51 protein-coding genes (2 of these 51 cut by a window edge) are annotated in these 56,530 nt (G+C 66.2%); 21 read left to right on the top strand and 30 right to left on the bottom strand.

The window, feature by feature from the left end; all coding sequences use genetic code 11:
• Window positions 1-313: the start of an aminoglycoside phosphotransferase family protein gene (locus CEY08_RS05090; protein WP_042796454.1), read on the bottom strand. Its footprint begins 728 nt before the window's first position; 313 of the gene's 1,041 nt are visible here — the first part of the coding sequence; the start codon lies at window positions 311-313; the stop codon falls past the left edge of the window.
• A 169-nt stretch (window positions 314-482) separates the two neighbouring features.
• Here CEY08_RS05090 and CEY08_RS05085 point away from each other — a divergent pair, with 169 nt between their 5' ends.
• The 3 genes from CEY08_RS05085 to rsmA are packed head-to-tail and all read left to right on the top strand — an operon-like array spanning window position 483 to window position 5,236.
• Window positions 483-2,843: an LPS-assembly protein LptD gene (locus CEY08_RS05085; RefSeq protein ID WP_063642359.1), complete on the top strand. Its 2,361-nt coding sequence runs from the start codon at window positions 483-485 to the stop codon at window positions 2,841-2,843.
• Window positions 2,840-4,426 (top strand): peptidylprolyl isomerase, encoded by a 1,587-nt coding sequence (locus CEY08_RS05080; RefSeq protein WP_076816230.1) that lies wholly within the window; start codon window positions 2,840-2,842, stop codon window positions 4,424-4,426. The genes CEY08_RS05085 and CEY08_RS05080 overlap by 4 nt, the downstream gene beginning before the upstream one ends.
• Window positions 4,427-4,444: 18 nt before the next feature.
• Window positions 4,445-5,236 (top strand): 16S rRNA (adenine(1518)-N(6)/adenine(1519)-N(6))-dimethyltransferase RsmA, encoded by a 792-nt coding sequence (gene rsmA, locus CEY08_RS05075; protein ID WP_042796457.1) that lies wholly within the window; start codon window positions 4,445-4,447, stop codon window positions 5,234-5,236.
• A gap of 89 nt (window positions 5,237-5,325) precedes the next feature.
• Here rsmA and CEY08_RS05070 read toward each other — a convergent pair whose 3' ends face one another.
• Window positions 5,326-6,468, bottom strand: coding sequence for a glycerate kinase (locus CEY08_RS05070; RefSeq protein WP_063642358.1), 1,143 nt, complete (start codon window positions 6,466-6,468; stop codon window positions 5,326-5,328).
• A gap of 108 nt (window positions 6,469-6,576) precedes the next feature.
• Here CEY08_RS05070 and pyk point away from each other — a divergent pair, with 108 nt between their 5' ends.
• The gene (gene pyk / locus CEY08_RS05065; protein WP_042796458.1) at window positions 6,577-8,019 is read left to right on the top strand and encodes a pyruvate kinase; all 1,443 of its coding nucleotides are present in this window, start codon (window positions 6,577-6,579) and stop codon (window positions 8,017-8,019) included.
• Window positions 8,020-8,074: 55 nt separating this feature from the next.
• Here pyk and CEY08_RS05060 read toward each other — a convergent pair whose 3' ends face one another.
• Complete coding sequence (locus tag CEY08_RS05060) at window positions 8,075-9,304, bottom strand: nucleoside recognition domain-containing protein (protein ID WP_063960636.1); 1,230 nt, start codon at window positions 9,302-9,304, stop codon at window positions 8,075-8,077.
• Window positions 9,305-9,457: 153 nt separating this feature from the next.
• Here CEY08_RS05060 and CEY08_RS05055 point away from each other — a divergent pair, with 153 nt between their 5' ends.
• Window positions 9,458-11,713, top strand: coding sequence for an acyl-CoA dehydrogenase (locus tag CEY08_RS05055; protein WP_076816228.1), 2,256 nt, complete (start codon window positions 9,458-9,460; stop codon window positions 11,711-11,713).
• Between the two features lie 36 nt (window positions 11,714-11,749).
• On the opposite strand, the gene def is transcribed toward CEY08_RS05055, so the two are convergent.
• The 8 genes from def to glyQ are packed head-to-tail and all read right to left on the bottom strand — an operon-like array spanning window position 11,750 to window position 19,237.
• On the bottom strand, window positions 11,750-12,283 hold the full coding sequence (gene def / locus CEY08_RS05050) for a peptide deformylase (protein WP_042796460.1): 534 nt from the start codon (window positions 12,281-12,283) through the stop codon (window positions 11,750-11,752).
• Window positions 12,284-12,331: 48 nt separating this feature from the next.
• Complete coding sequence (gloA, locus tag CEY08_RS05045) at window positions 12,332-12,727, bottom strand: lactoylglutathione lyase (RefSeq protein ID WP_042796461.1); 396 nt, start codon at window positions 12,725-12,727, stop codon at window positions 12,332-12,334.
• A gap of 11 nt (window positions 12,728-12,738) precedes the next feature.
• On the bottom strand, window positions 12,739-13,881 hold the full coding sequence (locus CEY08_RS05040) for a 2-aminoethylphosphonate--pyruvate transaminase (RefSeq protein ID WP_076816226.1): 1,143 nt from the start codon (window positions 13,879-13,881) through the stop codon (window positions 12,739-12,741).
• 27 nt (window positions 13,882-13,908) lie between these two features.
• Window positions 13,909-14,931: a M48 family metallopeptidase gene (locus tag CEY08_RS05035; protein ID WP_167380349.1), complete on the bottom strand. Its 1,023-nt coding sequence runs from the start codon at window positions 14,929-14,931 to the stop codon at window positions 13,909-13,911.
• The gene (locus tag CEY08_RS05030) at window positions 14,918-15,646 is read right to left on the bottom strand and encodes a lysophospholipid acyltransferase family protein (RefSeq protein ID WP_042796463.1); all 729 of its coding nucleotides are present in this window, start codon (window positions 15,644-15,646) and stop codon (window positions 14,918-14,920) included. The genes CEY08_RS05035 and CEY08_RS05030 overlap by 14 nt, the downstream gene beginning before the upstream one ends.
• Window positions 15,647-15,650: 4 nt before the next feature.
• Window positions 15,651-16,190 (bottom strand): D-glycero-beta-D-manno-heptose 1,7-bisphosphate 7-phosphatase, encoded by a 540-nt coding sequence (gene gmhB, locus CEY08_RS05025; RefSeq protein WP_076816223.1) that lies wholly within the window; start codon window positions 16,188-16,190, stop codon window positions 15,651-15,653.
• Window positions 16,187-18,325 (bottom strand): glycine--tRNA ligase subunit beta, encoded by a 2,139-nt coding sequence (gene glyS / locus CEY08_RS05020; protein WP_076816220.1) that lies wholly within the window; start codon window positions 18,323-18,325, stop codon window positions 16,187-16,189. Before glyS ends, gmhB begins: the two co-directional genes overlap by 4 nt.
• On the bottom strand, window positions 18,326-19,237 hold the full coding sequence (gene glyQ / locus CEY08_RS05015) for a glycine--tRNA ligase subunit alpha (protein ID WP_042796466.1): 912 nt from the start codon (window positions 19,235-19,237) through the stop codon (window positions 18,326-18,328).
• 280 nt (window positions 19,238-19,517) lie between these two features.
• Here glyQ and CEY08_RS05010 point away from each other — a divergent pair, with 280 nt between their 5' ends.
• Together CEY08_RS05010 and CEY08_RS05005 are read left to right on the top strand one after the other, a co-directional pair.
• Entirely contained in the window at window positions 19,518-20,285 is a 768-nt protein-coding gene (locus tag CEY08_RS05010; RefSeq protein WP_042796467.1) for a crotonase/enoyl-CoA hydratase family protein, read from the top strand.
• A 78-nt stretch (window positions 20,286-20,363) separates the two neighbouring features.
• The gene (locus tag CEY08_RS05005) at window positions 20,364-21,887 is read left to right on the top strand and encodes a fumarate hydratase (RefSeq protein WP_042796468.1); all 1,524 of its coding nucleotides are present in this window, start codon (window positions 20,364-20,366) and stop codon (window positions 21,885-21,887) included.
• Between the two features lie 149 nt (window positions 21,888-22,036).
• Here the strand turns inward: CEY08_RS05005 and CEY08_RS05000 are convergent, their stop codons facing one another.
• The 3 genes from CEY08_RS05000 to CEY08_RS04990 are packed head-to-tail and all read right to left on the bottom strand — an operon-like array spanning window position 22,037 to window position 25,054.
• A complete protein-coding gene (locus CEY08_RS05000; protein WP_076816218.1) occupies window positions 22,037-23,272 on the bottom strand; it encodes a CaiB/BaiF CoA transferase family protein in 1,236 nt (411 codons plus the stop codon).
• Entirely contained in the window at window positions 23,269-24,129 is an 861-nt protein-coding gene (locus tag CEY08_RS04995) for a MaoC/PaaZ C-terminal domain-containing protein (protein ID WP_063960615.1), read from the bottom strand. The genes CEY08_RS05000 and CEY08_RS04995 overlap by 4 nt, the downstream gene beginning before the upstream one ends.
• Before the next feature lie 10 nt (window positions 24,130-24,139).
• Entirely contained in the window at window positions 24,140-25,054 is a 915-nt protein-coding gene (locus tag CEY08_RS04990; RefSeq protein ID WP_063642256.1) for an SDR family NAD(P)-dependent oxidoreductase, read from the bottom strand.
• A 151-nt stretch (window positions 25,055-25,205) separates the two neighbouring features.
• Here CEY08_RS04990 and CEY08_RS04985 point away from each other — a divergent pair, with 151 nt between their 5' ends.
• Together CEY08_RS04985 and CEY08_RS04980 are read left to right on the top strand one after the other, a co-directional pair.
• Window positions 25,206-26,105 carry a LysR family transcriptional regulator gene (locus CEY08_RS04985; RefSeq protein WP_076816216.1) on the top strand — a complete coding sequence of 300 codons (900 nt, stop codon included), beginning with the start codon at window positions 25,206-25,208 and terminating at the stop codon, window positions 26,103-26,105.
• 129 nt (window positions 26,106-26,234) lie between these two features.
• Entirely contained in the window at window positions 26,235-27,230 is a 996-nt protein-coding gene (locus tag CEY08_RS04980; protein WP_076816213.1) for a Bug family tripartite tricarboxylate transporter substrate binding protein, read from the top strand.
• A 35-nt stretch (window positions 27,231-27,265) separates the two neighbouring features.
• Here CEY08_RS04980 and CEY08_RS04975 read toward each other — a convergent pair whose 3' ends face one another.
• The 5 genes from CEY08_RS04975 to CEY08_RS04955 form a co-directional block, all read right to left on the bottom strand.
• Window positions 27,266-28,228, bottom strand: a complete 963-nt coding sequence (locus tag CEY08_RS04975; RefSeq protein WP_076816211.1) for an NAD(P)H-dependent flavin oxidoreductase — start codon at window positions 28,226-28,228, stop codon at window positions 27,266-27,268.
• Between the two features lie 19 nt (window positions 28,229-28,247).
• Window positions 28,248-29,222: a Bug family tripartite tricarboxylate transporter substrate binding protein gene (locus tag CEY08_RS04970; protein ID WP_076816208.1), complete on the bottom strand. Its 975-nt coding sequence runs from the start codon at window positions 29,220-29,222 to the stop codon at window positions 28,248-28,250.
• Window positions 29,223-29,296: 74 nt separating this feature from the next.
• A complete protein-coding gene (locus CEY08_RS04965; RefSeq protein ID WP_076816206.1) occupies window positions 29,297-30,817 on the bottom strand; it encodes a class I adenylate-forming enzyme family protein in 1,521 nt (506 codons plus the stop codon).
• A 17-nt stretch (window positions 30,818-30,834) separates the two neighbouring features.
• Window positions 30,835-32,007, bottom strand: a complete 1,173-nt coding sequence (locus tag CEY08_RS04960) for a thiolase (protein ID WP_076816204.1) — start codon at window positions 32,005-32,007, stop codon at window positions 30,835-30,837.
• Complete coding sequence (locus CEY08_RS04955) at window positions 32,004-32,408, bottom strand: Zn-ribbon domain-containing OB-fold protein (protein ID WP_042797559.1); 405 nt, start codon at window positions 32,406-32,408, stop codon at window positions 32,004-32,006. Before CEY08_RS04955 ends, CEY08_RS04960 begins: the two co-directional genes overlap by 4 nt.
• Window positions 32,409-32,605: 197 nt before the next feature.
• On the opposite strand from CEY08_RS04955, the gene CEY08_RS04950 reads away from it, so the two are divergent.
• Genes CEY08_RS04950 through paaG form a run of 3 tightly spaced genes read left to right on the top strand, consistent with a single transcriptional unit; the run spans window position 32,606 to window position 35,767 of the window.
• Window positions 32,606-33,796, top strand: a complete 1,191-nt coding sequence (locus CEY08_RS04950; RefSeq protein WP_076816202.1) for an acyl-CoA dehydrogenase family protein — start codon at window positions 32,606-32,608, stop codon at window positions 33,794-33,796.
• A 37-nt stretch (window positions 33,797-33,833) separates the two neighbouring features.
• On the top strand, window positions 33,834-34,946 hold the full coding sequence (locus tag CEY08_RS04945; protein ID WP_076816200.1) for an acyl-CoA dehydrogenase family protein: 1,113 nt from the start codon (window positions 33,834-33,836) through the stop codon (window positions 34,944-34,946).
• A complete protein-coding gene (paaG, locus tag CEY08_RS04940; protein ID WP_076816198.1) occupies window positions 34,943-35,767 on the top strand; it encodes a 2-(1,2-epoxy-1,2-dihydrophenyl)acetyl-CoA isomerase PaaG in 825 nt (274 codons plus the stop codon). The genes CEY08_RS04945 and paaG overlap by 4 nt, the downstream gene beginning before the upstream one ends.
• 23 nt (window positions 35,768-35,790) lie before the next feature.
• Here the strand turns inward: paaG and CEY08_RS04935 are convergent, their stop codons facing one another.
• Window positions 35,791-36,684 (bottom strand): LysR family transcriptional regulator, encoded by an 894-nt coding sequence (locus CEY08_RS04935; RefSeq protein WP_063960609.1) that lies wholly within the window; start codon window positions 36,682-36,684, stop codon window positions 35,791-35,793.
• Window positions 36,685-36,836: 152 nt separating this feature from the next.
• Between CEY08_RS04935 and CEY08_RS04930 the strand changes: the two genes are divergently transcribed.
• From CEY08_RS04930 to CEY08_RS04915, 4 genes are read left to right on the top strand one after another with little or no spacing between them, the layout of a single operon-like run.
• Complete coding sequence (locus tag CEY08_RS04930) at window positions 36,837-37,667, top strand: HTD2 family dehydratase (RefSeq protein WP_063642252.1); 831 nt, start codon at window positions 36,837-36,839, stop codon at window positions 37,665-37,667.
• Entirely contained in the window at window positions 37,664-38,857 is a 1,194-nt protein-coding gene (locus CEY08_RS04925) for a CaiB/BaiF CoA transferase family protein (protein ID WP_042796476.1), read from the top strand. The genes CEY08_RS04930 and CEY08_RS04925 overlap by 4 nt, the downstream gene beginning before the upstream one ends.
• Complete coding sequence (locus CEY08_RS04920) at window positions 38,854-39,687, top strand: HpcH/HpaI aldolase/citrate lyase family protein (RefSeq protein WP_076816196.1); 834 nt, start codon at window positions 38,854-38,856, stop codon at window positions 39,685-39,687. Before CEY08_RS04925 ends, CEY08_RS04920 begins: the two co-directional genes overlap by 4 nt.
• Before the next feature lie 51 nt (window positions 39,688-39,738).
• A complete protein-coding gene (locus tag CEY08_RS04915) occupies window positions 39,739-40,635 on the top strand; it encodes a sugar kinase (protein ID WP_076816194.1) in 897 nt (298 codons plus the stop codon).
• 9 nt (window positions 40,636-40,644) lie between these two features.
• Here the strand turns inward: CEY08_RS04915 and CEY08_RS04910 are convergent, their stop codons facing one another.
• From CEY08_RS04910 to hda, 4 genes are read right to left on the bottom strand one after another with little or no spacing between them, the layout of a single operon-like run.
• Window positions 40,645-41,136: a 2-amino-4-hydroxy-6-hydroxymethyldihydropteridine diphosphokinase gene (locus CEY08_RS04910; protein ID WP_076816192.1), complete on the bottom strand. Its 492-nt coding sequence runs from the start codon at window positions 41,134-41,136 to the stop codon at window positions 40,645-40,647.
• Window positions 41,137-41,138: 2 nt separating this feature from the next.
• Window positions 41,139-42,500 (bottom strand): polynucleotide adenylyltransferase PcnB, encoded by a 1,362-nt coding sequence (pcnB, locus tag CEY08_RS04905; protein WP_042796479.1) that lies wholly within the window; start codon window positions 42,498-42,500, stop codon window positions 41,139-41,141.
• Window positions 42,501-43,199 carry an HAD family hydrolase gene (locus CEY08_RS04900; RefSeq protein ID WP_063642249.1) on the bottom strand — a complete coding sequence of 233 codons (699 nt, stop codon included), beginning with the start codon at window positions 43,197-43,199 and terminating at the stop codon, window positions 42,501-42,503.
• Window positions 43,196-43,897 carry a DnaA regulatory inactivator Hda gene (gene hda / locus CEY08_RS04895; protein ID WP_042796481.1) on the bottom strand — a complete coding sequence of 234 codons (702 nt, stop codon included), beginning with the start codon at window positions 43,895-43,897 and terminating at the stop codon, window positions 43,196-43,198. Before hda ends, CEY08_RS04900 begins: the two co-directional genes overlap by 4 nt.
• A 412-nt stretch (window positions 43,898-44,309) precedes the next feature.
• Between hda and purM the strand changes: the two genes are divergently transcribed.
• Complete coding sequence (purM, locus tag CEY08_RS04890) at window positions 44,310-45,359, top strand: phosphoribosylformylglycinamidine cyclo-ligase (protein WP_042796482.1); 1,050 nt, start codon at window positions 44,310-44,312, stop codon at window positions 45,357-45,359.
• Window positions 45,360-45,459: 100 nt separating this feature from the next.
• Here purM and miaA read toward each other — a convergent pair whose 3' ends face one another.
• Window positions 45,460-46,428, bottom strand: coding sequence for a tRNA (adenosine(37)-N6)-dimethylallyltransferase MiaA (gene miaA / locus CEY08_RS04885; RefSeq protein ID WP_076816190.1), 969 nt, complete (start codon window positions 46,426-46,428; stop codon window positions 45,460-45,462).
• 2 nt (window positions 46,429-46,430) lie between these two features.
• A complete protein-coding gene (gene mutL, locus CEY08_RS04880) occupies window positions 46,431-48,389 on the bottom strand; it encodes a DNA mismatch repair endonuclease MutL (RefSeq protein WP_042796484.1) in 1,959 nt (652 codons plus the stop codon).
• Window positions 48,390-48,491: 102 nt separating this feature from the next.
• On the opposite strand from mutL, the gene CEY08_RS04875 reads away from it, so the two are divergent.
• The gene (locus CEY08_RS04875) at window positions 48,492-49,130 is read left to right on the top strand and encodes a VTT domain-containing protein (RefSeq protein ID WP_082884712.1); all 639 of its coding nucleotides are present in this window, start codon (window positions 48,492-48,494) and stop codon (window positions 49,128-49,130) included.
• 103 nt (window positions 49,131-49,233) lie between these two features.
• On the opposite strand, the gene CEY08_RS04870 is transcribed toward CEY08_RS04875, so the two are convergent.
• The gene (locus CEY08_RS04870) at window positions 49,234-50,622 is read right to left on the bottom strand and encodes an N-acetylmuramoyl-L-alanine amidase (RefSeq protein WP_063642247.1); all 1,389 of its coding nucleotides are present in this window, start codon (window positions 50,620-50,622) and stop codon (window positions 49,234-49,236) included.
• Window positions 50,550-51,089: a tRNA (adenosine(37)-N6)-threonylcarbamoyltransferase complex ATPase subunit type 1 TsaE gene (gene tsaE, locus CEY08_RS04865; RefSeq protein WP_088607592.1), complete on the bottom strand. Its 540-nt coding sequence runs from the start codon at window positions 51,087-51,089 to the stop codon at window positions 50,550-50,552. The genes CEY08_RS04870 and tsaE overlap by 73 nt, the downstream gene beginning before the upstream one ends.
• Window positions 51,090-51,252: 163 nt before the next feature.
• Here tsaE and fumC point away from each other — a divergent pair, with 163 nt between their 5' ends.
• Window positions 51,253-52,650 (top strand): class II fumarate hydratase, encoded by a 1,398-nt coding sequence (fumC, locus tag CEY08_RS04860; protein ID WP_042796486.1) that lies wholly within the window; start codon window positions 51,253-51,255, stop codon window positions 52,648-52,650.
• 64 nt (window positions 52,651-52,714) lie between these two features.
• On the opposite strand, the gene CEY08_RS04855 is transcribed toward fumC, so the two are convergent.
• Window positions 52,715-53,611: an AEC family transporter gene (locus CEY08_RS04855; protein ID WP_042796487.1), complete on the bottom strand. Its 897-nt coding sequence runs from the start codon at window positions 53,609-53,611 to the stop codon at window positions 52,715-52,717.
• A 238-nt stretch (window positions 53,612-53,849) separates the two neighbouring features.
• Between CEY08_RS04855 and CEY08_RS04850 the strand changes: the two genes are divergently transcribed.
• Window positions 53,850-54,842, top strand: coding sequence for a tripartite tricarboxylate transporter substrate binding protein BugE (locus CEY08_RS04850; RefSeq protein ID WP_042796488.1), 993 nt, complete (start codon window positions 53,850-53,852; stop codon window positions 54,840-54,842).
• 87 nt (window positions 54,843-54,929) lie between these two features.
• On the opposite strand, the gene CEY08_RS04845 is transcribed toward CEY08_RS04850, so the two are convergent.
• The gene (locus tag CEY08_RS04845; RefSeq protein ID WP_076816187.1) at window positions 54,930-55,835 is read right to left on the bottom strand and encodes a LysR family transcriptional regulator; all 906 of its coding nucleotides are present in this window, start codon (window positions 55,833-55,835) and stop codon (window positions 54,930-54,932) included.
• Window positions 55,836-55,993: 158 nt separating this feature from the next.
• Between CEY08_RS04845 and ggt the strand changes: the two genes are divergently transcribed.
• Window positions 55,994-56,530 carry the beginning of a gamma-glutamyltransferase gene (gene ggt / locus CEY08_RS04840; RefSeq protein ID WP_076816185.1) on the top strand. Its footprint extends 1,221 nt past the window's final position, so 537 of the gene's 1,758 nt are visible here — the first part of the coding sequence; its start codon is at window positions 55,994-55,996; its stop codon lies beyond the right edge, outside the window.

Genomic DNA, 56,530 nt, shown 5'->3' with positions numbered 1-56,530 from the left:
AATAGGTCTGCTCACCCAGGTCGGAGAGCAGCAGCAGGCCCTGGTCCAGATCTTGTTCCAGCACCGCGGGCACGTTCAGGCCTACGTCCGCCAGCAAGCGGTCCACGTGGAGGAAGGGGCGGCAATCCTCGTGCGCGGGCGGCGCGTCCATGACTATCAGAGTGCGGTCGCCGGCATCCAGTCTGAAGTAGCGGCGAAAGCTGGCGTCGGCGGATGCCGGGCGCAGCGTGTCGACGGCGAGATTCAGGGCGGCGGGCAGGTTGCCCAGCCAGGCGCGGATCTGCTCCAGGCGGGGGTCGTGATCGTTTTTCAAGGAAGATCCGTGTCAGAAAGGCAATGTTGCTGAGATTCGTGTCCCGAGCACATAAGTCTGGGCCTATGGCGCGGCTTCTCTATAATACCGGCTCGTTTCCGTTAGCATTGGCCCTTCGTGGGTGCCGGTGTCGCGTTCCCACCATCGTCAAAAAGGGCTGTTTTCACTCGTGCGCAAGGTTCGATGGTTGATCCTCTCTGCTGTCAGTGTTGCCGCCGGAGCCGTCCAGGCTCAAGGTAGCCCGGGCAGTGCTCCCGCCGCGTCGTCGACCTCGGCGACCCCCGTGTTGCGCACCTCGCCGGGCCTGCGGATCCACCGCCTGCCGGACGACAGCATCCCCGCTTTCATGGAAGCGGACACCATCGATGGGGATCCGGATTCCGACCTGACCCTGACCGGCAACGCCCAGGTGCGCCGCATCGATAGCGTCATCAAGGGCGACCGCATCAACTACCGCAAGGACACGGGCGAAGTCGACGTCCAGGGCAGCGCGCGCATGATGCGCGACGGCACCCTGGTGATCGGACCGAACGCCACGTTCAACGTGGACAAGTCCTCGGGCCAGATCGAAAAGCCCAATTTCTGGATGGGCGCCAACGGCGGTTTTGCCGTCGCCGAGCACGCGGACATCTTCAGCCGGTCGCAGATGCGGCTGCAAACGGTGACATATAGCGGTTGCGCTTGCGAAACGCCGTCCTGGTACATCAAGGCCAAGACCGTCGACATCGACTTCGACGAGAACGAAGGCGTGGCGCGCAGCGGCGTGCTGTACTTCAAGGACGTGCCCATCCTGGCATCGCCTTACATGACTTTCCCGGTTAAGCGGGAGCGCAAGTCGGGCTTCCTGATGCCCACTTACGGCACGACCAGCCAGGGCGGGTTCGACTTTTCGATTCCGTACTACCTGAACCTGGCGCCCAACTACGACATGACGGTGCAGCCGCGCTACTTCTCCAAGCGCGGCCTCCAATTGGGCGGCGAGTTCCGCTACCTGGGCAATGGCTATAGCGGCATCCTGGATGGCACCTACCTGCCCAACGACAAGCTGACCGACAGCGACCGTTGGATGTACTGGTGGCGCCACCAGCAGCTTCTGCCTTATGGGTTCTATGCGGACTGGGATGTCGCGAAGGTCTCGGACGACAACTATTTCCGCGATATTTCCCAGTTGGGTCTGAACCAGGCTTCCACCACGTATCTGCCGCAACGCGCGCGGGTGGGCTGGGCGTCGGCGTCCGGATACTGGAGCGGTTACGCGCAGGTCTACAAGTACCAGACGCTGCAGGATCCCGACGCTCCGCTGGCGCCTCCTTACGACAAGGAGCCTGAACTCTATTTCCGCGGGGCGCGCTATGACTGGGGCGGTTTCGATGTGGACTGGACGTCCACCGCCGTCCGTTTCCGCCGCTCGCTGTTCGAAGGCCAACGCCTGGGACCCGATGGCAACCGTTTCCAGACCTATCCCACGGTTTCCTATCCCATCGTCAAGCCGGGCTGGTTCATCGTCCCCAAGGCCGGCGTCAATTACACCCAGTACGACACCGACTGGTACAACCTGAACCCGGACATGCCGCGTTCGCAGTCTCGCACGGTGCCGATCCTGTCCTTGGATTCCGGCCTGGTTTTCGAGCGCGACACCACCTTGTTCGGCAAGGCGTCCACGCAGACCCTGGAACCTCGCCTGTACTACCTGTATGTGCCGTACCGCGACCAGTCCAAGCTGCCCGTCTTTGACACCTCCCTGGCGGACTTCAGCTTTTCGCAGGCGTTCGAAGAGAACATCTACACGGGCGGCTGGGACCGTATCGCTAACGCCAACCAGCTGACTGCCGCCTTGACGACGCGCTGGCTGGATGCCAACACCGGTTTCGAGCGCATGTCGCTCGGGGTCGCGCAGCGCCTGTACTTTGCCGATCAGAAGGTCACGCTGCCTGGCGAGACGCCGCGCGAGAACGTGCGCTCCGACTTCCTGCTGGGCGCCAGCGCCGCCCTGACCGATACGCTCAGCACCGATATCGCCGCGCAATACAATCCCTACGACAGCAACTGGTCGCGCGGATTGATCAGCGCGCGCTGGTCGCCGCAACGTTTGACGACGGTGGCGGTGTCCTACCGGTACCAGCGCGATCCCCAACCTGGCGTCCAGTATCAGGCGCAGGGGCAGAACCAGGTGAGCCTGGCGATGCAATGGCCGTTCTCCAAGCGCTGGTATGGCGTGGGCCGGGTGGACTATTCGCTGCGTAGCGGTCCGTCCAGCACGGTGGCCGGCACGACCGATTCGCCCCGGGTTACCCAGGCCATCGCCGGCCTGGAGTACAAGGGAGATTGCTGCTGGGTGGGCCGCGTGGTCTACCAGCGGTACGCGGTGTCCGCCACCGACGCCAACTCGGCACTGTTCTTCCAGCTTGAGCTGACCGGCCTTGGTTCCCTGGGAACCGATCCGATGAACCTGCTGAACAGAAGTATCCCCGGCTACTCGCGCATTACGCCGCCAGTGCCCACCGGGACCACATTTGAAAGGTATGAATGATGCGTAGGTTGCACTCTTTGCGCCGCCTCTCCGGCAATGCGCTGCTGCTGGCCGTATGCGCCGGCTTGCCCGTCGCCCATGCGGCCGAACAGGGCGGCAAGGCCGCGAACAGTGGCGCCAAGGCGAGTTCCGCCGCGCAGAAGAACTCTGCGCCGGCGCCGAAGGGCGAGCAATTCGTCGACGGTATTGCCGCGGTCGTGGACAAGGACGTGATTACGCTGCGCGAACTGCGCGACGCGTCGCTGCGTATTTCGGGCGAGCTCAAGACCCGCGGCATCCAGGTGCCCGACGACCAGACCCTGCAGCACCAGGTGTTGCAACGCCTGATCATGGAGCGCGTGCAGCGTCACGAAGCCGATCGCTTGGGCATCCGCGTCGACGACGCGCAAATTGACCAGGCCATCCAGACCATCGCCGCCCGCAACAAGATATCCGTGGCCCAATTGCGCCAGGAAATCGAAAAATCCGGCACGAACTGGGATAGCTACCGCAAGTCGCTGCGCGACGAGATCCGCACGGATCGCTTGCGCCAGCGCGCAGTGGATTCCACTATCGTCATTTCGGATGCCGAAGTCGATGCCTTCCTGAAAGACCAGCGCCGCAACCCGGCGTTCGGCGCCGCGCCGCAAGCGGCTCCGCAACCGCAAGCCCAGCCGCAGCCCGAACCCCAGCAGGCTGCCGCGCCGTCCGGCCCGATGCTGTACGCCCTGGCCCAGATCCTGGTGCGCGTGCCCGAGGGCTCGTCGCCCGATCAACTGGCGGTGCTGCGCAAGAAGGCTGAAGGCCTGCTGGCGCAGGCCAAGCGCGGCGAGGACTTCGCCAGCCTGGCTGCCGCAGCGTCGGACGGCCCCGAAGCCCTGCAGGGCGGGGTCATGGGCGTGCGTCCGTTGGACGGCTGGCCCGACCTGTTCGTACAGGCCATCGGCAATTTGCAGAAGGGACAGGTCAGCGGCCTGATCCAGAGCGGCAATGGCTTCCACATCATCAAGGTGATGGACCGCGGCACCGCCCAACCGGCGCCTGCCCGCACGGCTCGCGCCCCGGCGCCGGCCCAGGCGCCGCAGCCTGCCGCCGCGCCGGCGCAAGCGCCTGCGCACCAAGGTCCGGTGGAAGTGATGCAGACGCGCGCCCGCCACATCCTCATCAAGACCTCTACCGTCATGAGCGACGAAATGGCGCGTCAGCGCCTGGAGCAGGTGCGTCAGCGTCTGGTGAGCGGCGGAGCCAAGTTCGAGGACATGGCGCGCCAGTATTCGCAGGACGCCACCGCTCCGCAGGGCGGCGAATTGGGTTGGTTGAACCCGGGCGAAACCGTGCCGCCGTTCGAGGCCGCCATGAACGCCCTGAAGCCGGGCGAAATCAGCCAGCCGGTGCAGTCGCCTTTCGGTTGGCACCTGATCGAGGTTGAAGAACGCCGCCAGCACGACGCCACCGACGACATGGCTCGCATGAAGGCCCGCCAGATCCTGTTCGAGCGCCGCGCCCAGCCCGCTTTCGAGGATTGGCTCGAGCAGTTGCGCGCCCAGGCGTACATCGACAATCGCCTGGAAAAGCAGCAGAAGATCCAGCAGAACAACCGCTAAACGCATTACAGGCTTTACATGTCCCAACACCAGGCGCGCAAGCGTTTTGGCCAGAACTTCCTGACCGACGAAAGCGTCGTCGAGTCTATCGTCCGGGCGGTTTCGCCCGCCCGTGACGATGCCGTGGTCGAGATCGGCCCGGGCTTGTCCGCGCTTACCCGGCCGTTGCTGGAACGCCTGGATCATCTCACGGCGGTCGAAATCGACCGCGACCTGGCGGCGCGCCTGCGCAAGCAGTTCGACGCCAGCCGCCTCACCGTGGTCGAGGCGGATGCGTTGACGGTGGATTTTTCCCAGTTCGGCAGCGCGCTGCGCGTGGTGGGCAACCTGCCTTACAACATCTCCAGCCCGCTGCTGTTTCATCTGATGACCTGGGCCGATAACGTCCGCGACCAGCATTTCATGCTGCAGCGTGAAGTGATCGACCGCATGGTTGCGCAACCGGGTTCCGGCGACTTCAGCCGCCTGTCGGTGATGCTGCAATCGCGCTATCGCATGCACAAGCTGTTCGACGTGCCCCCGGAAGCTTTCGATCCGCCGCCCAAGGTGGTCTCGGCCATCGTGCGCATGGTCCCCCTGCCTGGGGATCGGCTGCGTCCGGTCAGTGATCGTGCCTTCGAGACTGTGGTGGCGCGCGCGTTTTCACAGCGCCGCAAGATGTTGCGCCGGGTGCTGGCTGACTGGGCCGCGCACGTGCCCTGGGAAGCGCTGGATATCGCGCCCACGGCGCGCGCCGAGGATATCTCGGTGGACCGGTATATCCGCTTGTCGGATGCGCTGGTAGCGGCTGGCGTGTTGCAGGGCGAATGAACTTGCCCCTTTGGATCGCGCCCCGATCGCCAAAATGAAAGCCCGCGGATGCGGGCTTTTTCAATTGGCAGCCAGGTTCAAATCGGCATCTACAGCATGCGCTTTTGAGCGGCCATCCAGAGCTGCATGATGTCGCGGGCGCGGTCAGCCAGCAATTTCTCGGCGTCGGTAAGCGCTTGCTGCAAGGTGATCGGGCCGGGCGCCAGGCTGAAGGCGGCGCTGATGCCGCAGGCGTGCAACGCTTCGTAGCCCGGGCCTAGCGACCCCGCCAGCGCCACCACGGGTACGCCCGCGCGTTGCGCGATCTTCGCTACTCCGGCCGGTGTTTTGCCACGCAGCGTCTGTGCGTCCATGCGGCCTTCACCGGTGAACACCAGGGTCGCGCCTTCGACCGCCTGGGCCAGACCGCCCAGTTCCGCCACGATCTCCACGCCGGGACGGAAACTGGCGTTCAGGAAGGCCTTGGCCGCGAATCCCAGGCCGCCCGCAGCCCCCGCACCGGGTTCATTGCGATGGTCAGCCCCCAGGTGCTTCGCGCACACGTCGGCGAAATTTGCCAGCATCTGGTCCAGGGCAGACACCTGCTCGGGCGTCGCCCCTTTTTGCGGACCGAACACGTGCGAAGCGCCTTGCGGCCCGCATAAGGGGTTGTCCACGTCCGAGGCGATGTCGATGCGGATTCCGGCCAGGCGCGGATCCAGGCCTTGAGTATCGATGCTGGCCAGCTTGCCCAGCGCGCCGCCGCCAGGCGGCAGGCTGCGGCCGTCGGCATCCAGCAGCCGCACGCCCAGGGCCGTCAGCATGCCGGCGCCCGCATCATTGGTGGCCGATCCACCCAGGCCCAGGATGATGCGCTTGGCGCCCGCGTTCAAGGCGGCCAGCATCAGTTCGCCCACGCCGTGGCTGCTGGCCCGCATTGGATCGCGCTTGGATGGCGCGATGAGTTCGAGGCCAGCTGCCGCCGCCATTTCAATGACCGCCGTGCCGTCTTCCAACAAGCCCCATACGGCGTCGACCTTATAGCCTAGCGCGTCGTTCACCGTCAGCAACTGTTCCTTGCCGCCGGTTGCGGCGAGCACGGCTTCCACCGTGCCTTCACCGCCATCGGCCATCGGAATGCACACCGTATGGGCGCCAGGGAAGGCGGCCGTCACGCCGCGTGCAATGGCTGCCGCCGCATCGGGCGCGGAAACGCTTTCTTTGAACGAATCAGGGGCGATGACGATTTTCACGGGTTTCGGTCGAGGTAGGTTTTGCGGTTGAGATGATGTCCATGATACCTGCGCGCGCGCGGCCGGCGTACCATAGCGTTTTTGTTGTTTTAGCGAGAGTGGATCGTCATGCCCGTATTGCGCCGCACCAAAATTGTCGCCACCCTGGGACCCTCGACTTCGACGCCTGAACGCATTGAAGCGCTGATCCGCGCGGGCCTGGACGTGGCCCGCCTGAACTTCTCGCATGGCAGCGCGGACGACCACCGCGAACGCGCCCGCATGGTGCGCGAGATCGCCGCCAAGCAAGGGCGCTTCGTCGCCATCATGGGCGACCTGCAAGGGCCCAAAATCCGCATCGCGCGCTTCACGGACAAGCTGGTCCAGTTGCAGGTCGGACAGCCGTTCACGCTGTCGCGCGTCCATCCCAAGGAGGCCGGCACGGCCAGCATCGTCGGCATCGACTATCCCGAACTGGTGCAGGACTGCCGCGTCGGCGACGAGCTGCTGCTGGATGACGGCCGCGTGGTGCTGGTGGTGGATAGCGTCGAGGGCGACGAGGTCCACACCACCGTGACCGTGGGCGGCCCGCTGTCGAACAACAAGGGCATCAATCGCCGTGGCGGCGGCCTGTCCGCGCCCAGCCTTACCGACAAGGACCGCGTCGACATCAAGCTCGCCGCCGAAATGGAACTGGACTATGTGGCGGTGTCCTTCCCGCGCTACGGCAGCGACATCGACGAGGCGCGCACGCTGCTGGCAGCCGCCGGCAGCCAGGCCTGGATCATTGCCAAGATCGAACGCGCCGAAGCCGTGGCCGACGACGAGGCGCTGGACTCGCTGATCCGCGCGAGCGACGGCGTCATGGTGGCGCGCGGCGATCTGGGCGTGGAAGTGGGTGACGCCGAGCTGGTAGGCATTCAGAAGCGCATCATTCAGCATGCCCGCACCCTGAACAAGGTCGTCATCACCGCCACGCAGATGATGGAGTCGATGATCTCCAGTCCCATGCCCACGCGCGCCGAAGTCTCCGACGTGGCGAACGCCGTGCTGGACTATACCGACGCCGTCATGCTGTCGGCGGAGAGCGCCTCGGGCCAGTATCCCGTGGAAACCGTGCAGGCCATGGCCCGCGTTTGCTTGGGCGCGGAAAAGCACCCCACGTCGACCAAGTCTCATCACCGCCTGGGCGAGACCTTCACGCGTTGCGACGAGACCATCGCGCTGGCGGCGATGTACGCAGCGAATCACTTTCCTGGCGTCAAGGCCATCATTTCGCTGACCGAAAGCGGCCACACTCCGCTGATCATGTCGCGTATCCGCTCGGGCGTGCCGATCTATTGCTACAGCCCGCATAGCATCACGCAGAACCGCGTGGCCATGTTCCGCGGGGTGTACACCATTCCGTTCGCGCCGTCGGACTACGAGCCCGCCGACCTGAGCAACGCGGCCATCGACGAACTGCGCAAACGCAACCTGGTGCAGACCGGCGACTGGGTGATCCTGACCAAGGGCGACTTTTACCGCGACAGCGGCGGCACCAACGGCATGAAGATCCTGCTGGTGGATTGACCCGCGGAGGGCGAGGGCGCCGCAGGCCGGCCGCCCTCGTCAGGCACGGAACGGTTCAGCCGAAGAACCAGTAGCACACGCCGATGGCCGCCAGCACGCCGGCCAGGTCGGCGACCAGGGCGCAGCCCACCGCGTGGCGGGCGCGCAGGATGCCCACGGATCCGAAGTACACCGCCAGCACGTAGAAGGTGGTCTCGGTGCTGCCTTGCACCACCGCGGCCAGCAGCGCGGGAAAACTATCGACGCCGAAATGCGTCATGGTCTCCAGCATCATGGCGCGCGCCGCGCTGCCCGAGAAAGGCTTGACCAGCGCCGTGGGCAGCGCGTCCACGAAACGCGTATCCCAGCCGGCCTGCACCGCAAGCCACCGGATGCCGTCCAGCAGGAAGTCCAGTGCGCCCGAGGCGCGCAGCACGCCCACCGCGCACAGCATCGCAACCAGATAGGGCAGCAGGCTCTTGGCGATGTCGAAGCCTTCCTTGGCTCCCTCGATGAAGGCCTCGTAGACCGGCACCTTCTTCCAGGCGCCCGCGATCAAGAAGGCGATCAGTATGCCGAACAGGACCAGGTTGCCCAGCAACGAGGACAGCGAGGCGATCGCGGCTGCCGACATGCTGGCCAGCAGCGCCATGAATCCACCCATGAGCAGCGCCGCCCCGCCCAGCCACAGCATGACGACCGGATCGATGAGGCGCAGCCGCTGGCAAGCCGCCACCGCGAGGAAACCCGCCAAGGTCGACGCGCTGGTGGCCAGCAGGATGGGCAGGAACACCAGCGTTGGATCCGGGGCGCCCTGTTGCGCGCGGAACATGAACAGCGTCACGGGCAGCAAAGTCAGCGACGAGGCGTTCAGCACCAGGAACAGGATCTGCGCATTGCTGGCGGTTTCGGGCGTGGGGTTCAGCGACTGCAATTCGCGCATGGCGCGCAACCCGATGGGCGTGGCGGCATTGTCCAGCCCCAGGCCATTGGCGGCGAAGTTCAGCGTGATCAACCCGATGGCCGGATGGTTGCGCGGCACCCCCGGCATCAGCCTGGCGAACAGCGGCCCCAACACGCGGGCGAGCTTTTCCACCAGCCCCGCGCCTTCGGCGATGCGCAAAAAGCCCAGCCACAGCGTCAGCGTGCCGAACAGCAGCACCATCACTTCCACCGACACGCGGGCCATGTCGAACAGACTGGCCACCATAAGGCGGAAGACGTCAGGGTCGCCGATGATCAGCCAGCGGTACAGCGCCGCCGCGGCCGCGGTAAGGAAAAAGCCCAGCCAGAGTTTGTTCAGCATGCGGAGACTGCCCGGATAGCGATGGATTGCGCGCTGCGCGCCGTCGCCCATTGTCGCAGAGTCGGTAAGCCACAGCTTGGCCCGGCGGAGCCAATTCTGGTACTTTGACCTGATACGCCCTGGGGTCTGGGGCCATAACAGTGAGGAAAACTCATGGACTTCAATGCCTGGCGCCGACGCCGCATTTCGGAACCCGCTTACCGCTGGGCGCGCAATGCGCTGCCGGCCATGTCGGCGACCGAGCGCGAAGCCATCGAGGCCGGAGACACCTGGTGGGACGCAGACCTGTTCACCGGCAACCCCGATTGGCGCAAACTGCTGGCCGTGCCGGCGGCTACGCTCACCGCGGACGAACAGCGCTTCATCGATGGCCCGCTGGCCCGATTGTGCGCCATGCTGGACGAATGGGACATCACCTGGAACCGCCGCGACCTGCCGCCGGAAGTGTGGGATTTCCTGAAGGCCGAGCGCTTCTTCGGCATGATCATTCCGCGGCGCTACGGCGGCCTGGGTTTCTCGCCCTACGCGCACTCCGAGGTGGTGCGCCGCATCTCCGCCTATTCCATCACCGCGGGCGTTACCGTCATGGTGCCGAACTCGCTGGGCCCCGGCGAATTGCTGATGCAGTTCGGCACGCCGGCGCAGCGGGACTATTGGCTGCCGCGACTGGCGGATGGCCGCGAAGTCCCTTGCTTCGGCCTGACCAGCCCCGAAGCCGGGTCGGACGCCGCATCCATGGTGGACACTGGCGTGGTCTGCCGCCAGGTGGTGGACGGACGTGAACTGATCGGTATCAGGCTGAACTGGCACAAGCGCTACATCACGCTGGGGCCGGTCGCGACAGTGTTGGGCCTGGCTTTCAAACTGTCGGATCCGGACGGCATCCTCGGCGGCCCCAAGGACATCGGCATATCGGTCGCGCTGGTGCCGACCGAAGCGCCGGGTGTGGAGATCGGGCGTCGCCACCTTCCCGCCATGCAGGTTTTCCAGAACGGCCCTAACCGCGGACGTGACGTGTTCGTGCCGTTGGACGCGCTGATCGGCGGCGCCGAGCGCGCCGGCCAAGGCTGGCAGATGCTGATGAGTGCGCTGGCGGCGGGGCGGGGCATTTCCCTGCCGTCGTTGTCGGCCGCCGCCGCGGCGATGTGCGCGCACACCACCGGCATGTATGCGCGCGTGCGCGAACAGTTCGGTATTCCCGTCGGCAAGTTCGAGGGCGTGCAGGAAGGGCTGGCGCGGCTTGCGGGCAATGCGTATCTGGTGGAAGCCGCCAGGCGCCTGACCTGCGCCGCGCTGAACCTGGGCGTCAAGCCGGCGGTGGTGTCGGGCATCATGAAGTACCACGCCACCGAACGCATGCGCGGCTCGGTCAATGACGCGATGGACATCCATGCCGGACGCGCGGTCATCGACGGCCCTAGCAATTACCTGGGTGCGCTATACCGCGCCGTGCCCATTGCCATCACGGTCGAGGGCGCCAATATCCTCACGCGCAACCTGATCATCTTCGGCCAGGGAGCCATCCGCGCGCATCCGTACCTGATGCCGGAAATCCTGGCGCTGGGCAATCCCGACGAAGACCGCGGCATGGAGGTCTTCCATGACGTGTTCTGGCGCCATCTGCGCCACACGGGCTTGAACGCCCTGCGCGCCATCGGCCGGGCCTGGACCGGCGGGGTGCTCGCGCCCGCGCCATCATCCGGGCCGGTGGCTGGACACTATCGGCGGCTGGGGCGGTACGCATCCGGCTTTGCGCTCCTGGCCGACGCCACGCTGGCGCAGTTGGGCGGAGGCCTCAAGCGCCGCGAGATGATATCGGCGCGCCTGGGCGACATCCTGTCCGAGCTGTACCTGCTGTCTGCCGTGCTCAAGCGCTGGGAGGACGAGGGCCGCAAGCACGATGACCTGCCGCTGGTGCATTGGTGCCTGGAGCAAGGCTACGCCAGCATCGAGAAAAGCATGGACCAGGTCCTGCGCAACCTGCCGGGCCGCGTATTGGCTTGGGGGCTGCGTGCGGCCATTCTGCCGCTGCGGCTGGCCAAGGGACCGGGCGACGCATTGACCCGCGAATGCGCGGAGTTGCTGCTCAAGCCTTCACCCACGCACGCGCGGCTGGCGGCGGACCTGCATCGCGAAGCGGGCGCGGCGGGCGACGATCCGGTGGGGCTGTTGACGCGGGCGTTTGCGCTGGCGGATGCCGTGCAGCCCCTGCGTGACCGGCTGCGCCAGTCTGGCGTGCGCGACTGGCGCGAGGCCCACCAGCGCGGCGCCATCACCGACGCGCAGGCAGCGGAACTGGAAGAGGCGGAAGCCCTGGTGTCGAAGGTGTTGCAGGTGGATGACTTCGCGCCGGAAGCATTGTCGCCGCAGGCCGCGAAGGCGGCCGCCGTGGGGGCCGAGGAGGCCTAGGCGGGGCCCACGCTACCGCATGGCGGAAGCTGCCGCCTAGTCGTCCTGGTTCGGATCCATGTCCGGAAACAGGATTTCCGTGAATCCGAACTTGGTGAAGTCCTGGATGCGCGACGGGTAGAGGCGGCCGATCAGGTGGTCGCACTCATGCTGCACCACGCGGGCGTGAAAGCCGTCGGCCTCTCGTTCGATCATCTGGCCGTACGGATCGCGCCCGCTGTAGCGGATACGGCGGTAGCGCGGCACCAGGCCGCGCAGGCCCGGCACCGACAGGCAGCCTTCCCAGCCATTTTCCATCTCGTCCGACAGCGGCGTGATGACGGGATTGCACAGAATGGTCTGGGGCACCGCGGGCGCATCCGGATAGCGTTCGTTGCGGTCGAAGCCGAAGATCACCAGTTGCAGGTCCACGCCAATCTGAGGCGCAGCTAGACCCACCCCTTGCGCGGCGGCCATGGTTTCGAACATGTCGTCGATCAGCGCGTGCAGCTCGGGCGTGTCGTAGCGTTCCACGGGCGCGGCCACGCGCAGCAGCCGCGGGTCGCCCATTTTCAGGATGGTGTGGATCATGGGGGTATTCCTGGCGTTGGCCGAGCGAGCTTACGGACGGGCCGGGACTTAGTCCTGGCGGCCTTTTTTCTGGATGAACTCGATCTTGTAGCCGTCGGGGTCCTCGACAAAGGCGATGACGGTCTTGCCGTGCTTCATCGGGCCGGCCTCGCGCGTGACCTTGCCGCCCTTTTCCTTGACCTTGGCACAGGCTTCGTAGGCGTCGTCGACTTCCAGGGCGATGTGGCCGTAGCCGGTGCCCAGGTCGTACTTGTCCGTGTCCCAGTTATGGGTCAGCTCGATGACGGCGCCTTCGGATTCGTCCTGATAGCCCACGAAGGCCAGCGTGAACTTGCCGTCGGGGTAGTCGTTGCGGCGCAGGACGCGCATGCCGAGCACGTTGGTGTAGAAGTCGATGGACTTGTCGAGGTTGCCGACTCGCAGCATGGTGTGGAGCATACGCATGGGATGTTTCCTTAAGCGGTGAGAGGGAGCGGGAAAAATCCGCCGTTGCCAGCGGTTTCCCGGGTGATGCCGATGTCGCGCAGCGCGCCGCCCATGGCGTCGACTGCCTGCTGCATCTGGCCAGGCCCGAAGGCGCCGATGCAGCCGACCCGGAACGAAGGTTGTTCGGTGTTGTAGAAGTTGCTGAGCACGTAGCCGCGGCGCTTGAGGGCGTCCACGAACAATTGCAGGTTCCAGGTTGGCGCATCTGGCGCCCGGACGTTGACGACGATGGGGCCCTGCAGGGCGGGCGGCAGGTACGGAGTCAGGCCCAGTTCCTTGACGCCATCATATAGCGTGCGCATGTTCGCCGTGTAACGCGCCAGGCGGGCCTCGCGGCCTTCCTCGAGATGCAGGTCCAGCGCCACGGCCAATGCCGCCAGCGTGGGCGCGGGCGGCGTGAAGCGCGGGCCGGCATTGGGCTGCAGGCTTAGCTGGTAGACGTCGGCAAGGTCCAGGGACCAGCTGCCGGCGGTGCCGCCGGCGGCCTCCAGGCTGTCGCGCCGAGCAACCACAAAGGCGGCGCCGGGTGTGCCTTCCAGGCATTTGTTGGCCGTCAGGATCACGGCTTCCACGGCGGGCAGGGCGCCCAGGTCCAAAGGCAGGGCGCCGAACGCGGACACGGCGTCGACGATGACGCGGCGACCGAGCGCGTGCGCGACGCGCGCCAGTTCAGGCACGTCATGGCAGATGCCGCTGCCGGTCTCGCTATAGACCAGCGCCAGGTGCGTGAGGGTGGGATCCTGTTCCAGCGCTGCCGCGACTGCCTGCGGGTCGATCCGTTCGACCGGGCCGACAGGCAGGGGCACGGCGACGCGGCCCGCGTCGCTGGCCAATCTCTGCAGGCGGGCGGCATAGGCGCCGGTGGAGGGCGCCAGCAGACGACCGCCTGCGGGCACGAAGGTACGGATCGCGGCTTCGACGGCGAAGTGGCCGCAGCCAGGCAGCGCCAGTGCGGCGTACTCGTCCGGGGATGCATGCGCCACGCGCAGCACGCCAGCGCAGACCTGCCGGTAGGTCTGGCGGAAATCGTTGTCCCATGGCGCGTAGTCTTGCGCCATGGCGGCCTTTACCCGCGCGTCGGTCGTGACCGGGCCCGGAATCAGCAGCAACATTTTCTGGTCTCCAAGGTGCTTGCGCACTCAGAACTGGGGCAGGGATGCGGGGTCGTGGCGCCGCAGGATGTTCTTGGCGTCTTCGAAGTCGGGCAGGATCTGGCCGACTTCGCGCCAGAAGTCCTGACTGTGGTTCATTTCACGCAAATGGGCAAGCTCGTGCGCGATGACGTAATCGATGATGGCTGGCGCGAAATGGATCAGGCGCCAGTTCAGCATGATGTTGCCGTCGCTGGTGCACGAACCCCAGCGCGTGGCGGCCGAAGACAGACGCCAGCGCCGGATCTTCAGCCCGCTCACCTGCAGGAAATGGGCCAGGCGCGCGCCGAACCAGGCGCCGGCGCGCTGCTGCAGCCAGGCCTGCGCCGAATCGCGGATGCGGCTTTGGTCCGCCGAGGACGGCAGCGCCAGCCACAGGGTGTCGCCATCCTGGGGCGCGTCGGCGTCGCCGGACAAGCGGGCTTGGCGGCTGTCGCCGCCCACGCCGATCACGATGCGCTTGCCCAGGTAGGGCAGCTCGCCGCCTGCCTGCCAGCGCGTGTGCGCCATGGCCAGCTGCTGCTTGCGGGCATGCCATTCGCGCAGCTTGGTCAGGATCCAGCGCGATTTCTCGCGCACGGCGTCGTCCACTTGCGTCAGCGTGACCCAGTTCGGGGCGGTGACGCGCAGGCCGTCGTCGGTGATTACAAAACCGATGCTGCGGCGGCGCGAGCGCAGCAACACGAAGCCGATGGGCTGCTGGTCCGTCGAGACTTCGCGCCAGCGCGCGCCGGGCGGCAGGGGATCGGGGCAGGGCGTCGGGACGCGCGAGGCCGCGTTGGGCGACAGCGTCAACAGCGGTTCGCCCGCGGGGGCGGCGGCCGACAAATCAGGAAAGAGGGGTTGGGGCGGGGCCGCCTTAGGCCGGGCCGCGTCAGGCGGTTCCGCCTCAGGCCGGGCCGCCCGAGGCGGAACCGGGGGCTTTGGCGCGGCGCTCAGCGGCGGCGCGCCCACGGGCGCGTCGTGCTGCTGTTCGTCGAACAGGAGTTCGAGCTGATCAGTGCTGGCCATACCTTTCTGGATTGAGACGCCGCATTTCCCCTTCGATCCAGTCCTGGACCTTCTGGTTCAGTTCCTCGGGGGAGAGACCCTTGGATTCTATCGCGGGTCCGATGGACACGGTGACCAGGCCCGGATATTTCACGAAGGCGTTGCGGCGCCAGCATTCGCCGGCATTGTGCGCTACCGGGATGACCATGGCGCCAGTGCGCGACGCCAGCAGCGCGCCGCCCATCTTGAAGCGGCCCGTCTTGCCGGGCGCGACGCGGGTGCCCTCGGGGAACAGCAGCGGCCAGCGGCCTTCGTCCAGGCGGGTCTGGCCTTGCTTGACCACCTGTTCGAAGGCATCGCGGCCCTTCGAACGGTCGATCGCGATCATGCGCAGCAGCGCCAGGCCCCAGCCGAAGAACGGCACCATGTGCAGTTCCTTCTTGTAGACGAAACAGACTTCGCGCGGCATATAGGCCGGGAAGAACAGCGTTTCCCAGGCCGACTGGTGCTTGGATAGCAGCACCGCGGGCCCGTCGGGCAGGTTTTCCCAGCCCTTGACCTGCCAGCGGATGCCGCAGAAGAAGCGCGCACCCCAGATGGCCAGGCGGGGCCAGCCCACGGTCAGCTTGTAACGCCAGTGCAGGGGCAATGGCGCCCACAGAATGCAGGCGAATGCGTAGGGAATGACCGTGACGGTCAGGAACAGGATGTACAGCAGTGAACGTAGCCGGGCCATTGGATCAATGGTCCTGCAGCAAGGCGTCGACCACGGCCGACAGGTCGTCGCACACGCGGGTGTTGTCGGGCAGGCCGCCCTTGGCCAGCGTTTTCTTGCCGTTGCCGGTCAGCACCAGCCAGGGCGAGCAGCCGACCGAGGACGAGGCTTGCAGGTCGCGCAGCGAATCGCCCACCGCCGGCACGCCGGCCAGATCGATATCGTAGCGGTGTCCGATCTGCTCGAACATGCCGGGCTTGGGCTTGCGGCAGGAACAGTTGTCGTCCGGGCCGTGCGGGCACATGAAGACGGCGTCGACGCTGCCGCCCGCGGCCGCCAGCTCGCGCCGCATTTTGGTGTGGATGGCGGTCAGCGTGTCCATGTCGAACAGGCCGCGAGCCAGGCCCGACTGGTTGGTGGCGACCACCACCTTCCAGTCCGCCTGCGTCAGCCGGGCGATGGCCTGCAGGCTGCCGGGCAGCGCGATCCATTCGTCGGGGGTCTTGACGAACGAATCGCTGTCCTGGTTGATGACGCCGTCGCGGTCTAGGATGATGAGTTTCACTGTGCCAGCCTGGAGATGTCAGCGACCTGGTTCATCAGGCCATGCAGCTGGCCCAGAAGGGCCAGCCGGTTGGCGCGCACGGCCGGGTCTTCGGCCATGACCATGACGTCGGCGAAGAAGGCGTCAACGGGTTCACGGACCTGGGCCAGCGTGGACAGGCTGCCGGCGAAGTCGCCGGCGGCCAGTTGCGCCTCGGCCTTCGGACGCAGCGCGGATACGGCGGCGGCCAGGGCCTTTTCGGCCGGCTCCACCAGCGCGGCATCGTTGACCGCGCCAATCTCGCCTTCGGCCTTCTTCAGCAGGTTGCCGATGCGCTTGTTGGCAGCGGCCAGGCTGGCGGCCTCGGGCAGTTGCGCGAAGGCAGCTGCGGCGCGCACGCGCTCCGCCACCTGATGCAGCGGCGGGGTCAGCGCGATCACGGCTTCGACGGCATTGCGGTCGAATTCATTGATCAGCTGGTTACGGTAGCGTTCATAGATGAAGGTGCGGACTTCGGCCAGGGTATCGGCCGGAATCTTGCCAGCCGGGAACGTGCCCGCGGCCATTTCCAGCAGGCCGTCCAGCGACAGCGGACCGGCTTCACTGATCTTCAGCCAACCGCCCGCGGCCAATTGCTCGAACGCGCTGATCAGGCCTAGCGCGGCGCGGCGCAGGCCGAAGGGGTCGCGTTCGCCGGTGGGCGCCAGACCGATGGCCCAGATGCCGACCATGGTTTCGACGCGCTCGGCGATGAAGAGGACGGCCGCGGTCAACGTATCGTTGGTGACCGGCGTGTCATAGCGGTTGCGGTACTGCGTGCGCAGGGCCTGCACCACGCTGTCGGGTTCGCCGTCGCCGGCCGCGTAGTACGCGCCCATGACGCCCTGCAGCTCGGGGAATTCGCCCACCATGTTGGAACCCAGGTCGGCCTTGGCGAGCATGGCCGCGCGGTCGGCGGCGGACACGTCGCCGCCCAGCTGTTCGGCCACGCCACGCGCGATGGCGCGCACGCGCTCCACCCGCTCGAGCTGAGTACCCAGCTTGTTGTGGTAGACGATCGTGCCCAATTGTTCGACGCGCGCCGCAAGCGGCGTCTTGCGGTCGGTTTCGAAGAAGAACTGCGCGTCTGCCAGGCGGGGACGCACCACGCGCTGGTTGCCTTCGATGATGTTCACCGGATTGGCGGCGTGCATATTGCTGACGATCAGGAAGCGGTGCGTCAGGCGGCCGGAGGTCGGATCGAACAGCGGGAAGTACTTCTGGTTCAGACGCATGGTCAGGATCAGGCATTCCTGCGGCACTTGCAGGAATTGCTCTTCGAACTGGCCGACGTAGACGGTCGGGTGTTCGACCAGGGCCGTGACTTCGTCCAGCAGCGCGGCAACTTCCGGGTCGTCGCCCAGCGTCGCATTCAGGCGGCCGGCGTGATCCAGCAACTGGCGCTGGATTTCGTCCCGGCGGCCTTCAAACGACGCCACCACGCGGCCTTTTTCAGCCAGGGTGGCGGCATAAGCGTCGGCATCGGCGAAGGACACCGGTCCCGTGCTCATGAAGCGATGGCCCAGCGTGTCGCGGCCGGCGGCCAGGCCCAATGCGGACACCGGCACGATGTCGGCGCCAAACAGGGCCACCAGGCCGTGGGCCGGACGCACGAACTTCACGGTGGTGACGCCGTCGGCCAACTGGTAGCGCATGACCTTGGGGATGGGCAGGCCGTTGATGGCGGCGTCGATGCCTTCCTGCAAGCCGGCCGCCAGTTGCGAGCCCGCAGCCGTGCCCCGGGCAACCAGGTAGTCCTGCTTGCCGTCGGATTCGCGTTCCAGAGTCGACAGGTCGATGTTTTCCAGGCCCTTGGCGGCCAGCTTCTTCTGCAGCGCGGGCGTGGCCTGGCCGTCATCGGTCAGGCCGATCTTCACCGGCATCAGTTTTTCGGCGTAGGGCTGGTCAGGCGCCTGCGCCAGCACGGCGGACAGGTGCACGGCCAGGCGGCGTGGCGTGGAATACGCGGTCGCGGCGCAGCCGGCGGCCAGCAAGCCATGGCGCTCCAGCGTGGCGCGCACGCCTTCGGCAAAGGCCTGGCCCAGCTTCTGCAGGGCCTTGGGCGGGAGTTCTTCGGTCAGCAGTTCGACCAGCAGCGGGCGGATGTTCGTCGTCATTTATGCTGCCTCCCCGGCGGCCTTGTCGCGGCCCAGCATGGGAAAGCCCAGTCGTTCGCGGGAATCGTAGTAGGCCTGTGCGACGGCGCGCGACAGGTTGCGGATGCGGCCGATGTAGGCGGCGCGCTCGGTGACGCTGATCGCGCCGCGCGCGTCCAGCATGTTGAACGTGTGCGCGGCCTTCAGCGCGGCCTCGTAGGCGGGCAGCGCCAGCGGCACGTCCATCAGGCGCTTGGCCTCGGCTTCATAGTCGTTGAAGTGCGAGAACAGCATTTCGGCCGATGAGTGCTCGAAGTTGTAGGTGGACTGCTCCACCTCGTTCTGGTGGAACACGTCGCGGTACAGCACGCGGTTGCCGTTCGCGCCTTCGGTCCAGACCAGGTCGTACACGCTTTGCACGTCCTGCAGGTACATGGCCAGGCGTTCCAGGCCGTAGGTGATTTCACCCGTGGTTGGCGTGCAATCCAGGCCGCCTACTTGCTGGAAGTAGGTGAATTGGGTGACTTCCATGCCGTTCAGCCAGACTTCCCAGCCCAGGCCCCAGGCGCCCAGCGTGGGGTTTTCCCAGTCGTCCTCGACGAAGCGGATGTCGTGCTCGGCCGGGTCGATGCCCAGCGCCTTGAGCGAACCGATGTACAGATCCAGGATTTCAGGGGGCGCGGGCTTCAGCACGACCTGATATTGGTAGTAGTGCTGCAGGCGGTTGGGGTTTTCGCCGTAGCGCCCATCCTTGGGACGGCGCGAAGGTTGCACGTAGGCGGCGCGCCAGGGCTCCGGGCCGATCGCGCGCAGGAACGTGGCGGTATGCGAGGTACCGGCGCCGACTTCCATGTCGTAGGGCTGCAGCAGGGCGCAACCCTGCTTGTCCCAGTATTCCTGGAGCGTAAGGATGATTTGCTGAAAGGTGAGCATAGGATTCTTGGAATTCGGCCGCCGGGCAAGGCTTGCCCTGGGCGTGGGAAACCCGGCATTTTAACTGGCCTGGGGCGGCCCGGCTCCCGGAGCCCTGAACCACGGTTACATCTAGGCCATTCCGGGCGGCTCTCCCCTGGGCGAGTGTGCCTCTGGTGGACGCCGCCCGGGGGCCTGCCCTGCGCCTGGAAACCAATGATCGTATGATTCCAGGTTACGCACCAAGTCTTATATAAAACCCGGAACCCCGATTCCGAGAATTCCCGGAAGGAGCAGTCCCATGTCAGACCTGATCAAGGTAGAAGTCACCGACGGCATCCAGATCATCACGATCAACCGTCCCGAGGCCAAGAACGCCATCAACCTGGAAACCGCGCAAGCGATGGCTGCGGCGCTGGACCAGCTGGACAGCCGCGACGACATCCGCATCGGCATCCTGACGGGCGGCGGCGGCACGTTCTCCTCGGGCATGGACCTGAAGGCCTTTGCCAAGTCCGGGCAGCGCCCCTATGTGGAAGGCCGTGGTTTCGCCGGTCTGAACGAACGCCCGCCCAAGAAGCCGCTGATTGCCGCGGTGGAAGGCTACGCGCTGGCTGGCGGCTGCGAAATGGCGCTGGCTTCCGACCTGATCGTGGCCGCCAGCAATGCGAAGTTCGGCCTACCCGAAGTCAAGCGCGGCCTGGTGGCGGGCGCGGGCGGCATGCTGCGCCTGCCGCGTCGCCTGCCGTACCACATCGCCATGGAAGTGATCCTGACGGGCGAAATGCTGACCGCCGAACGCGCTCACTCTTTCGGCCTGGTCAACCGCCTGACCGAACCGGGCGCCGCCCTGGCCGGCGCGCTGGAGCTGGCACGCGCCATCGTCGAGAACGGCCCCCTGGCGGTGCAGACCGCCAAGAGCATCGTGGCGCAGTCGGGGGACTGGGACCAGGCCAGCATGTTCGATCAGCAGCGTCCGCTGATCGCGCACATCTTTTCATCGGCCGACGCGAAGGAAGGCGCGACGGCCTTCGCCGAGAAGCGCAAGCCGGTCTGGCAAGGGAAATAAAATAGGCTTCAAGGACCCGCGCGCGGCCGGTCACGCCGGCCGCGTTTTTACGTTATCCATCTACACCCGCATATCGCCATGTCAGTCATCATCAAAGAAGAAGACTTCATCCAGTCGATAGCCGATGGCATCCAGTTCATCAGCTACTACCATCCCGTCGACTACATCCGCCATCTGGCCCGCGCCTATGAGCGTGAGGAAAGCCCTGCAGCGCGCGACGCGATGGCTCAGATCCTGACGAATTCGCGCATGTGCGCGGAAGGCAAGCGCCCGCTGTGCCAGGACACCGGCATCGTCAACGTGTTCCTGAAGGTTGGCATGGGCGTGCGTTTCGACACCAAGCGCACCCTGCAGGAACTCTGTGACGAAGGCGTGCGCCGCGGCTATCTGAATCCGGACAATCCCCTGCGCGCCTCGGTGCTGGACGACCCGCTGTTCGCGCGCAAGAACACGCGCGACAACACGCCCTGTATCCTGCACGTCGAACTGGTCCCCGGTGACAAGGTCGACGTGCAGATCGCTTCCAAGGGCGGCGGTTCGGAAAACAAATCCAAATTCGCCATGCTGAATCCGAGCGATTCGCTGGTGGACTGGGTGCTCAAGACGGTCCCGACGATGGGCGCCGGCTGGTGCCCGCCGGGCATGCTGGGAATCGGCGTCGGCGGCACCGCCGAAAAAGCCATGCTGATGGCCAAGCAGTCGTTGATGGAAGACATCGACATGTATGAACTGCTGGCCCGTGGTCCGCAGAGCAAGCTGGAAGAACTGCGCATCGAGTTGTACGAAAAGGTCAACGCCCTGGGCATCGGCGCACAGGGCCTGGGCGGCCTGACGACCGTGCTGGACGTCAAGATCAGCACCTTCCCGACCCACGCGGCCTCCAAGCCCGTGGCCATGATCCCGAACTGCGCCGCCACGCGTCACGCTCACTTCGAACTGGACGGCTCGGGCCCCGCGCGCCTGGATCCGCCGTCGCTGTCCGAATGGCCGGAAGTGCACTGGGCGCCCGACTACAACAAGTCCAAGCAGGTCGACTTGAACACGCTGACCAAGGAAGAAGTGGCTAGCTGGAAGCCGGGCCAGACCCTGTTGCTGTCGGGCAAGATGCTCACGGGCCGCGATGCCGCGCACAAGCGCATCCAGGACATGCTGGCCAAGGGCGAGCCGCTGCCGGTGGACTTCAAGAACCGCGTCATTTACTACGTGGGTCCGGTCGATCCGGTGCGTGACGAAGTGGTCGGCCCCGCCGGCCCCACCACCGCCACCCGCATGGATAAGTTCACCGACATGATGCTGGAGCAGACCGGCCTGATCGCCATGATCGGCAAGTCCGAGCGCGGCCCGGTCGCGATCGAATCCATCAAGAAGCACAACTCGGCCTATCTGATGGCGGTGGGCGGTGCTGCCTATCTGGTGTCCAAGGCTATCCGCGGCGCCAAGGTGCTGGGCTTTGCCGACCTGGGCATGGAAGCCATCTACGAGTTCGACGTGAAGGACATGCCGGTGACCGTGGCGGTTGACGCTCAGGGTACCTCTGTCCATACCACGGGGCCCAAGGAATGGCAGGCCAAGATCGGGAAGATTCCGGTCGCTGTGGCTTGATTCCGTAGGCTGTGAGAAAAACGGCTGCCAGTGGACTGGTGGCCGTTTTTTTTTGGCTTTAGCGCCTAGTGCTTCGTAGGCCGCGCGGGCGGCCGGACATGACATACATGATTTACTTGAGTGTGATGGTGATTTTGTTTGCCTGCGGCTTAGTTGCTGTTTCCCCGCTCTGCGCGGAACGCCGCGATCTCTTCTTGCGTCTTCCCCAGCACCTCCCGCAGCACTTCCTCCGTGTGCTCCCCCAGCAGCGGCGGTGCGCGACGGTACTCCACCGGCGAGGCCGACAGCCGTAACGGACTGGCCGTCACCGCAGCCACGCCGCCAGCAGGATGCGGCAGATCGCGGCGCAGCTGCCGCGCCTGTGCTTGCGGATGCGCCTGGGCCTGGGCGATATCGTTGATCGGTCCGCAGGGCACGCCCACGGCTTCCAGCTTGGCGATCCAGTCGTCGCGCTTGCCCTGGCGCATGATCTCGGTCAGCAGGCCGACCAGCAGTTCGCGATTGGCCAGACGCATGCGGTTGGTGGCAAAGCGCGGGTCGTCGCCCAGTTCGGGCGCGCCGATGGCGCGGCAGTACGCCCGGTACTGCGATTCATTGCCCGTGGCGACGATCAGGTGGCCATCGCTGGCGGCGAACACCTGGTAGGGCACGACGTTCTGGTGCGCGTTGCCGGCGCGTTGCGGCGCCACGCCGGAGTTGAAGTAGTTGGAATTCTGGTTGGCCAGCATGGCGACATGGCTGTCCAGCAGGGCGATGTCCAGGTGCTGGCCTAGTCCGCTGTTATGGCGTTCCTGCAAGGCCGCCAGCACCGCCACGGTGGCGTACATGCCGGTGACGATGTCGGTCACTGCCACGCCGGCCTTTTGCGGACCGCCGCCGGGCAGGTCGTCGCGTTCGCCGGTGATGCTCATCAGGCCGCCCATGCCCTGGATCATGAAGTCGTAGCCGGGGCGTTGCGCGTAGGGGCCATCCTGGCCGAAACCGGTGATGGAGCAATAGATCAGGCGTGGGTTGATCTGCTTCAGGCTGGCGTAGTCCAGGCCGTACTTGGCGAGGCCGCCCACCTTGAAGTTTTCGACCAGGATGTCGCTGGCGGCCGCGAGTTCGCGAATCAGCGCCGCGCCTTCGGGCGTTGCCATGTCGGCTTCGACGGAACGCTTGTTGCGGTTGGCGCTGAGATAGTAGGCGGATTCCTCGGTGTCCTGGCCGTCGCCGTCCTTGAGGAACGGCGGTCCCCAGGCGCGCGTGTCGTCACCCACGCCGGGGCGTTCGATCTTGATGACGTCGGCGCCCAGGTCGGCCAGATTCTGCGTGCACCATGGCCCGGCCAGGATGCGCGACAGGTCCAGCACCCGGATGCCGGTCAGGGCGGCGGGCCGCGTCATGGCTTCAGCTCCGCCGTGCCGTTGCTGAGCACGACGACGTTGCGCTCCAGCGTGCGGGCCAGAAAGCGTACCTGGCCATCCGGCATGCGCCAGATGTCGCATTGCAGGGTTTCGCCGGGATACACGGGCGCCGAGAATCGTGTGTTCAGGCTCAGGAGGCGGGAAGCGTCGTAGTCGCAGCAGCTTTTCACGATGGCATGCGCCGCCACGCCGTAGGAACACAGCCCGTGAAGGATGGGGCGCGGATAGCCGGCCAGGCGCGCCACCTCGGGGTCCGCGTGCAGCGGGTTGCGATCCGCGTTAAGCCGGTAAAGCAGCGCCGCGCTGGCGGGAATGCGGATCTCGCAGCGCAGGTCCGGGGCGCCATCGGGCGCTGCAGGCAGGGCTTCGGGGCTGTCGTCTCCCTGTCCGAAGCCGCCGTCACCGCGGCAGAACGTGCTTTGTCGCAAGGTGGCCAGGCAGGCGCCGTCTTCGTCGTGCAAGGTGCGTTCGGTAATGACGATGGCGCCCTTGTCGGCGCCCTTGTCGATCACATGCGTGTTGCGGCTTCTACCCGTGACCACGCCCGCGGCTGGCAGAGGCGCGTGCATGGTCAGTCGTTGCTCGCCGTGCACGACGCGCACCCAGTCTATGCCTGCACGCGGGTCCCGGACCCAGAAGCCAGGATAGCCCAGCACCACGCTCATGGTCGGAAAGGACCGCAAGCCTTTTTCGTACACGTAGCGCAGCTGGCCGGCGTCCTCGGGATCCTGTCCCAGGCCGATGCCCAGCGCGTACAGCATGGTGTCCTTTTCGTCGTAACGCTGGCGCACCTCGTCGAAGCGCCAGTTCTTCACGGTGTCGTAGTCCAGGGGCATGGCGGCGGTCTCAGATGGGGTCCCAATCGATCACGTCGGGCGAACGCTCCAACGCATAGAAGTGCTTGCGCATGGCAGGCACGGCGATCTCGGCAATGCGTTCGGGGGTCCAGCCTTCGCCGTGATGCACCGTACGCAACGGGCGCGGCTGGCTCATCAGCATGATCTCGTTGGCGCGCACCGCGAAGATCTGCGCGGTGACTTCGCTGGCGGCGTCGCTGGCGAGGTAGACGGCCATGGGGGCGACCTTGCCCGCTTCCATCTTCTTCAGCTTTTCGACGCGGGCCTTTTCTTCGTCCGTCTCGGCGGGAATGGAACTCGTCATGCGGCTCCAGGCAAACGGCGCGATGCAGTTGGAGCGCACGTTGTAGCGCGCCATGTCCAGCGCGATGGATTTCGACAAGGCCACGATGCCCAGCTTGGCCGCCGCATAGTTGGCCTGGCCGAAATTTCCGATCAGGCCGGAAGTGGAAGTCATGTGGACGAATGCGCCGGACTCCTGTTCGCGGAAGTAGGGCGCGGCGGCGCGGCTCATGAAGAAGGACCCGTTCAAGTGCACGCCGAGCACCTGGCTCCATTCTTCTTCGCTCATCTTGTGGAAAACCCGGTCGCGCAGATTGCCGGCATTGTTGACCACGGCATCGATGCGGCCGAAGGCATCGATGGCCGTCTGCACGCAGCGGCTGGCGCTGTCGTAAGCGGCCACGCTGTCGGTGTTTGCCACCGCTTGCCCGCCGGCCGCGACGATCTCCTTGACGACGGCCTGTGCAGGACCTTGCGCGCCGCCTTCACCAGTGAGCGACACGCCGATGTCATTCACGACCACTTTGGCCCCGGCCTGCGCCATGGCTAGCGCGATGCTGCGGCCGATGCCGCCTCCCGCGCCGGTAACGATCACCACTTTTCCGGAAACGATGCCGCTCATTGAAGCTGACTCCTGTGCTGCGGCGCGAGCGCCGTATGTGGAAAACAGTTCCGCATCAAACGGTCTGGTTTGAGGGGATGCACCATGGTAGATTCGACAAGGCATGTGAAGAATTCAAAATTAGAAATGCCCCCCTTCTGCGTGGTGGAACATGAGACACGATCTGACCGACCTGCGTTTGTTTCTGAACGTGGGGGAAACACTCAATCTGACCCGGGCTGCAGAGCGCACCTTCCTTTCCTTGCCGGCGGCAAGCGCGCGGGTGAAGAACATGGAAGAGGCCTTCAAGGCCAGGCTGCTGGTGCGCATGGCCACGGGCGTCGCATTGACGCCGGCCGGCGAAGTGCTGCTCAAGCACGCGAACGCGGTATTCCGCCAACTTGAATGCCTGAATGCGGACCTGCAACCCTATGCCAGCGGCTTGAAGGGACGCTTGCGTCTGTTGGCCAACACCACGGCCACCAACTCATTCCTGGCTGATGCGTTGTCCACGTTTCTTGCGGAAAACCCTGACGTGGACGTGGAGCTCGAAGAAAAAATATCTGGCGATATCGTGATTGCGATACGCGCTGGCGCGGGCGACCTGGGGCTGGTGGCGGGCAATATCGATGTGTCCGGCCTGGACGTCACGCCGCTGTTCCGCGACGAGCTCACCGTGGTCACCTCGCTCGAGCATCCGCTGGCAGCGTCCGAGTCCGCGCATTTCGCTGATCTGCTGGATGCCTATCAATTCGTGGGCATCCATCCCGACAGTGCCATCCAGACCTTCCTGGAAGACATCGCCAGCGGCCTGGGCAAGCGGATCTGCCAGCGCGTGCACGTGGGCAGCTTTGAAGCGGTGTGCCGGATGGTGGAGGCAGGCGCGGGAATTGCGGTGGTGCCGCGGGCCTGCGCTGCGCGCTACAGCCGTCCGGATGCGCTGCATGTGCTGAAACTGGAAGACCCCTGGGCGCTGCGTGACCGCCTGTTGTGCCGCCAACGGGGGCGCGATCTGCCCAGTTTCGCGGAATGCTTCATCGAGCATGTGCAGCGCGCCGCGCGCGGCCTATAGCAAGCCCGGAAGAGGGGCTTTTGCAAATATGTAGCGGCGGTTCCGCCGGTTCGGAAAATAATAAAAAAAGGCGCCGGGCAGCAGTCCTCGGGCTTGGCGACCGATAAAACCGAGAACCAGGAGACTGCCGTGACCGATCTACTACGCCGCCGCGCCGTTGCGGGGCTGGGCGCTGCGTGCGCCGCAGCCGCGATGCCTATGCTGTTCCCTAGGCTTGTCCGGGCCGCCGCCTGGCCTGCCCACGCCGTGAACTTCATCGTGCCATTTCCCGCCGGCGGTCCGGTGGACACGACGGCGCGCTTTACCACGCAGCCGCTGGGACAGTTGTGGTCGGTGCCCACGGTCGTGGACAACAAGTCGGGCGCTGGCGGCATCGTGGGCGCACAGTTTGCGGCCAAGTCCGAACCAGACGGCTACAACTTCTTCTTTGCTTCCATCCATCATGCCGTGCTGCCCAGCCTGCGCGCCAATCTCAGCTACGACATCACCCGCGATTTCGTGCCGGTCGGCATGGCGGCGGTCTTCCCCATCGTGCTGGTAGTGAACGCGGCGCTGCCCGTGAATTCGGTGAGCGAACTGATCGCCTACGCGCGCGCGAATCCTGGCAAGCTGTCGTTCAGTTCTTCAGGCACGGGGGGCGGCACGCATCTGGCCGGCGAACTCTTCAACGCCATGGCCGGCGTGCGCATCCAGCATGTTCCCTATCGGGGTAGCGCGCCCGCCATGCAGGACCTGCTGGGCGGACAGGTGCAGGTGATGTTCGCTGACGGCCCTTCGGCCGTGCCGCATCTCAAGGGCGGCAAGGTGCGAGCGCTGGGCGTGGGCAACCCCGCGCGCTCGAGCATGCTGCCCGATGTGCCGACCATCGCCGAATCCGGCCTGCCGGGTTACGAAGCGTATTCATGGAGCGGAGTCATGGCGCCCAAGGGCACGCCGCCCGACATCGTCAAACGCGTGAACGCGGACCTGGTGAAGGTGCTGTCGGATGCGGCCACTGCCCAGGGCATGATTGCCGCGGGCGCCGAGCCCAAGCCCGGCACGCCCGAGCAGTTCGGGGAGTTCGTGCGCGACGAAATCGCGAAGTGGCGCGATGTCATCAAGGCGGCCAACATCAAGCTGGATTAGGCCCTGTTCGCGCCACATGGCGCGTTGCACGGGCCCTAGAGCCGGCGCAAGCCCTCTCGGGCTGCCCGGTACTCGGATTCCAGCTGATCCACCAGCATGGCGGTGGGCAGCACTTCCTGCGCCGCGCCCACGCCCTGGCCCGCGCTCCACACGTCCTTCCAGGCCTTGGGCCGTGAACTCTTGTCCATGTTCGCGGGGGGCGCTTCGTTGCATTTTGCGAGCACATGAGGATCCAGGCCAGCCGCCTGGATGCTGGCCGACAGGTAGTTGGCAGGCACGCCGGAGAAGTAGGGTGTATAGGTGACGTCGCCCGCCTGGGCCTGCAGCACCATTTCGCGGTACCCATCGCCGGCCAGCGATTCCTGCGTGGCGATGAAGCGCGTGCCCATGTAGGCGAAGTCGCAGCCCAGCACCTGCGCCGCCAGGATGTCCTTGCCGTGGCTGATGCAGCCGGACAGCGCCAGTGGTCCGTCGTAGAACGCGCGGATCTCGTTGACCAGGGCGATCGGGTTGATCTGCCCCGCATGGCCGCCCGCGCCCGCGGCCACCAGGATCAGGCCGTCGACCCCGGCGTCCAGCGCGCGCTTGGCGTGCCGCACGTTCGTGACGTCATGGAATACCAGCCCTCCGTAGCCATGCGCGGCCTTCACCACTGCTTCAGGCGCATGCAGCGAAGTGATGAGAAGCGGCACGCGACGTTCTGCGCAGATGGCCAGATCGCCCTGCCAGCGTGGATTGCTGGGGTGAACGATCAGGTTGACTCCATAGGGCGCAATCCTGGCCGCGGGGTCCGCTTGGCGTCTGGCGGTCAGCCCCGATTCTATGCGCGTCAGCCAATCGTGCAGCTGCTCCTGGGGACGGGCATTGAGCGAGGGAAATGTGCCGATGATTCCCGCCGCGCACTGCGCCACCACCAGGTCCGGCCCCGAGACCAGGAACATGGGAGCGCCGATGACGGGCAGGCGGGTCTGGGTGTGCAGCGCGAGCGGGGGATTCATCTGGATGCTCCGGTGATTCTCAATTGGCCTGGATGTTGGCGCTGTGGATGACGTCGGACCACAAGGCGTATTCGCGGTCGATGCGCGCCTGCAATGCCTTGGAGTCGCCCGTGTTGATGGTGTAGCCGCCGTCGGTCATGGCTTGGCGGAAGGCTGGATCGCTGGAAACCTCTTGCAGCGCGCGGGTCAGTCGCGCTGCCACCGCATCGGGCAGCTTCTTCGGTCCCACCAGCGCATACCAACCCACGACCTCGTAGTCTTTCATGCCGGCTTCGATCATGGTGGGCACGTCGGGCAGTTCGGGATTGCGGGTTTTGGACGTGACGGCCAGGGCGCGGGCCTTGCCGCTCTTGACGAAGGGGATGGCGGTGCTGGTGATGTCGAACATGAACGTGATCTTGCCGCTGATCACGTCCACCATGGCTGGCGAGTTGCCGCGGTAAGGGACGTGCAGCATGGGCGCTTCCGCCTGCTTTTTCAAAAGCTCCGCCGACAGGTGGTTGGAGGCGCCGATGCCGGCGGAGCCGAACGACACGGCATCGGGATGGGCGCGCGCGTAGGTGACGAGTTCGGTGACGTTGCTTGCGGGAATCTGCGGGCCGATCAGCAGGACATTGGCATAGTCCACGACCAGCCCGATCAGCGAGAAATCCTTGCGCGGATCGAATAGCGTGCTCCGCTGGACCAGCGGAGACATGGTGAGCGTGGGGCTGGCCGCAAAGCCCAGCATGTAGCCGTCGGGCGACGCCTTGGCGGTGGCATCCGATGCGATCATGCCGCTGGCGCCGGCGCGGTTCTCCACCACGACGGATTGGCCCAGCTTGTCGCCCAGATACTTGGCGAAGACGCGGGCGGTGGTGTCCACGGGACCGCCGGGGGCATAGCCCACCAGCAACCGGATGGGGCGTTCGGGATAGGCATCCGCGTGGGCGCTTGAGGCCGCGGCGAAGGTGGCGGCGGCAATGGCCGCGGCGAGCAGGGTCTTGATGTTCACGCTGTTGTCTCCTTGTGGTTCAGGGCCTGTCCAGGCCCTAGTAGCGGGTCGTGCAGCGGAGCAACTGGCCGCGGCTACGCCAGCCTTTCTTTCAGCGGCTGCTTGAGGATCTTGCCGCTGATGGTCGTGGGAATGGTTTCAATGGGGATGATGCGAGCGGGCCGTTTGTAGGGGGCCAACTGTGCGCGCAGATGCAGCATCAGCAGATTGGTGTCCACCGTGGCGCCGGGCAAAGGCTCGACGAAGGCGATGACCTCTTCGTTCTGGTCTGCGGTGGGGCGGCCCACCACGGCCGACAGGCGCACGCCGGGGAACGCATTGATGACCGATTCGACTTCCAACGGATAGACGTTGAAGCCGGAGCGGATGATCAGGTCCTTGGAACGGCCGGCGATGAACAGAGCGCCTTGTTCGTCGAGGTATCCGATGTCGCCTGTGTTGAGCCAGCCGCCAGGCAAAAGGGCCTGCGCGGTCTGTTCGGGGTTGCGGTAGTAGCCCAGCATGACGCCAGGGCCCCGGATCAGGATGTCGCCGCGTTCGCCAGGTGCGGGCGTGCCGTTGTCGGGATTGCCGATGCGCAGTTCCACGCCGTCCACCGCATGGCCGGCCGAGCAGTCGTCTCGGGGCGCGTCGATCCGGGTGACGAACATCGAGCCCGCATACTCGGTGATGCCATAGCCGTGGTGCATGGCCACCCCAAAGTAGCGTTCGGTCTCGCGCTTGAGCGTCGGGTCCAGCGCGGCGCCGCCCGTATACAGGTAACGCAGGGCCGGGGCCCGCAGCTCCGCGCGCGGCGGCGCCACGGCCATCATCCGGCTGAACATGGTGGGCACGCCCTGCAGGATGCTGACGCCCGGATGGGCCAGTGCCTTGAAGGCATCCGCCGCATCGAAGCGGCTGCGCAACACCAGGCTGGCGCCCGCGTGCACGGTGGCCATCAACACGGTGGCGATGCCGAAAATATGGGACATGGGGAGCGCGGCGTAGCCGATATCCTGCGGCGTCAGGCGGCGCGACGCTGCCGATACGCGCGCGAAATGCAGCAGGCCGCGGTGCGGTACCAGCACACCTTTGGGCGCGCCGGTGGTGCCGGAGGTGTAGATCACGGTTGCCACTTCGGCCGCGGTATCGCCTGCCTCGGGCTGCGTGGGACGGGCCGCCCTTGCGGCCTGCATGCCGGGTCCCCAGACTTCGGGGTCGGCATCCGTGGCGCCCGCATGCGCCGCGTGTCCGGCAGCAGCGGCGGAGATGCCGCTGGTGTAGAGCAGCAGTTCGGGCCGGGCATGGTCGCGGATGGCATCGAGCTCACGCGGCGACAGGCGTGCGTTCACGCCCACCGGCCAGGCGCCCGCCAGGCTGCAGGCAAACAGTGCCGCGATCATTGCGGTGCAGTTTTCACCAGCGATCAGCACGCGGTGCCCAGGCTGCACGCCCTGCTGGTCGAGCCAGGCGGCAGCGGCCTGCACACGCCGCCAGAATTGCGCGTAGCTCAGCTTGCCTCCGCCTTCTTCATGCAGAAAGGTGGCGTCGGGCCGTTGGCCGGCTTGCTGCGCCAGCAGGTGATGAATGCGGGTGAGGGGAGTGGCCGGGGACATGGTAGCGATTGCGTCGTTCAAAGCGTGGCCTGGGTGCCGAGGATTGCGGTGGATTGGCTGGACAGGGTGCCGCCGTTGCCATGCACCAGCGCCAGGTGCGCATCGGCGATCTGACGGGCGCCGCATTCGCCGCGCAACTGCCGCACGGCTTCGATCATGATGAAAACGCCGTACATGCCGGGGTGCACGCAGCACAGGCCGCCGCCGTTGGTGTTGACAGGCAGGGTTCCACCCGGGGCGATGGCGCCGTTGGCGATGAAATCCTTGCTTTCACCCTTGGCGCAGAAACCCAGGTCTTCCAGGAACAGCAACGTGTTGATGGTGAAGGCGTCGTACAACTCCAGCACGTCGATGTCCTTGGGCGACACCCCCGCCATGCCGAACGCCCGAGCGCCGGACTCGGCGGCGGCGGTGACGGTCAGGTCCTCCATGGACGAGATCTGGCGGTTCCAGACGGTAGTGGCGTTGCCCAGCACATAGACCGGCGGGCGCGGCAGGTCGCGGGCGCGTTCGGCGCGCACCAGCACATACGCGCCGGCCCCATCGGTGACCAGGCAGCAATCGCGCACGCTCAGGGGGTCGGACACCATGCGGGCCGAGAGGATCTGCTCCAACGTCGCCGGTTCACGCAGTTGCGCTTCGGGATTCAGCTGGGCCCATTGGTTGGCCGCCAGCGCCACTTGCGCCAGGTCCTCGCGACGCGTGCCGTATTGGTGCATGTGGCGCGCGGCCGCCATTGCGTAGGACGACAGCGGGCTCAGCGGGTCGTAGGGGGTTTCATACGGCTGCGGATCGAACTGCTTGCGGACCCGGCCGATCTCGGCACGGCTCAGGGTGGAAGTGCGCTGCGTGCTGCCATAGCAGACAAGCACCGCATTGCATTGGCCGGACGCCAGCGCATGCAGCGCGGGCAGCAGGTGCGCGACGAAGCTGGATCCCCCCAGCATGGTGCTGTCGATGAAGGCAGGGCGGATGCCCAGGTGCTCGATGACCGGCATGGCCCACATCGGGGCCGCCACGCTGGCGGTGCAGATGCCGTCTATATCCCGCATGCTCAGGCCGGCGTCCGCCACGGCACGCTGCGCTGCCTGAACGAGAATTTCCATTTCGGTATGGCCCGGGGCCTGGCCCAGGCCCGCGTGGCCCACGCCCGCCACGGCAACGGCGCCTCGCAGGTCGTTAAGCTTCATGGCGCCTCCTTGGTGGGAACGAAGACCACAAGGCCTCGGCCGTCCTGCAGCGCTACCTGGGCGCGCACCGCCATGCCGATGTGCACGGCGTCAGGCGCCACGCCTTCCACGCGGCTCATCAGCCTGACGCCTTCCCGCAGGTCGATCAGCGCGACGTTGTAGTCTCCCCCCGCCTCGGGCTTGCGGCGCACCACGGTGGTGGAGTAGACCGCGCCGCGTCCGTCGGGCTCGATCCAGGTCAGATCATCCGCGCCGCAATGGGGGCAGATCATGCGGGGATAGAACACCGGGCGGTTGCAGCCGGCGCAATGCTGGATGAGGAAACGGCCTTGGTCCAGCGCCTGGCGGTATTGCGCCTCGGCGCCTTGCGGCGCGGTGTCCGTGAAGTCGGGAACGGTCATGATGCGTAGGGGTTCCAGTGGATGACGCTTGCAAGTGTCGGCACTGGCGGTGCGTTCGGCCATTCTTCATTGCTGAAGCAGGGCTTCCGTCCGTCCGTAGTGGGGTGCCCTACGTCCAGCGCGAAGCCCGTCTTCGGAAGAGGCAGATTGCCGGGCGTGCCGGTCCGTGGCTAGATACTGGCAAAAGGAGCCCGACCATGAACCTGACCTGGACGCCGCAAGAGCGCCAATTCCGCGAAGAAGTGCGCGCCTTCGCGACGGACAAGCTGCCGCAGGACATACGCGACAAAGTGCTGCGACACCAGCGCCTGGAACGCGACGACTACGTGCGCTGGCACAACATCCTGGCCGACCGGGGCTGGGGCGCGCCGAACTGGCCGGTGGAGCACGGCGGCACCGGTTGGAACGCCTTGCAGCGGCTGATCTTCGAGGTCGAATGCTTCAAGGCCGGCGCGCCGCGCCTGTTGCCGTTCGGCCTGTCCATGATCGGTCCGGTCTTGATGAAGTACGGCAGCGCCGAGCAGCAGGCGCGTCTATTGCCGCGCATCATCCGCGTGGAGGACTGGTGGTGCCAAGGCTATTCCGAGCCGGGGTCCGGATCCGATCTGGCTTCGCTCTCCACCCGTGCGGTGCGCGACGGCGACACCTACATCGTCAACGGACAAAAAACCTGGACCACGCTGGCACAGTATGCCGACTGGATGTTCTGCCTGGTCCGCACCGATCCCGAGGCCCGCGCGCAGCGCGGCATTTCGATGTTGCTGCTGGACATGCAGTCTCCCGGCGTGACCGTGCGGCCGATCCGCACGCTGGATGGCGGGCACGACGTGAACGAGGTCTGGTTGGAAAACGTGCGCGTGCCGGCGGCCAATCTGGTGGGGGTGGAGAACCAGGGCTGGACCTATGCCAAGTACCTGCTGGGCCACGAACGCACGGGCATCGCGGGCCTGGGTCATTGCCATCGCGAACTTAGCGTGCTCAAGCATATGGCCGCGCGGGCGAATTCCCGCGGCAGGCCCTTGTTGGCAGACAGTCGGTTTCGCGATCGCATATCGCGCATCGAGGTAGACATCATGGCCCTGGAAATGCTGTTGTTGCGCGTGGCGTCCAGCAACGATGGCACGCCCGGACCGGAAGCTTCCGTATTGAAGATCCGGGGCTCCGAGATCCAGCAGGACCTGGCCATGTTGCAGATGGAAGTCGCGGGGCCCGACGCCTGGCCCTATGACCCCGACTGGCTGCAGGCTGACAACGGCTACAGCGGTCCCGGACCGGAAATGGCAGCCGCGGCCGGCGCGGGCTACGCCGATATGCGCAAGACCTCGATCTATGGCGGCACCACCGAAGTGCAGAAGGGCATCATCGCCCGCCTGGTGTTGGGCCTGTAGGCCCCGTTCCCGCGCAACCCCGACAGGAAGACGACGCATGGATTTCATCTATACCGAAGAACAGCGCATGCTGGCCGACAGCCTGCGCCGCCTGGTGGATCAGGAGTGGACGCATTCCCGCCGCCGCGCGCGCCAGGCGGCGGGCAGGCTGGATGCCGACGCCTGGGCCGCGCTGGCGGAACTGGGCGTGCTGGGCCTGACTATCCCACAGGATTTTGGCGGTTTTGGCGAAGTGCCTGCCAGCCTGCTGCCAGTCCACGTGGAACTGGGGCGCGGATTGGTTTCGGAACCGGTCATTCCCAGCGCGGTCATGGGCGCGGCGCTGCTCGAGGCCTGCGGCGGGGAGGCGCGTGGCCTCTGGCTGCCCGCGATCGCCTCGGGCGATGCCATCGTCAGCGTGGCGTATCAGGAACCCGGCCGCCGCTATGACGTCGATCCGCGCGACTGTCGCGCGGCCAGGACCGCCGAAGGCTGGCGGTTGGACGGCGTCAAACATCTGGTCTGGCACGGTGGAGCTGCCACGGCCTGGTTGCTGAGCGCGCGCGGCGATGACGGGCGGACCTTGCTGCTCGCCGTGCCGGCTGATGCGGCGGGGGTGCAGGTTACCGATACGCCCACGCTGGACGGCGCGCGTTGCGCGCGGCTGGATCTGGATGCAGTCAGCCTGCCGCCTGATGCCTTGCTTGCCGAAGGCGCCGCGGCGGAGGGGGCGTTGGCGCAGGCCCTGCATTGGGGCACGGCCGCGCTTTGCGCGCACGCGGCAGGCGCGATGGAGCGGCTGCTGGAGATCACCGTCGACTACCTGAAGGCGCGCAAGCAGTTCGGGCAGCCGCTGGCGTCGTTCCAGGCCTTGCAGCATCGCTTGGCGGAAATGCTGGTGGCCAAGGAACTGGCCTTGTCCATGGCTTATGTGGCGGTGGCGGCCCTGACTGAAACCGATACGGCGCAGCGCCGCCGCATGATCGCCTCGGCCAAACTGGAAGCCGCGCGCGCGGGGCGTCTGGTAGCGCAGATGGCGGTGCAGCTGCATGGCGGCATGGGCATGACTGACGAGCTGGAGGTGGGCGATTACTTCAAGCGGCTCACTATTGTGGATCAGCTGCTGGGCGATAGCGCCGAACAACTGGCCGTACTGGAGGAAGTGGCATGAACGCGGCGGCAGCAGCGCAAGCAGTCGGCGGGGGCTATACACAGATCCGCTTCACCCTGGAACGGGGCGTGGGCGTCATCACGCTGAACCGGCCTGACCGGCTGAATAGTTTCACGGAAGTCATGCATGCGGAGCTGGCTCGCGCATTGGATGTCTTGGAAGCCGATAGCGGGCTTCGAGGCCTCATCATCACGGGCGCGGGACGCGGGTTTTGCGCGGGACAGGACCTCGGCGAGCGCAAGCCCGCCGAAGACGGCTCGCGCCGCGATCTGAGCCTGATCCTGGAGAAATGCTATCGACCCCTCATCAGCCGGCTGCATGCGCTGCCGGTGCCGGTGGTGTGCATGATGAACGGCGTCGCCGCCGGCGCGGGCGCCAGCCTGGCGCTTGCCTGCGACGTGGTATTTGCGGTGGAGTCGGCGCGCTTCGTGCAGGCTTTCAGCAAGATTGGCTTGCTGCCGGATGCCGGCGGCACCTGGTTCCTGCCGCGCCTCGTGGGATCAGCAAGAGCGATGGGCGCCGCGTTGTTCGGCGAAGCGCTCAGCGCCAGGCAGGCGGAAGCGTGGGGGCTGATCTGGCGGGTGGTGCCGGATAGCGCGCTGGCCGACACTTTGGCGGAGGTCGCCGACACGCTGGCGGCCGGGCCCACCCGCGCCTACGCGGCCACCAAGACTGCGCTGCACGCCTCCAGCGGCAACACGCTGGCGCAGCAGTTCGACCTGGAATGCCGTTTGCAGCGTGAGCTGGGCTATACCGACGACTACCTGGAAGGCATGCGGGCGTTCGCGCAAAAACGCGCGCCGGCATTCACCGGCACCTGAATGGCGCTGGCGACGCTTCGAGTTCAGGGAGTCCGCGCAGCCTGGATCTGTTCGATGAGTTCGCGAGCGCAGCCCGGCAGGGCGTCGATGTCGCGCACCAGCAGCTTGCGTTCGCGCACTACCCAGGGCTCGTCCAGCTCGACCACGCGCAGTTTCATGTCAGAGCCATAGCGCCGCGCGGCGGAGTCGGGTATGACGCCCACGCCGACTCCCGCCTGCACCATCCGGCAGATCGAATCGAAACTGTAGAGCTGGATGCGCTGAGGCAGGCGTTGCCCAACCTGTTCCAGCTGGTCGCGCAGGAATGCGACCAGCGTGGAGCCTTCGTGCATGGTGATGAAGGGATAGCGCACGGCCTCGGCCAACTTGATCTTTTCCTGGTCTTGCAGCGGATGTCCATTGGGCACCACCAGCACCAGCTTGTCGGTGCTGAAATGGATGGTCTGCAATTCGGGCGCGTCGACCGGGCCGGCCACGATGCCCAGGTCGGTGGTGCCATCCAGCACGCCGCGCACGATGTCGCGGGTCAGGCGTTCCTGCAGGTCCACGGTGACGCCGGGGTGCCCGGACAGGAAGTGCGCCAGGATGTCCGGCATGAATTCCGTCACCGCGGTGGTATTGGCGAAGATGCGGATATGGCCCGCATCGCCGTCGGCCTGCTCCTGGAAGTCATGTTTCAGGTGATCCACCTGGCGCATGATGACCCGCGCATGCTGCAGCAGTTTCTGGCCGGCGGGCGTGATTTCCACGCCGCGGCTGTCGCGGTACAGCAGGCGGGAGTTGAGCTGGTTCTCCAGCGCCTTGATGCGCACGCTGACGGCTGCCAGGGACAGGTGCGCCCGTTTGGCAGCCTGAGTCAGGCTGGGGGATTCGGCGATGTGGATGAACAGGCGTAGGTCGGCGAGGTCGAAGTGCATGGGCCATATATTACGGCGCGGGACGGCGCACCGGGAGGCCGGGCCGGTCGATTCAGGCGGGGCAAACCCCGCCTTGAGCAAAAACGAATTCACAAGGGGGACGGCTTGCGGGCATGCTTCAGGCTGTAAAAACCCCAGCAGAGGATATCGGCATGACATCTACAGATCCGGCCGCGTGGATCGGCAGCGGTGAACGCAAGGCGGACGCCATGGATCCCGGCCATGCCGCGCGCATCGCGGCCACCCTGGGCGGCCCCGTGCCGGGCCAGGGCGATGCCTTGCCGCCGTTGTGGCAATGGGCGTTCTTCATCTCCGCGGTGGATATGGACGGACTGGGGACGGATGGCCACCCCGCCCGCGGAGGTTTCCTGCCGCCGGCCCAGGACCGCAACCGCATGTGGGCGGGCGGCAGGGTTGAGTTCCGCCGGCCGCTGAAGGTCGGCGTGCCCGCCGAACGCGAATCCACCGTGATCGACGTCAAAGAGAAGACGGGACGCACCGGCGCATTGCTATTCGTGACGGTGCGCCACGAGTACCGCCAGGAGGGCGAAGTGGCCATCCACGAAGAACAGGACATCGTCTACCGCCAGCCGACGCCACCCAAGCTCACTGGCAGCGAACCCGCGCCGCAAGCGCAGTGGCGCGACACCGTCGAACCCTCTTCCGTGCTGCTGTTCCGCTATTCGGCCGTGACCTTCAACGGCCACCGTATTCACTACGACCATCCCTACGTGACCGGCACCGAGGGCTATCCCGGCCTGGTGGTGCACGGCCCGCTCATCGCCACGGAAATGGTCGCCGCGTTTACCCGCGCCCACCCCGCGGCGCGCCTGACGCACCTTTCATATCGCGGCTTGCGCCCGCTGATTTCGCCCACGCCCTTCCAGGTGGCCGGCCGCTTGACCGAGCCGGGCGTGGCCCAGTTGTGGGCTGAGCAGGACGGCACGCTGGCCCACCAAGCCGAACTGAGGTTTACCGAATGAGCACAGAGGCCCCCCGTCCCCTGGACGGCATCACCGTCGTCAGCCTGGAGCACGCCATCGCGGCGCCGTTCTGCACCCGCCAGCTGGCGGACATGGGCGCGCGCGTCATCAAGATCGAACGTCCTGGCGGCGGCGACTTCGCCCGCGGCTATGACGAGCGCGTGCGCGGCCTGTCCTCGCATTTCGTCTGGACCAACCGCTCCAAGGAAAGCCTGACGCTGGACCTCAAGCGCGAGGAGGCGGGCGGCATCATGGAACGCCTGCTTGAAACCGCCGACGTGCTGGTGCAGAACCTGGCGCCGGGCGCTGCCGCGCGCCTGGGCCTGTCTTTTGACGCCTTGCACAAAAAGTATCCGCGCCTGATCGTCTGCGACATTTCGGGCTACGGCGAGGGCGGTCCCTACCAGGACAAAAAGGCTTACGACCTGCTGATCCAGAGCGAAAGCGGCTTCCTGTCGGTGACCGGCACCAAGGACGATCCGGTCAAGGCCGGCTGCTCCATAGCCGATATCTCGGCTGGTATGTATGCCTATTCCGCGATCCTGAACGCCTTGTTGCTGCGCCAGAAAACCGGCTTGGGCAGCCGCCTGGACGTCTCCATGCTGGAGAGCATGGTCGAGTGGATGGGGTTTCCCATGTATTACGCGTTCGAGGGCGCCACGCCGCCCGTGCGCGCGGGCGCGGCCCACGCATCCATCTACCCCTACGGTCCATTCCCCGTGGGCGGTGGCGCCACCATCATGCTGGGCCTGCAGAATGAACGCGAATGGCGCGTGTTTTGCGCGCAGGTGCTGCGCCAGGCCGAGCTCGCGGAAGATCCGCGGTTCATTTCCAATTCGCTGCGCACCGCCAACCGCGATGACCTGCGGGCGTTGATCGTGGCCGCGTTCGCAGACCTGTCCATCGAACAGGTGACGCAGCGGCTGGAGGACGCGCAGATCGCCAATGCGCGTGTCAACGACATGGCTGGTGTGTGGGCTCACCCGCAGCTGCAGGCCCGCGGCCGCTGGAGCCGCGTCGACAGCCCCGCGGGCGAATTGCCCGCCTTGCTGCCGCCGGCCAGCAGCAACGCCTTTGCGCCGCGCATGGCGCCCGTGCCCGCAGTGGGCCAAAACACGGATGCGGTGCTAGCATCATTGGGATACGCGCCCGATCAGGTGGCGCAATTCCATGCATCGGAGGTCGTGTGACGCATCCCGTTGTCCGTACCGCGCTGTTTGTGCCGGCGTCGCGCCCCGAACGCATTCCCAAGGCGTTGGCCGCCGCAGCCGACGCTGTCATCGTCGATCTGGAAGACGCGGTCGAGCACCTGGCCAAGGCCTCCGCCCGGGAAGCGCTGTGCGATTTCCTGGGGACGAACCCGGGCGTCCGGCTATGGGTGCGGATCAACGATGCTTCCACTTCCTGGCACGATGACGACCTTAAGGCATGCCGCGGCAAGCCTGGGGTTGCCGGCGTGCTGCTACCCAAGGCCGAAAGCCTGGCGCAGGTGCGGCATGTGGTCCAGGCGGGCCTGCGGGTGATTCCCATCCTGGAAACCGCCCAGGGCATCCTCAACGCCAGTGAAGTCGCCGGCACGCCGGGCGTGGAGCGCCTGGCCTTCGGCAGCCTGGACTACGCCCTGGACATGGGTCTGACGCCCGATACCCCGGGCGCCGCCACCGTGCTGGACCAGGCGCGGGTACAGGTGCTGCTGCACAGCCGCGCCGCCGGCCTGCCGCCCGCGCTGGATGGCGTGTTCCCGGGCGTCCAGGATCAGGCCGGCCTGGCGCAAGCCGCCAGCCGCGCGCAGCAGATGGGGTTCGGTGGCATGCTGTGCATCCATCCCACGCAGGTTCCCGTAATCCACGCGGCCTTCGTGCCTGCGGCACAGGAACTGGCCTGGGCGCGCCGAGTCATCGCCACGCACCGCGACACTTCCGCGGGCACCTTCATGCTGGACGGCAAGATGGTCGACGCGCCCGTCATCGCGCGCGCCCGGCTGGTGTTGGCGCGGGCGGGAGAAACCACCGGCGTCTAGGGGCCTCCAACTGGCCCGCTCCGGCATCGATCACTTCACTGCGGCAGGTCTATGGGCGAAGCGCTCTTCATCGGACACACCTACATCGACGTCACCGTGCTGGCGGACGAATGGCCCACGGGCGACGAAAAAAGCGTGGCCCGCGACTACGCCGTGTCCTTCGGTGGCAACGCAGTGACGGCCGCGTTCGCCTGCGCGCGGCTGGGCACGCCGCCTGAGCTGATCTGCTCGCTGGCTTCGGACTGGCTGGGGCACATGTATACCGACATGGCGGCGGCGCATGGCGTGTCGCTGCACGCGCGCAAGGTGAGCCGTTCGTCCCTGTCCTTCATCATGCCCAATCATGGCAAGCGCGCCATCGTGCGCGCGCGCGACGTGGACTACCAGAATGATTTTCCGCGGCTGGACATCGGCGCGTACCGCGCCTTGCACCTGGACGGCCATCAGCCCGACGCCGCCATGCATTACGCGCAGGCGTGCAGGCAGGCCGGAGTGCTGACCTCGCTGGATGGAGGAGGGCTGCGCGAGAACACCGACGAACTGCTGCGCTACATCGACGTGGCGGTCTGCGCGGAGCGCCTGTGCGAACAGCTCGGGCTCTCTGCGCAAGGGCTGCTGGATCTGCTCAAGGCTCGTGGGTGCCGCATAGGCGCCGTCACCATGGGCGAGCGCGGCATGCTCTGGTACGACGAAACCGGAAAAGTGGATGTGCTTCCTTCGCTGGACGTGCCGGCTTCCTGCATCGTCGATACCTCCGGCGCCGGAGACGTGTTCCACGGTGCCTACGTCTGGTCCTACCTAAATCGTCCGGACCTGCCCTGGGCGGAACATTTCACGTTCGCGCGCGCGGCATCGGCCCACAAGATCCAGCATCTGGGCAATGAAGCGGGTCTGCCGCGGGTCGAGGACGTGGAACGCGCGATGATGGCCTTCGCGCCCAAGGAATAAGCGCCCGCCCTAGCTGCTGGAGATTCGTTCGATGGGCTGGTCGCGGATTGCGCCTATCCAGTCATCGATCGGTTCGCCTTGCAGCGTCAGTCCGGGCGCCAGGTCGCGCAAGGGCAGCAGCACGAAGGCGCGCAGGTGCAGGCGGGGGTGGGGCAGCACCAGCCGTTCGTGGTTCAGCTCGGTGTCGCCATACAGCAGCAAGTCCAGGTCCAGCGTACGCGGCGCGTTCTTGTAGGGGCGTTGGCGGCCATGCTGGTTTTCCAGGGCCTGCAGCGCATCCAGCAGGGCCAGCGGGGCCAGTTGCGTGTCCAGTGCCGCCACCGCGTTGACGAAGTCCGGGCCAGTGGCTTCCACCGGCGCGCTGCGGTAGAAGGGCGAGGCGGTTACCGCCGTGATGCCCTCGGTTGACTGCAATTCGGTCAGTACCTGGCGCAGGGTGGCTGCGCCGTCGCCCAGGTTGGCGCCCAGGCCGACGTAGGCGCGGACCAATGTGGAAGGCATGGTTAGCCGGCGCTGGGCGTGTTGCGGGACGGCGAACGGCGCGGACGGCGGCGCTTGCGGGGGGCGGAAGGCGCATCTCCGGCATCGCGCGGTTGGCGGGCGACTTCCTCGATCATCTCGGCGCGGGTGACGTCGTCGGCGTTGGCCAGGTCCATCCACCATTGCGCCAGCACGCTGTCGAATTCTCCGGCCGCGGCGCGCAGCTGCAGGAAGTCGCAGGCGGCGCGGAAACGCGGCTGTTCGATCATGCGGTAGATGGTCTTGCCCATACGGCGCTCGAAGCGCGGCTGCATGAACCAGATTTCACGCATGTCCGACGAGAAGCGGCGCTGGATAGCGAGTTTTTCGGTCTGTTCGTCCAATACCGAATCGGCAGCCTGCGACAGCGCGGGGATGGTGTGCTCGCCTTGGGCGCGCAATTGCTTCCAGCGCGCCTCCACCTGTTGCCACAGCAACGCGGCGAACAGGAAGCTGGGGCTGATGGTTTTGCCCGAGCGCACGCGCGCGTCGGTGCGTTCAAGCGCCAGCTCGACGAAGTGTTCGCCGCCAGGCTGTTCCAGCACCACGTCCAGCAAGGGCAGCAGGCCTTTGTGCAGGCCGTCGGCGCGCAGCTGGCGCAGGCAGTCCATGGCATGGCCGCAGGTCAGCAGCTTGAGCATTTCATCGAACAGGCGCGAAGCCGGCACGTTCTCGATGAGCTCGGCCATGGTGCTGATGGGCTGGCGCGTGGACGGGTCTATCGTGCCGTTGAGCTTGGCGGCAAAGCGCACGGCGCGCAGCATGCGGACCGGGTCTTCGCGGTAACGCTTGACGGGGTCGCCGATGATGCGGACCTGGCGCTTTTTCAGGTCGGCCACGCCATTGTGGAAGTCGATGACTTCCTCGTTGTGCGGGTCGTAGTACAGCGCGTTCATGGTGAAGTCGCGGCGGGCCGCGTCTTCTTCGTGCGAACCGAACACGTTGTCGCGCAGGATGCGGCCGTGTTCGTCGGTTTCCTGGTCTTCCGAGGCCGGAGCGCGGAAGGTGGAGGTTTCGATGATTTCCTGGCCGAAGACCACATGCACCAGCTGGAAGCGGCGGCCGATGATGCGGGCGCGGCGGAACAGCGGGCGGATCTGTTCGGGCGTGGCGTTGGTAGCCACGTCGAAGTCCTTGGGCTCCAGCCCCACGATCAGGTCGCGCACCGCGCCGCCCACGATGTAGGCCTCATAGCCATGCTGGCGCAGAACTTCGCAGACCTTGATCGCATGGCGCGAGACATTGCGGCGGTCGATGCCGTGTTTGTCGCGCGTGATGCGCAACGGCCCCCGGACTGCCGGCGCGAACAGTCGGCCGACGAATTTTCTTATGGTTTCAGTGATCATTTAGGACTTCGAATCTTCCATGTGGTCGAACAAGTCGATCACTTGCCAGCCGCGTTCCTGGGCGATACCGCGCAGGGTGGGGCTGGGGTTGGCTGCGATCGGGCGGGTCACTTTCTCCAGCAGCGGCACATCGTTCACCGAATCGCTATAGAAAAACGATTCGGGAAAATCCGCAAGCCCCAATCCCATGCCGGCGAGCCAATCGTTGACACGCACCACCTTGCCTTCCTTGAAACTGGGCGTGCCCAGGATACGGCCGGTATAGCGTCCGCGCAGGTATTCCGCGTCGGTCGCCACAAGGTGGGGCACGCCGAAGGCGCGTGCGATGGGGGCGGTGACAAAGCTGTTGGTGGCCGTGACCACCGCGCACAGGTCGCCGGCTTCCAGGTGGGATTGCACCAGGTCGCGCGCGGCGGGCGTCATGGAGGGGCGGATCACCTCTTCCATGAAGTTTTCGTGCCAGGCAGCCAGGTCGTAGGGCGTGTGCGCGGCCAGCAGGCCGAGCATGAATTCGGCGGCTTGTTCCGCGGTGAGCTCGCCGCGGTTGTAGCGATCCATCAGGTCGTCGTTCTGGCGGCGGGCTTCGGCAGGATCCCCCGCGCGGCCCGTGCGTGCCAGATAGTCGGCCCATTGATAGTCGCTATCCAGCGGCAACAGGGTGTGATCCAGGTCGAACAGGGCGAGACGTCGGGAGGTCATGTGCGTTGTGAATCAGGGTCTGCGAGCATGGCCCGCAGCAAAGGCAGGGTGATGGGACGGCCGGTGGCCAGGGAATAACGGTCCAGCGCGTCGATCAGCGCCGCCAGCTTGCGGATGTCGCGCTCGTGGTGCGTGAGCATCCAGTTGATGATTTCCGGCGCCAGGTGCATGCCGCGCTCGGCCGCCTGGGCAGACAGGGCCGCCAGCTTGTCGGCGTCCGACAGCGGGTCCAGGCGGAACACCAGGTCCCAGCCCAGCCGCGTGCGCAGGTCCTCGCGCAGCGGCATCGACAGCGGGGCGCGGTCTCCTGCTAGCGCCAGCGCAAAGGCGCGGCCGGTGGCGGCGGATTCGCGCCAGCGGTTGTAGAGCGCAAACAGGGCGGCCTGGCGGCTGTCATTCATGCGGTGCACGTCGTCGACCGCCACGAACTTGGGCATCGGCGACTTGGAGTCGGCTTCGGCCAGGCGGCGCAGCATGTTCTCGCCATTGGCGGCGTCGATGTAGACGGCGTCGGAGCGGGCAGTCAGCGCGCGCAGCAAATGGGTGCGGCCGCAGCCCGCGGCGCCCCAGATATACAGGGCGCGGCCCGGCAGCAGCGCGCGCACCGCCGCCAGCGCTTCCCCGTTGGGGCCGGCGATATAGTTGTTCAGCGATGGCGCTGGCGCGGGGAGAACGTCGAGCAGCAGCTGGCGGTTCATGGGAGCTTACGGAGTGCCGAAACGAGGCGGGCAGTACAGGTCAACAACTACGGATCAATACAGCAAAATCAGGGCGGGTATGGCCGGGCTGGGGTTCCAGCGGGTTTGAACCCTCGGGGGGATGAACCCTCGGGGGGGTTGAATCCTCGAGGTTTGATGCCCGCTTTTGGCGGGATCCCCGGATTGAACCGCCAGACTCGCCAAAATCAATACCGGCCAACCCTACACTTTAAACCACCTGGGGCCCGGGTGTCGCGTTCCGGCCCTCGGCGGGACGGGCCGGAGCCGTCCCCGCCGGGCCGTTTTGGCGGCCCGCCAGCGGGGGCGATCCCTGCTTGGGCCCGCAACATCGTAAAATGCAGGGCGTTCCACCAAAATCCCAGCAATTGTTACATATCCCACGGCATTTCTCATGACGAATCAACCTACCGCCCCTATGACCTACCGCGATGCCGGTGTCGACATCGACGCAGGCGACGCCCTGGTGGACCGTATCAAACCGCTTGCGGCGCGCACCATGCGTCCCGGGGTGCTGGCCGGTATCGGCGGCTTTGGCGGCCTGTTCGAAGTGCCGAAGTCGTACAAGGAGCCCGTGCTGGTCTCGGGCACCGACGGCGTGGGCACCAAGCTGCGCCTGGCCTTCGACTGGAACCGCCATGACACCGTGGGTATCGATCTGGTCGCCATGAGCGTCAACGACATCCTGGTGCAAGGCGCGGAACCGCTGTTCTTCCTGGACTATTTCGGCTGCGGCAAGCTCTCGGTGGATACGGCGGCGGCGGTGGTGGGCGGTATCGCCAAGGGCTGCGAGCTGTCGGGCTGCGCGCTGATCGGCGGCGAAACCGCCGAAATGCCGGGTATGTATCCGGACGGCGAATACGACCTGGCCGGTTTCGCCGTGGGCGCGGTGGAGAAGTCCGCCATCATCACCGGTCAGTCGATCAAGACGGGCGACGTGGTGCTGGGCCTGGCTTCCAGCGGCGCGCACTCCAATGGCTATTCGCTGCTGCGCAAAATCCTCGAGCGCGCCAACGCCAAGCCGGACGACGATTTCCACGGCCAGCCGCTGGTCGATGTGGTCATGGCGCCGACCCGCATCTACGTGAAGCAGGTGCTGGCCGCATTGGCCAAGCATGGCACCAGCATCAAGGGCCTGGCGCACATCACGGGTGGCGGCCTGCTGGACAACGTGCCGCGCATCCTTCAGCCTGGCCTTTCGGCCAAGTTGCACCGCGCCAACTGGGAGATGCCCAAGCTGTTCCAGTGGCTGCAGCAGCAAGGCCAGGTGGAAGACACCGAGATGTACCGCGTGTTCAACTGCGGTATCGGCATGGTGCTGGTGGTGGATCCGGCGCAGGCGCAAGCCATTGCGGCCACGCTGCGCGAACAAGGCGAAACCGTCAGCATGCTGGGCGAAATCGTCGAGCAGAAGGAAGGCATGGCGCAGACCTTCGTGGTGTAAGCGCGGTCCGTCCTCGGCAGTAAACAAACCGCCCTCGTGGCGGTTTTTTTGTCTGGCTTTTAACGTCCGGCCTTTGGCACCGCAATCTGGCTGCGGTTGTTCAGGCGCGCCCCGCCAGCGCGTTGGCCATCGCGTCGATGGTCTGCGCCACGGCGTCCGCCGCCAGGCAGTCCACAATGACGCGCTCGGGTTGCGCACGCAGCCAGGTGATCTGGCGCTTGGCCAGCTGGCGCGTCGCCGCAATGCCCTGTTCGCGGGCGGTGGCCAGGTCGACTTCGCCGTCCAGGTATGCCCACATCTGCCGGTAGCCCACGCAACGCACGGAGGGCAGGCCGGTGTGCAGGTCGCCCCGGGCGCGCAAGGTCCGCACTTCATCGAGCAGGCCCCGCTCCAGCATCGCGTCGAAGCGCTGCTCGATCCGGGCATGCAAGGCGGCGCGGTCGGACGGTTCCAGGCTGATCGTGAGGTACTGATTACCCTGGTCGTCCCGGGGGCGCTGGCCGCGCTGCAGCAGGGCGGACATGGGTTGGCCGGACAGCATGCAGATCTCCAGCGCGCGCTGGATGCGCTGGCTGTCGTTGGGCGCGAGGCGCGCAGCGGTGGCAGGATCCTTCAAGGCGAGTTCGGCATGCAGGGCGGGCCAACCCTGGATGGCGGCGCGCGCTTCCAGCTCGGCGCGTAGCGCCGGGTCGGCCTGCGGCAGATCATCCAGGCCGTCGCGCAGCGCCTTGTAGTACATCATGGTGCCGCCCGCCAGCAGCGGAATGCGCCCGCGCGCGCGGATTTCGTCGATCAGGCGCAGCGCATCGGCCACGAATTCAGCGGCGGAGTACGACTGGATGGGGTCCAGGATATCCAGCAGGTGCTGCGGCACCAGAGCCTGCTCCTCGGGCGAGGGCTTGGCCGTGCCGATGTCCATGCCGCGGTAGATCGTGGCCGAATCGACGTTGACGATTTCCAGCGGCCAGCGTTCGGCCAGCGCGAGGGTCGATGCGCTCTTGCCGGCCGCGGTGGGGCCGGCCAGACAGATGACCAGCGGCGTTGCATTGGGGGAGGAGGACGGAGCCAAGCTTACTGTCCGCGCAGGAAAAGCTTGTCCAGGTCGGACACCGACCATTGGATCCAGGTGGGACGGCCGTGGTTGCACTGGTCGGCGCGTTCGGTGGCTTCCATCTGGCGCAGCAGGCCGTTCATCTCTTCGATGGTGAGCTTGCGGTTGGCGCGCACCGATCCGTGGCAGGCCATGGTGGACAGCAGTTCATTGCGTTGTTCGGTCAGCAGGCGCGAAACGCCCACCGCGCCAAGGTCGCGCAGCACGGCGCGGGCCAGCGTTTCGATGTCGCCGCGGGCCAGGATGGCCGGCACGGAGCGCACGGCGATCGAGGTGGGCCCGGACGGCCGCATTTCGAAGCCGAGTTCGTTCAACTGATCTTCGAACTCCTCGACCAGCGCCACGTCCTTTTCCTGGGCGTGGAACACCACGGGCACCAGCAGGTCCTGACGCGGCAGGCTGCGCGCGTCCAGGGCCTGCTTGAGTTGTTCGTAGACGACTCGTTCATGCGCGGCGTGCATGTCCACAAGCACGATGCCGCGGCGTGTCTGCGCGAGGATGTAGATCCCATGCAACTGTGCCAGCGCCATGCCCAGCGGATGTTCCTCGTCGGCAGGCAGGGCCATGGCCGGCGTCGGAGCGGGCTCACGCAGCGGCGTCGTCTTGGCGGCCGTGTCGTCATCGAGCGGGCGGTAGAGCGACTGCCAGTCCGCGGCCGGGATGCCTGCCGGTTCGGCGTGAAGCCGGAAGGGCACCTGCGTGTGCGGACGCTGTGGCGCGGGCGAGGGACGCAAGCCGTAGGACGACGAACTGCCGCCGCCGCTGTAGGCGGCGGGCCTGGGCGTGTCCGCCAGGGCCCGAGGGCTGCCGGCAGGGGCGTAGGGGGCGGCTTGCGGGGCGGCCTCGGCGGTGGCGGCTGGCCGGGCCACGGTTTCAAAGCCGGCGTCGTCCGCCTCATCGTCCTGCGTTGCGGCGGACACCGCGGATGCGCCGCCGGTCTGCGCCAGCGTCTGGCTGACCGCATGAGAGACGAAACGGTGCACGGCGCCGCTGTCGCGGAAGCGGACCTCGTGTTTGGCCGGGTGGACGTTCACGTCCACGGCGGCCGGGTCGATGTCCAGGAACAGTACGTAAGCGGGCTGGCGGTCGCCGTGCAGCACATCCGCGTAGGCGGCGCGCAGGGCGTGGCTGACGGTGCGATCGCGCACATAGCGGCCGTTCACGTAGAGATACTGGCGGTCAGCGCGGGCGCGGGCGGCGGTGGGGCGCGTGATCATGCCGGCCAGGCTGACCGTGCCAACCGAGTGCGACAGCAGCAGGCCATGCTCGGCGAACTCCGCGCCGAGCACGTCGCGGATGCGCTGCGGGGGGTCGGCAGGCAGCCATTGGCGCTGCGCGCGGTCGTGGTGAAACAGGCGGAAGGCGATCTGCGGATGCGCCAGCGCGATGCGCTCCATGGCGTCGACGCAATGGCCGAACTCGGTGGCTTCGGAGCGCAGGAACTTGCGGCGGGCCGGCACGGCATCGAACAGTTGGCGCACGTCCACCGTGGTTCCCGGAGGACCCGACGCGGGGCTGACCTGCATGCTGCCCGCATCGATCTGCCAGGCGTGCTCGCCGTCGCGGGTGCGGGAAATGATCGTGACCTGGGCCACGGACGCGATGGACGCCAGGGCTTCGCCGCGGAACCCCATGGACGCCACCGATTCCAGTTCGTTCAGGGAGCGGATCTTGCTGGTGGCGTGGCGCGCCAGCGCAAGCGGCAGTTCCTCGGGCGGGATGCCGCCGCCGTCATCGGTCACGGCGATGCGGCGTATGCCGCCGCCCTCCAGGCGCACCTCGATCGCGCGCCCGCCCGCGTCGATGGCGTTTTCAAGGATTTCCTTGAGCACTGATGCCGGCCGCTCGATCACCTCGCCGGCGGCGATCTGGCTGATCAGCAGGTCGGGAAGCGCAAGAATGGAGCGGCGTTCGGTCATGTGGCTGGCGGTCAGGTATGGCTATGCGGATGATTTTAGCGTCATGGGCGGGTGGGCTATAGTCGCGGACAAATATCCCATTTCGACGGCAGGGTCGCTTCAATGCTCGAATTCTTCAATATGGTGCTCCACATCGATCAGACACTGGGTGTCTGGGTCGAACAGTATGGCGTGTGGGTGTATCTGGTGCTGTTCCTGATTGTTTTCGCGGAAACGGGGCTGGTCGTGCTGCCCTTCTTGCCGGGCGATTCGCTGCTGTTCATCGCGGGCGCGTTCGGGGCCACCGGGCACATCGACCCCTTCCTGATGGCGGGGCTGCTGATTGTCGCGGCGATCACCGGCAACACGGTGAACTACGCCGTCGGACGCTATATCGGGCCGCGCGTGTTTTCGATGAACCTGCGCTTCCTGGATCGCGGCGCCTTGATGCGCACGCACGCGTTCTACGAGAAGCACGGCGGCAAGACCATCGTGATGTCGCGCTTCATCCCGGTGGTGCGTACCTTTGCGCCTTTTGTCGCGGGCGTGGCCGACATGCCGTTGTCCCGCTTCCAGCTGTTCAACATCCTGGGGGCGCTGCTGTGGGTGGTGAGCCTGGTGGCCGCGGGCTACTTCTTCGGCAACATCCCTCTGGTGCGTGAGCACCTGAATACGATAGTGCTGCTGGGCCTGGCAGCCGCCATCGTACCGGTGGTCGGGGCCGGCCTGTTCAAGCTGATCAAGGCCAGGCGCGGCGCGTAAGACCGGAGGCGGCGCGTGTCGCCGCACAAGCTCCAGGCCATTCAAAAAGGGCGTTGCGCCGTGAAGCGCAACGCCCTTTTTTCATGCGGGGTGGCGATTGGCGTCAGCTTACGTCGCCCAGCCGGGCCAGCGGCGGATTGGCGGTGAAGTAGCGCTGGATGCCCGTCATCATGGCCTGCGCAAGCTTGTCCTGGTGCGCGGCGCTACGCAGCAGGGCTTCTTCCTGCGGATTGCTGATGAAGGCGGTTTCGACCAGCACGGAGGGAATGTCCGGCGCTTTCAGGACGGCAAAGCCGGCCTGTTCGACGCTGTTCTTGTGCAGGCGGTTGATCTTCTTGATTTCGTCCAGGAAGGCGCTGCCGACCTTGAGCGAATCATTGATCTGCGCGGTGGTGGACAGGTCCAGCAGCACCTTTGCCACCTGGCGGTCGTGGCTACCGAGGTTGACGCCGCCGATAAGGTCGGCCGCGTTTTCCTTGTCCGCCATCCAGCGAGCCTGCGCGCTGGTGGCGCCGCGTTGCGACAACGCGAACACCGACGAGCCATTGGCCGACGGCTTGACCCAGGCGTCCGCGTGGATCGAGATGAACAGGTCCGCGTGCACGCGACGGGCCTTCTGCACGCGTACGTGCAGGGGCACGAAGTAGTCGTCGTCGCGCGTGAGGTAGGCGCGCATGTAGGGCTGGCTGTCGATCAGCGCCTTGAGGCGCCGGGCAATGCGCAGCACTACGTCTTTTTCGCGCAGGCCGCTGCTGCCGATGGCGCCCGGGTCCTCGCCGCCATGACCGGGATCCAGCGCAATGGTGAGCATGCGCTGCTTGCCTCGGCTGGCAGTGGGGGGCGGGGAGGCTTTGGGCGCGGTGGGCAGGGGAGGCGCCGGCTGCTGGCCGCGCACGCGGGGCGGCTCGGGCGGGTCGGCGCGGGTGACCGGGTTGCGCTGGATGTCTTCCAGGATGCGCGCCAGCGGATCGTCCACGTCGGGCCCGCTCTGCTTGTTCAGGATGGCGACCAGCGGATCCTGGGCGATCTTGGGATACAGGTCCAGCACCAGGCGGTACTGGTAGTCGGCCACGGGCTTGAGCGTGAAGACCTGCGGCGCCACCGGTTGCTTAAGGTCGAACACCAGGCGGACCACGTTCGGGCGGTTCTGCGCCACCCGCAGGCTCTGGATATAGGGGTCGTCGGGGCGGACCTTGGAAACCAGGTCGTTCAGGGCCGCGCTGATGGTCAGTCCCTCAATGTCCACCACCAGGCGATGGGGGTTTTCAAGCGTGAACTGTTCGGCCTTGAGTTCGCTGTCCAGCTCCAACGTGACGCGGGTGTATTCATCGGCCGGCCAGGTACGCACGGCCAGGATCGTCGCTGCCTGCGCCAGGCGCGGCAGGACCGGCAGGACGAGCAGGGTGGCGGCGACGCTGATCAGGCGACGCCGGGTGGCGCCTGCCGAGGGGAGGGCGCCGACTGGGGCGGGGGGACAATCGCGTTCAACCATGTTTGTCCTCGAGCGGTGTACGCGGTCAGGGTGGCGTCGCGTCCGTCGCCTGCATAGGCTAGGGAAATCAGCAGGTCGGGAGGGGGCAAAAGACCCCCGGCCCGCTCCGGCCATTCGATCAAAACGACTGCGTCGTCACGCAGTAAATCCCGGAATCCTGCGTCCAACCATTCTCGCGTATCACTAAATCTATAAAAATCAAGGTGATAGAAGTATAAGTTAGAAACTTTATAGGATTCAAGCAGCGCGTAGCTAGGACTTTTGATCCGTCCCGTGATGCCGCTTTCCCGCAACAGGGCCCGCGTGAACGCCGTTTTGCCCGCGCCCAGGTCTCCCTGCAGATGGATATGTCCCCCCGCCGGACCGGCCTGGCCGCCGGAAACCAGGGGGGCGAGTTGCCTTGCCAGCGATTCCGTGGCGGCTTCGTCGGGCAGGTGCAAGGTCAGGCTGCAAAGAGGGGCGGACATGGCGCGGGGCGAGTGGTAAAAACGATGGAGGGAGCACGGATGTTTGCGCAATTATAGGAATGCGGGTTTCTGCTAACCTAGAACTGATTTTCATTCTCAACTTTCTCGTGGCTGGCGCAATGCCGCCAGCCGCAACCGACGTCGCCACGGAGTAGCACGCGCCATGAAGACCCGCATTGAAAAAGACACGTTTGGTCCCATCGAAGTCCCGGAAGATCACCTCTGGGGCGCCCAGACTCAGCGTTCGCTGCATTTTTTCGCGATTTCGACCGAGAAGATGCCGGTTCCGCTGGTCGACGCGATGGCGCGGCTCAAGCGCGCGGCCGCCAAGGTCAATGCCGATCTGGGCGAGCTGGACCCGAAGATCGCCGACGGCATCATTCGCGCAGCCGATGAAGTGATCGCCGGCAAATGGCCCAACGAGTTCCCGCTGTCGGTCTGGCAGACCGGCTCCGGCACGCAAAGCAACATGAACATGAACGAGGTGCTGGCCAACCGCGCTTCGGAACTGCTGGGCGGCGTGCGTGGCGAAGAGCGCAAGGTCCACCCGAACGATCACGTCAACCGCGGCCAATCGTCCAACGACACATTCCCGACCGCCATGCACGTGGCGGCCGCGGTTCAGGTCGAACACCATCTGCTGCCTTCGTTGAAAGCCTTGCGCGCCACGCTGGCGGCCAAGAGCGCCGAGTTCTACGACATCGTCAAGATCGGCCGCACCCACCTGCAGGACGCCACGCCCCTGACGCTGGGCCAGGAACTATCGGGCTATGTGGCCCAGCTGGACCTGGCCGAACAGCAGATCCGCGCCACCTTGCCGGGCCTGCATCAATTGGCCATCGGCGGCACCGCGGTGGGCACCGGCCTGAATGCGCACCCGCAGTTCAGCGCCAAGGTTTCGGCCGAATTGGCGCACGCGACGGGCACCGCCTTCGTGTCGGCGCCCAACAAGTTCCAGGGCCTGGCCTCGCACGAAGCGCTGCTGTTCGCGCACGGGGCGCTGAAGTCGCTGGCGGCCGGACTGATGAAGATCGCCAACGACGTGCGCTGGCTGTCCAGCGGTCCGCGTTCGGGCCTGGGCGAGATCAGCATCCCCGAAAACGAGCCGGGCAGTTCGATCATGCCGGGCAAGGTCAATCCAACGCAATGCGAAGCCATCACGATGCTGGCCGCGCAGGTGCTGGGCAACGACGTGGCCATCAATATCGGCGGCGCCAGCGGCAACTTCGAACTGAACGTGTTCAAGCCGCTCGTGATCCACAACTTCCTGCAATCGGTGCGCCTCTTGACCGACGGCATGGCTAGCTTCAACGAGCACTGCGCCGCAGGCATCGAGCCCAATCGCGAGCGCATTGCCGAGCTGGTCGACCGCTCGCTGATGCTGGTGACGGCGTTGAATCCGCATATCGGCTACGACAAGGCCGCGCAGATCGCCAAGAAGGCGCACAAGGAAGGCCTGTCGCTGAAGGAATCGGCGCTGGCGCTGGGTTACGTGACCGAGGCGCAGTTTGCCGAATGGGTGGTGCCGGCCTCCATGACCAACGCGCACAAGTCTTCATAAAGACTGCCTCGCGCATGAAAAAGACCGCTGCGGCGGTCTTTTTTCGTATGAGGCGGAAGCTGCGTCAGCCGGCGGTGAGCATCAGCCACAAGGGAATCGTCAGCGCTGAAAACAGCGTGCCCAGCGATATCAGTACGGCCACCATGCGGCCGTCGCCGCCCATGCGCATAGCCAGCACATAGGCGGCGGACGCGGTGGGCAGGGCCGCGAACAGCAGCAGCATCCGCGACTCCAGGGGCGGCAGCGCCAGGAGGCGGGCGACCAGCAATGCCACGGCGGGCAGCGCCGCCAGCTTGACGGCAAGCATCCACGCGATCAGGGGGCCATGTCCCTTGCCACCCTCCCAGGAGAGGCTGGCGCCCACGCAGATGATGCCCAGCGCGAGGGCCGCCGCACCCAGCCGGGCCAGCACCGTGTCCAGCGGGCCGGGCAGTTGCACGCCGGCCAGGTTGCAGGCCAGCCCTGCCAGCGTGGATACGACCAGCGGATTGCGGGCCAGCTCGCGCAGCAGGCTGCCGCCGCTATGGCGGGCCAGGCCGTAGACCGCGGCAATGTTCGCCATGGGCACGGCAAAGCCGACGATCAGCGCCATGATGGTCTGGCCCTGGGCGCCGCCCAGGCTGGCCGAGAGGGCGAGGCCTATGTAGGTATTGAAACGGTAGCCGCATTGCGCGGACGAGGCCAGGCTGACGGGGGAGGGCCGCAGCGCCAGGCCCGCCAGCCATGAAAGCGCCACGCCAGCCGCGATGAGGGCTGCGGACGCCTGCAGCAGCATGGCGGCGTTGCCGGCCGTGATGGGGGTGCGCAGGATGGACTGGAACAGCAGCGCGGGGAACAGGACGAAGTAGACCAGCCTCTCGGTGCCGGCGAAGAATTCGCGGGAGAAATTCAGTTTGTGACGCAGCGCCCAGCCCAGCGCAACCAGCATGAAATCAGGGAAAACCAGAAGGGCAACCGACATGTGCAAGTACGTATTTGATGCGCGTCAGACGGGGATCGCTGCGCTATGCGTCTGTAAGCATTTGCTGCTATTCTCCGTCATTCTGGCGGGCGCGTGTGCCACAAGCAACCTATAAAAAGTGCTCACCCTGCGCACAGACCATGCGCCCTCCGCCGTTCATTGCGGACCTGTCTACAGGCAGGCGCATCACACAACGGTCCGTACACACACGGGCTCGCATATTGGAGGAAACACACCTATGAATAAAGTCCGCTCCTTGGCCGTGGCCCTCGCCCTGGCCACCGGCGCTGCCGGCACCCTCGGCGCCTCCGCCGCTCACGCTGCCGACAAGTACCCGAGCAAGCCGATCCGCGTGATCGTTCCGTTCGCGCCTGGCGGCTCGACCGACATCATTGCGCGCCTGGTGACGCAGCGCATGAGCCAGGAACTGGGCCAGCCCATGGTTGTGGAAAACAAGGGCGGCGCTGGCGGCGCCATCGGCGCATCCGAAGCCGCGCGCGCCGACGCTGACGGCTACACGCTGTCTATCGCCACCGTGTCCACGATGGCCGTGAACCCCGCCTGCCGCCCCAATGACCTGCCCTACGATCCGATCAAGGACTTCCAGCCGGTCACCAATTTCGCCAACACCGCCAACGTCGTGGCCGTGAACCCGAAGTTCCCCGCCAAGGACTTCAAGGGCTTCCTGGAAGAGCTGAAGAAGAACCCGGGCAAGTACTCCTATGGCAGTTCGGGCACTTGCGGCGTGCTGCACCTGATGGGCGAATCCTTCAAGATGGCCACGGGCACGGACATCGTGCACGTGCCGTACAAGGGATCGGGCCCGGCCGTGGCTGACGCCGTCGGCGGCCAGATCGAAATCCTGTTCGACAACCTGCCGTCGTCGATGCCGCAGATCCAGGCGGGCAAGCTGCGTGCCATGGCCATCGCGTGGCCGGACCGCATTGAAGCCATCAAGGACGTGCCGACCTTCAAGGACGCCGGCTTCCCGGTGCTGAACCAGCCTGTCTGGTACGGCCTGCTGGCCCCCAAGGGCACGCCGATGGAAGTCGTGAACAAGCTGCGCGACGCTGCCGTCGTGGCCCTGAAGGACCCCAAGGTCATCAAGGCGCTGGATGATCAGGGCTCGGCTCCGTCGGGCAATACCCCGGAAGAATTCGCCAAGGAAATCAAAGAGCAGTATGACTGGGCGAAGGACGTCGTGAAAAAGCAGAACATCAAGCTGGACTGATGCGGCATGGGCAGGCATAGCCTGCCCGGCTCTGCAAGCGATGACGGGCGCCTTCGGGCGCCCGTCGTGTTTTCCGTCGATACGGCGTCAGACCGTGGCGTCCAGCCCGGCTTGCAAGGCTTCGCAGGCCGCGCGCAAGCGTTCGATGAAGTCGCGGTGCAGCGCCGACAAGGGATCCTGGTTGCGCACCATGATGCTGATCGGCACGCGTAGCGCCGGTTCCAGGCGGCGCAGGTTCATGCCGGGGCGCAGCATCGCCTGGGCGGTGATTGCATCCACGATGGCGTCGCCGCAGCCAGCGTCGACCAGCGCACAGGCCACGTAGTGCGTCTGCACCTGGATGGCGACCTGGGGATCCAGGCCCTGCGCGTCCAGCGCCATCTGCAGCAAGGCGCCCGAGGCGTCGGCCGCGTCCAGCACGATCAGCGTATCGCCCGCCATGGCCGTCAGTTCCGCCAGCGGCAGAGGGCCCGCGCCGGGCTTGCGGCTCAGGTGCACGAGCTCGGTATGGCCCAGGCCCATGCGCGTGAGCCCCGGGTAGTCGTTGGTGTCGAAGGTAATGGCCAGGTCCAGTTCGCGCGTCAGCAGCCCCTGCACCAGCTCGGTGCTGTGATGGGTGTGGATATCGAAGGTAATGCCGGGCTGCGCCTCGCGGCTATCGCGCACGACGCCGGGTAAGAGCCCCAGCCCCAGCGCGGGCGCGCAGCCCAGCCGCAAATGGCCGTTCGGATGATCGCGCAGGCTCGCGGCCAGCCGGCGCACACTGTTGAGATCCTGGTTCAGGCGCGCGACCTCGGGGGTGAGGATCTCGGCCTCGCGAGTGGCAACGAGCCGGCCCTTTACGCGTTCGAACAGCTTGAAGCCCAACTGCGTTTCGGCATGTGCCAACAGCTTGCTGGCTGCCGGTTGCGAGATATGCAGCGCAGCCGCGGCCTCGGTCAAGGATCCGGTACGGCGGATCGCTTCGAAAATCTCGATATGGCGCAAACGCATGGCACGATGAGGGACGTAGGCGGAAACCGCGATTCTAAGCCGTATGCAGGTCACGAGGCTGGGAGGGCCGCGGCTATTGCGGCTGACGGCGCGACAGCCTCCGCCGCCTTGACTATCATGAACCCCTGCCGGAAAGCCGGCGCACACTGGAGCTTCCCATGCGCGCACCCCGTCACGCCGCTGCCCTCATGCTCGCCGCCTTGCTCGCCGCAATACCTGCCGCATGGGCGCGCACGCCACAGGCCGCGGAAGACCTGAATCCAGAGGCCGCCAGCGGCACGCAGACGCGCAAATTGGTGCGCGCGCCGCATTTCATGGTGGCGTCGGCCAACCCGCTGGCGACGCAGGCCGGCGACGAAATGCTGCGCCGCGGCGGCAGCGCGGTGGACGCCGCCATCGCCACCCAGCTTGTGCTCAACCTGGTGGAGCCGCAATCGTCCGGCATCGGCGGCGGCGCTTTCATGGTGGTGTATTCCGCCAAGAGCGGCCGCATCCAAACCTACGACAGCCGCGAGACCGCGCCGGCCGCGGCCCAGCCGCAACGCTTCCTGGATCAGGATGGCAAGCCGGTTCCTTTCGCCCGCGCCGTCAATAGCGGGCTGGCTGTGGGGGCGCCAGGCCTGTTGCGCGGGCTGGAGCTGGCACATAAAGAACAGGGCGTGCTGCCTTGGGCCGATCTGTTCCAGCCCGCCATT

The sequence above is a fragment of the Achromobacter insolitus genome, from assembly GCF_002209555.1.
In the GTDB taxonomy this organism is placed as follows: domain Bacteria; phylum Pseudomonadota; class Gammaproteobacteria; order Burkholderiales; family Burkholderiaceae_B; genus Achromobacter; species Achromobacter insolitus.
Note: the sequence above shows the minus strand (reverse complement) of the source record. Positions and strands in the feature narration are given on the sequence as shown.

Coding starts and splice junctions, on each gene's coding strand:
- CEY08_RS05080 (WP_076816230.1), top strand. CDS start 2,840: ATGATGCGTAGGTTGCACTCTTTGCGCCGCCTCTCCGGCAATGCGCTG.
- rsmA (WP_042796457.1), top strand. CDS start 4,445: ATGTCCCAACACCAGGCGCGCAAGCGTTTTGGCCAGAACTTCCTGACC.
- pyk (WP_042796458.1), top strand. CDS start 6,577: ATGCCCGTATTGCGCCGCACCAAAATTGTCGCCACCCTGGGACCCTCG.
- CEY08_RS05060 (WP_063960636.1), bottom strand. CDS start 9,304: ATGCTGAACAAACTCTGGCTGGGCTTTTTCCTTACCGCGGCCGCGGCG.
- CEY08_RS05055 (WP_076816228.1), top strand. CDS start 9,458: ATGGACTTCAATGCCTGGCGCCGACGCCGCATTTCGGAACCCGCTTAC.
- def (WP_042796460.1), bottom strand. CDS start 12,283: ATGATCCACACCATCCTGAAAATGGGCGACCCGCGGCTGCTGCGCGTG.
- gloA (WP_042796461.1), bottom strand. CDS start 12,727: ATGCGTATGCTCCACACCATGCTGCGAGTCGGCAACCTCGACAAGTCC.
- CEY08_RS05040 (WP_076816226.1), bottom strand. CDS start 13,881: ATGTTGCTGCTGATTCCGGGCCCGGTCACGACCGACGCGCGGGTAAAG.
- CEY08_RS05035 (WP_167380349.1), bottom strand. CDS start 14,931: ATGGCCAGCACTGATCAGCTCGAACTCCTGTTCGACGAACAGCAGCAC.
- CEY08_RS05030 (WP_042796463.1), bottom strand. CDS start 15,646: ATGGCCCGGCTACGTTCACTGCTGTACATCCTGTTCCTGACCGTCACG.
- glyS (WP_076816220.1), bottom strand. CDS start 18,325: ATGACGACGAACATCCGCCCGCTGCTGGTCGAACTGCTGACCGAAGAA.
- glyQ (WP_042796466.1), bottom strand. CDS start 19,237: ATGCTCACCTTTCAGCAAATCATCCTTACGCTCCAGGAATACTGGGAC.
- CEY08_RS05010 (WP_042796467.1), top strand. CDS start 19,518: ATGTCAGACCTGATCAAGGTAGAAGTCACCGACGGCATCCAGATCATC.
- CEY08_RS05005 (WP_042796468.1), top strand. CDS start 20,364: ATGTCAGTCATCATCAAAGAAGAAGACTTCATCCAGTCGATAGCCGAT.
- CEY08_RS05000 (WP_076816218.1), bottom strand. CDS start 23,272: ATGACGCGGCCCGCCGCCCTGACCGGCATCCGGGTGCTGGACCTGTCG.
- CEY08_RS04995 (WP_063960615.1), bottom strand. CDS start 24,129: ATGCCCCTGGACTACGACACCGTGAAGAACTGGCGCTTCGACGAGGTG.
- CEY08_RS04990 (WP_063642256.1), bottom strand. CDS start 25,054: ATGAGCGGCATCGTTTCCGGAAAAGTGGTGATCGTTACCGGCGCGGGA.
- CEY08_RS04985 (WP_076816216.1), top strand. CDS start 25,206: ATGAGACACGATCTGACCGACCTGCGTTTGTTTCTGAACGTGGGGGAA.
- CEY08_RS04975 (WP_076816211.1), bottom strand. CDS start 28,228: ATGAATCCCCCGCTCGCGCTGCACACCCAGACCCGCCTGCCCGTCATC.
- CEY08_RS04965 (WP_076816206.1), bottom strand. CDS start 30,817: ATGTCCCCGGCCACTCCCCTCACCCGCATTCATCACCTGCTGGCGCAG.
- CEY08_RS04960 (WP_076816204.1), bottom strand. CDS start 32,007: ATGAAGCTTAACGACCTGCGAGGCGCCGTTGCCGTGGCGGGCGTGGGC.
- CEY08_RS04955 (WP_042797559.1), bottom strand. CDS start 32,408: ATGACCGTTCCCGACTTCACGGACACCGCGCCGCAAGGCGCCGAGGCG.
- CEY08_RS04950 (WP_076816202.1), top strand. CDS start 32,606: ATGAACCTGACCTGGACGCCGCAAGAGCGCCAATTCCGCGAAGAAGTG.
- CEY08_RS04945 (WP_076816200.1), top strand. CDS start 33,834: ATGGATTTCATCTATACCGAAGAACAGCGCATGCTGGCCGACAGCCTG.
- paaG (WP_076816198.1), top strand. CDS start 34,943: ATGAACGCGGCGGCAGCAGCGCAAGCAGTCGGCGGGGGCTATACACAG.
- CEY08_RS04935 (WP_063960609.1), bottom strand. CDS start 36,684: ATGCACTTCGACCTCGCCGACCTACGCCTGTTCATCCACATCGCCGAA.
- CEY08_RS04930 (WP_063642252.1), top strand. CDS start 36,837: ATGACATCTACAGATCCGGCCGCGTGGATCGGCAGCGGTGAACGCAAG.
- CEY08_RS04925 (WP_042796476.1), top strand. CDS start 37,664: ATGAGCACAGAGGCCCCCCGTCCCCTGGACGGCATCACCGTCGTCAGC.
- CEY08_RS04915 (WP_076816194.1), top strand. CDS start 39,739: ATGGGCGAAGCGCTCTTCATCGGACACACCTACATCGACGTCACCGTG.
- CEY08_RS04910 (WP_076816192.1), bottom strand. CDS start 41,136: ATGCCTTCCACATTGGTCCGCGCCTACGTCGGCCTGGGCGCCAACCTG.
- pcnB (WP_042796479.1), bottom strand. CDS start 42,500: ATGATCACTGAAACCATAAGAAAATTCGTCGGCCGACTGTTCGCGCCG.
- CEY08_RS04900 (WP_063642249.1), bottom strand. CDS start 43,199: ATGACCTCCCGACGTCTCGCCCTGTTCGACCTGGATCACACCCTGTTG.
- hda (WP_042796481.1), bottom strand. CDS start 43,897: ATGAACCGCCAGCTGCTGCTCGACGTTCTCCCCGCGCCAGCGCCATCG.
- purM (WP_042796482.1), top strand. CDS start 44,310: ATGACGAATCAACCTACCGCCCCTATGACCTACCGCGATGCCGGTGTC.
- mutL (WP_042796484.1), bottom strand. CDS start 48,389: ATGACCGAACGCCGCTCCATTCTTGCGCTTCCCGACCTGCTGATCAGC.
- CEY08_RS04875 (WP_082884712.1), top strand. CDS start 48,492: ATGCTCGAATTCTTCAATATGGTGCTCCACATCGATCAGACACTGGGT.
- CEY08_RS04870 (WP_063642247.1), bottom strand. CDS start 50,622: ATGGTTGAACGCGATTGTCCCCCCGCCCCAGTCGGCGCCCTCCCCTCG.
- tsaE (WP_088607592.1), bottom strand. CDS start 51,089: ATGTCCGCCCCTCTTTGCAGCCTGACCTTGCACCTGCCCGACGAAGCC.
- fumC (WP_042796486.1), top strand. CDS start 51,253: ATGAAGACCCGCATTGAAAAAGACACGTTTGGTCCCATCGAAGTCCCG.
- CEY08_RS04855 (WP_042796487.1), bottom strand. CDS start 53,611: ATGTCGGTTGCCCTTCTGGTTTTCCCTGATTTCATGCTGGTTGCGCTG.
- CEY08_RS04850 (WP_042796488.1), top strand. CDS start 53,850: ATGAATAAAGTCCGCTCCTTGGCCGTGGCCCTCGCCCTGGCCACCGGC.
- CEY08_RS04845 (WP_076816187.1), bottom strand. CDS start 55,835: ATGCGTTTGCGCCATATCGAGATTTTCGAAGCGATCCGCCGTACCGGA.